The organism is Microbacterium sp. BWR-S6Y, assembly GCF_041379845.1.
GTDB classification, from domain to species: Bacteria; Actinomycetota; Actinomycetes; order Actinomycetales; family Microbacteriaceae; genus Microbacterium; species Microbacterium hydrothermale.
Map to the genome: position 1 here is coordinate 1 of NZ_JBFECV010000005.1, position 57671 is coordinate 57671.

Annotated in this window: 47 protein-coding genes and 1 pseudogene (1 of these 48 running past the window's edge); 23 read left to right on the forward strand and 25 right to left on the reverse strand. The window is 67.6% G+C overall.

The features are described 5' to 3' along the window. Positions 1-86 precede the first annotated feature (86 nt). Together AB1K56_RS11735 and AB1K56_RS11740 are read left to right on the forward strand one after the other, a co-directional pair. Positions 87-545 (forward strand): hypothetical protein, encoded by a 459-nt coding sequence (locus AB1K56_RS11735; protein ID WP_371205788.1) that lies wholly within the window; start codon positions 87-89, stop codon positions 543-545. Positions 546-635: 90 nt separating this feature from the next. Next, positions 636-797: pseudogene (locus tag AB1K56_RS11740) on the forward strand (IS3 family transposase); the annotation flags it as partial. Between the two features lie 176 nt (positions 798-973). On the opposite strand, the gene AB1K56_RS11745 reads toward AB1K56_RS11740, so the two are convergent. Genes AB1K56_RS11745 through AB1K56_RS11775 form a run of 7 tightly spaced genes read right to left on the reverse strand, consistent with a single transcriptional unit; the run spans position 974 to position 16261 of the window. Then, positions 974-1495 carry a hypothetical protein gene (locus AB1K56_RS11745; protein WP_371205789.1) on the reverse strand — a complete coding sequence of 174 codons (522 nt, stop codon included), beginning with the start codon at positions 1493-1495 and terminating at the stop codon, positions 974-976. Then, the gene (locus AB1K56_RS11750) at positions 1449-3191 is read right to left on the reverse strand and encodes a dynamin family protein (RefSeq protein WP_371205790.1); all 1743 of its coding nucleotides are present in this window, start codon (positions 3189-3191) and stop codon (positions 1449-1451) included. The genes AB1K56_RS11745 and AB1K56_RS11750 overlap by 47 nt, the downstream gene beginning before the upstream one ends. Beyond that, entirely contained in the window at positions 3188-5365 is a 2178-nt protein-coding gene (locus AB1K56_RS11755) for a GTPase domain-containing protein (RefSeq protein WP_371205791.1), read from the reverse strand. The genes AB1K56_RS11750 and AB1K56_RS11755 overlap by 4 nt, the downstream gene beginning before the upstream one ends. Before the next feature lie 11 nt (positions 5366-5376). After that, positions 5377-6435 (reverse strand): DUF3644 domain-containing protein, encoded by a 1059-nt coding sequence (locus AB1K56_RS11760; RefSeq protein WP_371205792.1) that lies wholly within the window; start codon positions 6433-6435, stop codon positions 5377-5379. A 4-nt stretch (positions 6436-6439) separates the two neighbouring features. Further along, positions 6440-9835 (reverse strand): DUF499 domain-containing protein, encoded by a 3396-nt coding sequence (locus AB1K56_RS11765; protein ID WP_371205793.1) that lies wholly within the window; start codon positions 9833-9835, stop codon positions 6440-6442. Between the two features lie 5 nt (positions 9836-9840). Continuing rightward, complete coding sequence (locus AB1K56_RS11770; RefSeq protein ID WP_371205794.1) at positions 9841-12621, reverse strand: DUF1156 domain-containing protein; 2781 nt, start codon at positions 12619-12621, stop codon at positions 9841-9843. Between the two features lie 43 nt (positions 12622-12664). Next, entirely contained in the window at positions 12665-16261 is a 3597-nt protein-coding gene (locus tag AB1K56_RS11775) for a helicase-related protein (protein WP_371205795.1), read from the reverse strand. Positions 16262-16632: 371 nt separating this feature from the next. Here AB1K56_RS11775 and AB1K56_RS11780 point away from each other — a divergent pair, with 371 nt between their 5' ends. The 4 genes from AB1K56_RS11780 to AB1K56_RS11795 all read left to right on the forward strand — a co-directional run bounded on the left by AB1K56_RS11780 (position 16633) and on the right by AB1K56_RS11795 (position 21100). Beyond that, complete coding sequence (locus AB1K56_RS11780; protein ID WP_371205995.1) at positions 16633-17346, forward strand: hypothetical protein; 714 nt, start codon at positions 16633-16635, stop codon at positions 17344-17346. 366 nt (positions 17347-17712) lie between these two features. Beyond that, the gene (locus tag AB1K56_RS11785; RefSeq protein ID WP_371205796.1) at positions 17713-19743 is read left to right on the forward strand and encodes a hypothetical protein; all 2031 of its coding nucleotides are present in this window, start codon (positions 17713-17715) and stop codon (positions 19741-19743) included. Between the two features lie 421 nt (positions 19744-20164). Next, positions 20165-20518, forward strand: a complete 354-nt coding sequence (locus AB1K56_RS11790; RefSeq protein WP_371205797.1) for a hypothetical protein — start codon at positions 20165-20167, stop codon at positions 20516-20518. Between the two features lie 18 nt (positions 20519-20536). Then, positions 20537-21100 (forward strand): helix-turn-helix transcriptional regulator, encoded by a 564-nt coding sequence (locus tag AB1K56_RS11795; RefSeq protein WP_371205798.1) that lies wholly within the window; start codon positions 20537-20539, stop codon positions 21098-21100. 196 nt (positions 21101-21296) lie between these two features. Here the strand turns inward: AB1K56_RS11795 and AB1K56_RS11800 are convergent, their stop codons facing one another. Then, entirely contained in the window at positions 21297-22082 is a 786-nt protein-coding gene (locus tag AB1K56_RS11800) for a hypothetical protein (protein ID WP_371205799.1), read from the reverse strand. Between the two features lie 137 nt (positions 22083-22219). On the opposite strand from AB1K56_RS11800, the gene AB1K56_RS11805 reads away from it, so the two are divergent. Then, on the forward strand, positions 22220-22804 hold the full coding sequence (locus AB1K56_RS11805; RefSeq protein WP_371205800.1) for a dihydrofolate reductase family protein: 585 nt from the start codon (positions 22220-22222) through the stop codon (positions 22802-22804). 12 nt (positions 22805-22816) lie between these two features. Here the strand turns inward: AB1K56_RS11805 and AB1K56_RS11810 are convergent, their stop codons facing one another. The 3 genes from AB1K56_RS11810 to AB1K56_RS11820 all read right to left on the reverse strand — a co-directional run bounded on the left by AB1K56_RS11810 (position 22817) and on the right by AB1K56_RS11820 (position 24995). Continuing rightward, positions 22817-24043 carry an exonuclease domain-containing protein gene (locus AB1K56_RS11810; RefSeq protein WP_371205801.1) on the reverse strand — a complete coding sequence of 409 codons (1227 nt, stop codon included), beginning with the start codon at positions 24041-24043 and terminating at the stop codon, positions 22817-22819. A gap of 164 nt (positions 24044-24207) precedes the next feature. After that, on the reverse strand, positions 24208-24555 hold the full coding sequence (locus AB1K56_RS11815) for a DUF86 domain-containing protein (protein WP_371205802.1): 348 nt from the start codon (positions 24553-24555) through the stop codon (positions 24208-24210). Beyond that, on the reverse strand, positions 24552-24995 hold the full coding sequence (locus AB1K56_RS11820; RefSeq protein ID WP_371205803.1) for a helix-turn-helix domain-containing protein: 444 nt from the start codon (positions 24993-24995) through the stop codon (positions 24552-24554). Before AB1K56_RS11820 ends, AB1K56_RS11815 begins: the two co-directional genes overlap by 4 nt. A 183-nt stretch (positions 24996-25178) precedes the next feature. Between AB1K56_RS11820 and AB1K56_RS11825 the strand changes: the two genes are divergently transcribed. Further along, positions 25179-26678 (forward strand): SPFH domain-containing protein, encoded by a 1500-nt coding sequence (locus AB1K56_RS11825; RefSeq protein WP_371205804.1) that lies wholly within the window; start codon positions 25179-25181, stop codon positions 26676-26678. 22 nt (positions 26679-26700) lie between these two features. Here the strand turns inward: AB1K56_RS11825 and AB1K56_RS11830 are convergent, their stop codons facing one another. The 3 genes from AB1K56_RS11830 to AB1K56_RS11840 form a co-directional block, all read right to left on the reverse strand. Further along, on the reverse strand, positions 26701-27483 hold the full coding sequence (locus AB1K56_RS11830; protein WP_371205805.1) for a hypothetical protein: 783 nt from the start codon (positions 27481-27483) through the stop codon (positions 26701-26703). Positions 27484-27785: 302 nt separating this feature from the next. Beyond that, the gene (locus tag AB1K56_RS11835) at positions 27786-28250 is read right to left on the reverse strand and encodes a hypothetical protein (RefSeq protein WP_371205806.1); all 465 of its coding nucleotides are present in this window, start codon (positions 28248-28250) and stop codon (positions 27786-27788) included. Positions 28251-28461: 211 nt separating this feature from the next. Continuing rightward, positions 28462-29538 carry an alkene reductase gene (locus tag AB1K56_RS11840; protein ID WP_371205807.1) on the reverse strand — a complete coding sequence of 359 codons (1077 nt, stop codon included), beginning with the start codon at positions 29536-29538 and terminating at the stop codon, positions 28462-28464. A 178-nt stretch (positions 29539-29716) separates the two neighbouring features. Here AB1K56_RS11840 and AB1K56_RS11845 point away from each other — a divergent pair, with 178 nt between their 5' ends. Beyond that, entirely contained in the window at positions 29717-29917 is a 201-nt protein-coding gene (locus AB1K56_RS11845; RefSeq protein ID WP_371205808.1) for a hypothetical protein, read from the forward strand. Positions 29918-29927: 10 nt separating this feature from the next. On the opposite strand, the gene AB1K56_RS11850 is transcribed toward AB1K56_RS11845, so the two are convergent. From AB1K56_RS11850 to AB1K56_RS11860, 3 genes are all read right to left on the reverse strand, one after another. Next, entirely contained in the window at positions 29928-30539 is a 612-nt protein-coding gene (locus tag AB1K56_RS11850) for a hypothetical protein (RefSeq protein WP_371205809.1), read from the reverse strand. Positions 30540-30702: 163 nt separating this feature from the next. Further along, positions 30703-31443, reverse strand: coding sequence for a phosphotransferase (locus tag AB1K56_RS11855; protein ID WP_371205810.1), 741 nt, complete (start codon positions 31441-31443; stop codon positions 30703-30705). 104 nt (positions 31444-31547) lie between these two features. Beyond that, a complete protein-coding gene (locus AB1K56_RS11860) occupies positions 31548-32195 on the reverse strand; it encodes an HAD family hydrolase (protein WP_371205811.1) in 648 nt (215 codons plus the stop codon). A 363-nt stretch (positions 32196-32558) separates the two neighbouring features. On the opposite strand from AB1K56_RS11860, the gene AB1K56_RS11865 reads away from it, so the two are divergent. The 4 genes from AB1K56_RS11865 (at position 32559) to AB1K56_RS11880 (ending at position 35906) form a co-directional block, all read left to right on the forward strand. After that, a complete protein-coding gene (locus AB1K56_RS11865) occupies positions 32559-32819 on the forward strand; it encodes a hypothetical protein (RefSeq protein WP_371205812.1) in 261 nt (86 codons plus the stop codon). Between the two features lie 284 nt (positions 32820-33103). Next, positions 33104-33745: a pyridoxamine 5'-phosphate oxidase gene (pdxH, locus tag AB1K56_RS11870; RefSeq protein WP_371205813.1), complete on the forward strand. Its 642-nt coding sequence runs from the start codon at positions 33104-33106 to the stop codon at positions 33743-33745. Positions 33746-33961: 216 nt separating this feature from the next. Beyond that, complete coding sequence (locus AB1K56_RS11875; RefSeq protein ID WP_371205814.1) at positions 33962-35119, forward strand: GTPase family protein; 1158 nt, start codon at positions 33962-33964, stop codon at positions 35117-35119. A 127-nt stretch (positions 35120-35246) separates the two neighbouring features. Beyond that, positions 35247-35906, forward strand: coding sequence for a HEAT repeat domain-containing protein (locus AB1K56_RS11880; protein WP_371205815.1), 660 nt, complete (start codon positions 35247-35249; stop codon positions 35904-35906). A 7-nt stretch (positions 35907-35913) separates the two neighbouring features. Here the strand turns inward: AB1K56_RS11880 and AB1K56_RS11885 are convergent, their stop codons facing one another. The 3 genes from AB1K56_RS11885 to AB1K56_RS11895 are packed head-to-tail and all read right to left on the reverse strand — an operon-like array spanning position 35914 to position 39099. Then, entirely contained in the window at positions 35914-36297 is a 384-nt protein-coding gene (locus AB1K56_RS11885; RefSeq protein WP_371205816.1) for a hypothetical protein, read from the reverse strand. Positions 36298-36337: 40 nt separating this feature from the next. After that, entirely contained in the window at positions 36338-37273 is a 936-nt protein-coding gene (locus AB1K56_RS11890; protein WP_371205817.1) for a DUF1295 domain-containing protein, read from the reverse strand. Beyond that, a complete protein-coding gene (locus AB1K56_RS11895) occupies positions 37270-39099 on the reverse strand; it encodes a long-chain fatty acid--CoA ligase (RefSeq protein ID WP_371205996.1) in 1830 nt (609 codons plus the stop codon). The genes AB1K56_RS11890 and AB1K56_RS11895 overlap by 4 nt, the downstream gene beginning before the upstream one ends. Positions 39100-39364: 265 nt before the next feature. On the opposite strand from AB1K56_RS11895, the gene AB1K56_RS11900 reads away from it, so the two are divergent. From AB1K56_RS11900 to AB1K56_RS11930, 7 genes are all read left to right on the forward strand, one after another. After that, positions 39365-40381: a LacI family DNA-binding transcriptional regulator gene (locus AB1K56_RS11900; protein ID WP_371205818.1), complete on the forward strand. Its 1017-nt coding sequence runs from the start codon at positions 39365-39367 to the stop codon at positions 40379-40381. A 133-nt stretch (positions 40382-40514) separates the two neighbouring features. Beyond that, positions 40515-41837, forward strand: a complete 1323-nt coding sequence (locus tag AB1K56_RS11905; protein ID WP_371205819.1) for an ABC transporter substrate-binding protein — start codon at positions 40515-40517, stop codon at positions 41835-41837. A gap of 56 nt (positions 41838-41893) precedes the next feature. After that, on the forward strand, positions 41894-42856 hold the full coding sequence (locus tag AB1K56_RS11910) for a carbohydrate ABC transporter permease (RefSeq protein ID WP_371205820.1): 963 nt from the start codon (positions 41894-41896) through the stop codon (positions 42854-42856). Continuing rightward, positions 42853-43743, forward strand: a complete 891-nt coding sequence (locus tag AB1K56_RS11915; RefSeq protein WP_371205821.1) for a carbohydrate ABC transporter permease — start codon at positions 42853-42855, stop codon at positions 43741-43743. The genes AB1K56_RS11910 and AB1K56_RS11915 overlap by 4 nt, the downstream gene beginning before the upstream one ends. Further along, positions 43743-45971, forward strand: coding sequence for an alpha-xylosidase (gene yicI, locus AB1K56_RS11920; RefSeq protein ID WP_371205822.1), 2229 nt, complete (start codon positions 43743-43745; stop codon positions 45969-45971). Before AB1K56_RS11915 ends, yicI begins: the two co-directional genes overlap by 1 nt. A 196-nt stretch (positions 45972-46167) precedes the next feature. Continuing rightward, positions 46168-47328 (forward strand): acyltransferase family protein, encoded by a 1161-nt coding sequence (locus tag AB1K56_RS11925; protein WP_371205823.1) that lies wholly within the window; start codon positions 46168-46170, stop codon positions 47326-47328. 72 nt (positions 47329-47400) lie between these two features. Beyond that, a complete protein-coding gene (locus tag AB1K56_RS11930) occupies positions 47401-48888 on the forward strand; it encodes an SDR family NAD(P)-dependent oxidoreductase (protein ID WP_371205824.1) in 1488 nt (495 codons plus the stop codon). 169 nt (positions 48889-49057) lie between these two features. On the opposite strand, the gene AB1K56_RS11935 is transcribed toward AB1K56_RS11930, so the two are convergent. Together AB1K56_RS11935 and AB1K56_RS11940 are read right to left on the reverse strand one after the other, a co-directional pair. Continuing rightward, positions 49058-49465, reverse strand: coding sequence for an NUDIX domain-containing protein (locus tag AB1K56_RS11935; protein WP_371205825.1), 408 nt, complete (start codon positions 49463-49465; stop codon positions 49058-49060). A gap of 153 nt (positions 49466-49618) precedes the next feature. Next, positions 49619-50140 carry a MarR family winged helix-turn-helix transcriptional regulator gene (locus AB1K56_RS11940; RefSeq protein ID WP_136588218.1) on the reverse strand — a complete coding sequence of 174 codons (522 nt, stop codon included), beginning with the start codon at positions 50138-50140 and terminating at the stop codon, positions 49619-49621. A gap of 82 nt (positions 50141-50222) precedes the next feature. Between AB1K56_RS11940 and AB1K56_RS11945 the strand changes: the two genes are divergently transcribed. Beyond that, complete coding sequence (locus tag AB1K56_RS11945) at positions 50223-52370, forward strand: MMPL family transporter (protein ID WP_371205826.1); 2148 nt, start codon at positions 50223-50225, stop codon at positions 52368-52370. Positions 52371-52636: 266 nt separating this feature from the next. Here AB1K56_RS11945 and AB1K56_RS11950 read toward each other — a convergent pair whose 3' ends face one another. The 3 genes from AB1K56_RS11950 to AB1K56_RS11960 all read right to left on the reverse strand — a co-directional run bounded on the left by AB1K56_RS11950 (position 52637) and on the right by AB1K56_RS11960 (position 55656). Beyond that, on the reverse strand, positions 52637-53362 hold the full coding sequence (locus AB1K56_RS11950) for an ABC transporter ATP-binding protein (protein ID WP_371205827.1): 726 nt from the start codon (positions 53360-53362) through the stop codon (positions 52637-52639). Positions 53363-53558: 196 nt separating this feature from the next. Next, a complete protein-coding gene (locus AB1K56_RS11955; protein WP_371205828.1) occupies positions 53559-54536 on the reverse strand; it encodes an ABC transporter substrate-binding protein in 978 nt (325 codons plus the stop codon). A 22-nt stretch (positions 54537-54558) separates the two neighbouring features. Beyond that, positions 54559-55656: a FecCD family ABC transporter permease gene (locus AB1K56_RS11960; protein ID WP_371205829.1), complete on the reverse strand. Its 1098-nt coding sequence runs from the start codon at positions 55654-55656 to the stop codon at positions 54559-54561. A 37-nt stretch (positions 55657-55693) separates the two neighbouring features. Between AB1K56_RS11960 and AB1K56_RS11965 the strand changes: the two genes are divergently transcribed. Further along, positions 55694-57442 (forward strand): ATP-binding cassette domain-containing protein, encoded by a 1749-nt coding sequence (locus tag AB1K56_RS11965; protein ID WP_371205830.1) that lies wholly within the window; start codon positions 55694-55696, stop codon positions 57440-57442. Continuing rightward, positions 57439-57671 carry the beginning of an amino acid ABC transporter ATP-binding/permease protein gene (locus AB1K56_RS11970; protein ID WP_371205831.1) on the forward strand. Its footprint extends 1546 nt past the window's final position, so only the first 233 of its 1779 coding nucleotides appear in the window; the start codon lies at positions 57439-57441; its stop codon lies off the right edge, out of view. Before AB1K56_RS11965 ends, AB1K56_RS11970 begins: the two co-directional genes overlap by 4 nt.

Below are 57671 nucleotides of genomic sequence, written 5' to 3' on the forward strand. Positions count from 1 at the left end.
ATGAGGGCCTCCTGGTTCGTGAAGCGGTTGAACTCAACAGCTCCACTTCACAACCGGAGGCCCTCGCTTTTTAGCTCCTCATAGCCGTGTCGCCGAAACAACGTCCCTGGACATCACAGCTAGCCGACGTCAGCGCGGGCCTGTGGAAGATCGAGCGAATCATTCGACGAGAGATCCGCCAGCGCGCTGTGACCGCGTGGGGTGGAAGTTGGCGGCAGCAATGTCTGAACGCAGGCCTCACCGAAAAGGTGTTGGAGCGCGCGACGGAAGAGGCATACCTCGCTGCGACCTCTATCAAGCACCTTCGAGATCCGCTCGAATGGCTCTCGCTTGGGGAATTGCTGCAACTGAAGGACAGGACGGAGATCGGAGACCTCGGCCTCAACGCCGCCTTCTGGCGTCGCTTCGGCGCACAGATCATGCCCATACGCAACCGCCTCGCCCACATGCGCACGCTCCGGCCGGACGACGCAACCAACGTGGTCAAGTGGCAGCGCGTCCTGGAACTCCGACTGCTGGAATCTGGGGGTAGCGCCGTCAATTGAGGCGATGATCACAGCGGCGGCAGCCATCGCGGAAGCACGCTGGATCCTGCGGATCTCGCTGTCGTTGTGTCGAGGCAGAACCTGCACGTGCTCCTGCCCTCGTTTGGGTCGGACGGCGAGGGGCTCGACGACGCGATCATGGAGAAGTTCTGGTCGTCGATGCAGACTGAGCTGCTGAACCGGAAGAAGCGGAAGACCAGAGTCGAGCTCCGACGCGTAGGAATCCGCCATTTGTTGTGGAATCGGAGCAGGGTATCACTGCCATCTACCCTGGAATCCTGGCATTCTTCGCCATCTCGACCGGGAACCTACAGGGCTGTAGGTTTTTCTAAGTTGTCCATTTCGCAGATGAAATGTCCACGGTGTGTCCATCTGGACATTTATGCATCCAAGTGGCCCCGCAAAGAGCGATCGCCCGCGGCGTGAGCTCACTCCGAGAAGGATTTCTCGATGAGTTCCATGCCAGCGCGGACTGAAGTGACCTGGCCAAGCTGTCGGCCTTCGTCGTCGATCACATCGAAGCTTTGCCCGCGCCCGGGCCGCAGCTCCCCAGCCGGGGAACTTGTCGAGTTCCAATAGACATTGTGAATTCGGGTCCGGAGATTCAGCGAGGTGTGCAGGCTCCCATGGGTGACTCGGCCAGGCACGCTGACCGATGCCCGGCCAGCTCTCGGTGGGTGGCTCTCGGTCGCCGGCGGCTTGCCGGACTCCGCGCTCGAACTTGCTGAAGTGGTCCGATGCGCGATGAAGGTCGCTTTCAACGCCGTTGTCAGTGCCCCCAACACCAGACCGATTAGCAGGACGATCCAGTCCCGCCCCGTGAGCTGTTGTGTGGCAACGAAGAAGATGATGCCGAGTACGAGCGCAGCGGCGGTGAGGAAGCCGAAGAACCAACTCCACCTGCTACTCGACGGTATCTCCTTCGCCCTGTGCCGGAGCAACATCTGCACTGAGCGATAACAGGCGGTCCGCTTCGGTGGCGATCTCTTGAAGCTCGCCAGCGGCCGACGTGCGGGTGCTCTCAGTGTTCAAGATCTGATCTTGGGAAGCACGGATCTCGTCGAGGAGCTTGTTGAGCGGGGGATCAATGATTGCTGCCAGCTCGCGCCGTGCGTCGGAAGCGATCTTGTCTGCATGCCCCATGATTTCGGTCACGAGCGCGGAACGCTGGCGCTCGCTTTGGATCTGAGCGGCTCGCGCTTCGCGCTCGTTCTTCCAGACTTCGTATCCCGCTGTCCCCGCCGAGATGACGAAACCACCGACTTTCGCTGCCTTCCCGATCTTGTCGGCGATCTTCAGCGCCTGCCAGGGCTTGAACTTGTAACCGAACGTGTGGCCAACGTCCTTGACCAGCTTGTGTCCGAGTGACCCGGAAGCCTGCTTGAGTCCGTCGCCGGCACCCCACCAGCCCTGTCCGCGCTTGATGAGATCACCGATTTTCTGCCAGTCCACCGCGATCGCTGCTCCTGCTTGGCTACTAGTCGCGGACGTGTCAGCACGGACTTGATCGGGAGCATCGAGCGAGACCGCTCCTGACGGCCGGAGCAAGAGGTCGAGCCGGTTGCTCTCGCCAATCTCAAGCAGCTCTTCGGATAGCGTGTCGAACTCGGAACCGGCGAGCTGGTTGATCCGTTCAGCGAACTCTGTGGCGTGACGTTCGAGAGACTCGATGAGACGAGCCTCTGCGGCTTCGAGCACCGTGCGAGCCTGAGCTTCGTCATCGGGCAGCGTCGACGCGGTGTCGACGAACCCTACGACATCCACGAGGCAGTCGCGCTTGAACTCGGCGTCGACTCTCGCGAAGCTCTGGTCAAGCATGAAGCGCCGCTGAGAGATCGCTCGGGCCTGGGAGGTAAGCAATGCGAGGGCAGCGCGAGAGGTGTCGTCTTGCGCGAACAGTCCCTGCGCTTCATCACACAGTTGACGGACCAGATGGAGAGGTTGACGCAGTCTGGCGAGACCACCTCTCTCGGCACTTACTCGGTTGATGGTCGCCCGCAGATCGTCGATTCGAGACCTCTGCCTGAACGCGTCGGCGTTCTTGCCACCTTCGAGGCCGCGCATGTAGTCGACAGAGTCGACTTCGACAATGGGCAGGTTAAACGTGACGGTACCGAGCGCGTCTTGAACTGCCTGTTCTCGCACGCCGTCCGCTGCGGAGCGCTTGCTCGTCTGCGTGATGACGACGATCATCTGCCCATGCATCTGGAGCCCATTCGCCAGACGCCGCAGGAAGTCGCGAGACGCATCGTCGAAGAGGTTGACGGTGACGACGAACAAGATGAAGTCAGCATTGCCAATCGCATCCATTGCGAGTTCGTCGTGGCGCCGCAGGCCTGACTGCACGCCGGGAGTGTCGACGAGGACAACGGCGCCGTCCCACTCGTACTCGGTAACTTCGCCAGTTGCGATATCTGCGTCGATATCGGGCTGCACCGCACCGTCGGTAAGTGCCTTGATGAGACTGGATTTTCCGCTGCTGTACTGACCGGTCAGGACCATGCGTGGCTTATCTGCCTGGTCGATCGTCGCCCGGGTGAGCAAAGCGGACGCTGCGTCGCCGGGCACATCGCGCAGGGCGGCTCGTAGCCTCGTCACCAACACCTGCGTTTGCTCCAGCAGTTCGTGGATGAGGACATTCGTCACGATCCGCCTCCTTGGGTGTTCTCGCTGATGGCCATTCTGACTCCCGTGTGTGCCAAGGCCAGCGACTGCCACGCTTCTCGAGTGCCGCGGGCCAGGGGATGGGTGAGTTCGACGCTCACTTCTTGCTCGTTCCAGCCGTGGATCGCTACTTCACCAGCAGTCAGGTTTCGAATCAGTTGGACGGCGCTGGCGGATGGAGACGCGGACGTCGCCGTCGGCAGAACTCGCTCTGCGTCTTCTGGGATTGGGAAGAGGACCAACTCACTGAACTCAGGTTCGGGCAGTTCTACAGCCATGCCTGCGCCACGCCAACGAGTCGCGCGCGTGAGAGCGAATGCCGCGCGTCCCCGCCCCATAATCCGTAGAAGCTCACGAGCGATCTCGACATCGATCCGGGCGAGGATGGGTTCCAACTCAGCGGTGATGGTGTGGTTGAGGGTTCGCGCAGTCTGCTCCAGCGTGTCGAGCTCCAAGGAGTGGCGTGCCTTCTCGCCCTCGACGGCCAACTGCCACGCCGCTCGAACATCGTGGCCCGCCCGCAGGAGCTGGTCACCGACCCGCACAAGAAGCGGCGACAGCTGGCTACGCACACTCTCCCGCCGACGTTCACGAACATCGGCGGCACTTCGGAAGACCTTGTCACCGATCCAATCGATACCGCGGTTGAGGCCGAGGAGTCCAGTCAACAGGCCGATGATCGCGCCGAGGCCGAGACCGATGGCATTACCCAGACCCGGCCCCAACGCGGTGCCCGCAATCGCGCCGATCTTCGCGCCAAGGATGGTCGTGCCGACAGTAACGGCGAATCTGCCTCCGACCTTCACCAGACGGTTTCCCCAGATCGCTCCGCGACCGCCGAGATCTCTGAAGCCGCCAACGTCAATCTGGGCCCAGTCGTCAGCGACGTCGACGGCGATTCGCTTCAGATCACGTTCCAGACGGTCGCCAACGTCCGCGGCATGTGTCTCAATCTCTTCCCTGAGTGCCGCGATCTCGGTAGCCCACTCGGCGTTGATCCGCTTGTCGCTCAGGCCGACATCAACGCGTTCGATCCACCGCTCGCGACGGGCGAGAGCAGCCGTGAACGCGGCCACAAGCTCGGCGTGCGCATCGGTGACCCGACGATCGGCACGCCGCTTGAAGTCGTCGCGGCTACCTTGAGCAGCGGCCGCCATCGCGGTGGCGGCCTCGACGGCCGCGGCTGCCGCACCGGCGGCATCGAGTAGCGCACCACGAAGGAAGTCTCCAATGCTCGCAGTCCTTCGCACCTCCGCCGTTCGGTCGTTCTGCTCTTGAATCTCGGTGAGAAGACGATCAACACGGCTCGCCTGGCGCAACTCGGCTGACTCGGCGGGCTGGAGTTGGCCGGCCAGCGACAGTAGCGCAGCCTGGGCATGAATCGTCACCGCAGAGACATACCGACCACCGGCGCGCGCAAGGTGGCGGACAATCGGCTTCAGGTTGCCGAGAGTGTCGCCGCCAAAGATGAGCTCCGGCTCCTCCAGCAGATCGGCCCGATCCAGCTCGTGCGTGACGTCGCGGAGGCAATTGAGCGCCACCACGATTGGCTTGCCATAGTCGGCGAGCTGCTGCAGAGCGCGACCGGTTTGCTCCTGTGTAGCCTCGTTTGTTGCGACCCAGAGAATGAGGTCCGCATCGCCGACCTGGCTGAACGCCTCGACGTAGTCTTCATCCCCATCCATAGCCCCGACACCGGGCGTGTCAACGATCTCTATGTCGTGGTCGAGGATCATCCCGGTGTGCGTCTCCCGAGTCGTTCGCTGGCCGCCCTGACCGACGCTGGTGCCATTGCCTCCGGTGAGGAACTCGAACAGTGTGCTCTTGCCAGCCATCGTGCGCCCCATCAGCACGATCCGGAACGGGCGATGCACGTCACGACCTTGCAGTCGCAGACAGGCCTGCGAGATCCGCTCAGTCGCGTCCCTCAGAGGGAAGACGACGCTGGCACGCAGCTCGTGTCGCTCGGGCGACTCGAACTGCGGGGCGAGCGCATCGGCCGTGCGTGCGAGGGTGCGCTCCGCGGCACGGGCGAGCTCAATCAATTCCGTCCTCAGCGCGGCTGGTGAGGCGAGCTCTGATTGGTCGGCACCAAAGAGTTGTTGCCTCGCGCCTTCGTTACCAGTCGCTCTCGGTTGGCTCGGGAGGATGATCATCAGCGACCTCGTCAGGTCGCGGACTTCGATATGGGAGCGCGTCCGAGCAGCGACTCGAAATTGCCAGCGCGGGCAGTCGCTTCGACGATGCGATCCACGAGCTTCGGACGGTACACGAACTGCTTGAACGCGGGAGAGTAGACGCAATAGCCGTCCGACTTGGGGAGCTGCTCTTTCGAGCCGCTCTTGGCCGGACCGATCTCCCAAGCCTTCCGCACGATGGTGAAGTCGTTGACGCCGAAGACGAACGGAATACGCGCCATCACGGCATCCGCTGCAGCCTTCGGCAACATCTCGTCGCCGTGTACAGCTTCGCGATACTTCTCAGCGACAATCACGCTGCCTTGCTGCCCGAGCAGTGCCTGCAGCTCCTCCTCACTGAGCTCATCCTGGCGCACAAAGTTCAGCGCGAGATCTGCCTCAGTCTTCGGCCCTTTCATAGGGAGGAGGAGTAGTCGGTACGCGAACCGTTCGTCACTACGCACTTCGTCCGTGAGGCTGCTCTGGAACTCGGTGATGAACGTGGAGACCGTTGCGGGGAGACCCCGCCGCAAGTCTCGCTGCTCCTCGTAGCGTGACGGGCTCAGAGACTGGACGAAGACGGGGAACTTCAGTTCGGTGCCGAGGGTCTCGGACGCACCGAATCGCCGAACGAGTTCGGTCTCGAAGTTGATGATGCATGCGTGCGCTTCCGCCGCGGTAGCAACGAGCACCGAGTCCTGGAATCGATGCTCAACGCGATTGCGCAGTCCAATGAAGAACTCGACGTTCGCCCTGATCGGGTCGTTGTCCTTGAACTCGTGCTTGACGCATTGGCTGAGGTCCCACGTCTTCTTCGAACCGTCGGGGTTGCGCTTGAACAGGCGACGGCCGCCAGACTCGCGATAGAAGATCTCGGCCTTGCGTTTTATCCGGTCGGCGTGGAGGAGGTTCTGCCACGCGAGATGGATGTGCACGATGAAGTCGCCGAAGCTGCGACGGTCACCAGGTCGGTTGTAGAAGTCGATCGCGACCAGCGCCTGCCGACGCGCCTCGTCGAGCGTGTACCTCCACGCAGGTGGTCGTGCCATCTGATTAGCTCAGCTCGAAGCCGGAGCTCGGGTCGAACTTGAGCACGCGTGCGTTCTCGGAGATCGTCCGCACCTCACTCTCGTCGAAACCGTCGCTCTTGCTCGCCTGGATGTCGATGGTGATCTCGAGCTTCGCGCCGGCGCCCGCGAGTCGATCGATGATCTCGCGGGTCACGTTGCCGATGTCCCTCGAGTACCGATCTGGGTCGACCTTCACAGAGCCGAAGTAGCGACTCGGTCGTCGCGGGGCGGCGAAGTCTTCGTTCGTCGTCGACGACTCGTCCCCCCCATCATCGACACGGACGATGTCGATCGGGCCTACCTCCGCGGCACACTCCTCAGCCGCGCGCGCAGCAGCCTCACGAGCCGCGGCGATGCGATCGGCGGACGCCTGCTCGTCAGCCTTGTTCCAGTCCACGAGGAGCGTGCTGTCGGTGACCTGGATCGCGGTGTTGTGCGCCGGCGGCACGATCAGCCCGCGGTAGCGATCAGCCTCGGTGTCCTTCGCCGTTGCGATCGCGAACTTCTCGCCGTCGACGAGCACGGAGTTCAGCGAGCGCTCGATCGCGGAGTCGAGGGTCTCGCGGCGAACGAGGCGCGGTAGGTAGACGTACCGGGTGAAGTAGCCCCACAGCTCGCCAACGCTGATCTCGCCCTTGTCGCGCCACAGCTGCCCCAGCTCCTGGTGCAGTGTGGCACCGAGGATTGGCGCACCAAGTTCGGTGACGAGCTGATCGTCGCGAGACAGCTTCGCGGCGACGCGCTCGGCGAGCGAGCGGCCGCTCGAGTCCGGCACCTTGTCGGTGATCAGCTCGAACGGCTTGGTGGCGTCAAACTGTTCGGGGTAGACCGCCCACACGAAGGTGTCGCGGATTCGATCCGAGACGGTCCGATCCAGGCGCGTGACCCAGTCGTCGGTCTGCTTGCGCTGCTGCACCGACAGGTTGAGGCTCTCACTGGTCGCCTGCACGCGCTTCCACGCGAGGTAGCTGCGCGCGGCCGCCTCCAGGCTTTCCAGTTCGCTCTTGTCGGCGACAAGGAAGACGAGAGTGTTGCGGTGTACGCGCTGGCTTGCGCCCTTGGTCTCGATCGCGTCGCGTACCCACTGGTGTGCTGAGGAGTCGGCGCCGTCCGACTTCCGCCGCGAATGGCGCGGGTGGACGATTACCAGTCGCGCGTCTTCGAGGTCCGGGATGTCGGCGCTCGATGCCGGCGCGACGTGCGCCCGATCGAAGACACCGCGCGCCCGTTCCTCGCTGCGAAGTCGCTCGGTGATCTCGTTCCACACGGTCTCGACGTCTTCGCGGAGTCGCTCGGCATAGTCGTTCGCAGTCTTCGTCACCGACGGTTGAGTGTCGAACCAGTAGTGACCCTGCTCCTCGTAGAAGTACGTCGACCGCTGCGCGAGCAACTCGATCGCACTGCCGAAGTTGCCGAGCGTGTCACCGGGAGCCGCGGTTCCGAGCCAAACATACTGCTTGTCCAGGCCCTTCCGTGATGCCTTGATCCGCGGGGCGGCACCCATGAAGATCGTTCGCGCGATCCGCTGCGTCACGAACCGCTGCCCCAGATTGGGGCGGTCGAGGTCGATCTGTTGCGCCATCGACCCCGGGCCGTCGATGTCCGAGTCGATGATGGGCTTCCACTGGTCCTCAAGGTACTGGGTGAGGTCCGTGTTGACGGTCGTCGCCTCTAGTGGCACGTTGCCGGGGAGGATCAGCGGAGAAGTGTCGTTGGAGGCCCACAACTCGTGCACGATCGACGACACGAGCTTGAGCACACCGCGCGTGCGCTGGAACCGCTCCAGCGTGGACCAGTCCTCGTAGAGACGGTCCAGCAACTCGGGGTGCAGCGGGTACGACGCCCGGATGCGCTGCTCATAGTCGTCACTCGGGGCCGCGGCATCGCGCGGAAACAGAGCAGTGTTGCTCCGATACAGGGTGACAAAGCTGCGCGCCACGGCGGAGATCGTGGTCAGGCCCTCCGCATTCGGCGCCTGGAAGAGACGGCGGCGAACGATCTCGAAGGACTCGTCTTTGCTCGACGGCCTCCACTGGTCCGCGACACGACGGATCACGTTCTGCAGCCGTTCCAGCGCGAGCTGACCGTTTGCACCACCGATCTCGATGTCGCTTCCGCTACCCGCATCACCGGTGTCGGATGCCGGGATCGAGACGACGAGCATCGCACCAGGCACCGACCGAACGACTTCGGTCAGCGACTGCGCGAATGTGAACTGCGTCTCGAACGAGCCAGACGGAAGCTCCTTGTCCGTGACGAGTTGCCGCGCGTACGCGACCCACTCATCGATGAGGATCAGCGCTGGTGAGTACTTCGCGATCAGCGTGCGCAGCGCCTCGCCCGGGTTCGTCCCGGCACGGTCGTCCTCAGCGATCAGGTCGTAGGCCTCGCGGCCGCCGAGCTGCCAGGCGAGCTCCCCCCAGAGCGTGCGGACCTCGGTCCCGTCATCCTTGATGAGCGGTGATCCCGCCTTCAAGTACGTGCCGACAAGCGCGACGCGCTTCACTCCCAGCGCAGCGAGATCCGGGTTCCCGGTCTCGGCGATGAGCTCCTGCAGCTCCTGCGGGAAGTCCTTCGCAGGCGTGCCGCTGAACAGGTGGTATAGGGCGAGCATCGAGTGGGTCTTGCCGCCACCGAAGTTGGTCTGCAGGTTGACGACCGGGCTCGCGTTGCCGTCCCCGCCGCCCACGCGTCGGAGCGCGCGCGACAGCAGATCCCGCAGACCCTCCGTGAGGTATGTGCGAGTGAAGAACTCGACCGGGTCCCCGTACTCGGGGCTCGTCGCCTGACCGGTTCGCACGAGATGCAGATCCGCAGCGAACTCGGACGCCGTGAACTCTCCGCGCGCGACATCATCATGCGGGCGGATCACCTCACGCCACGGCCGCAACCCCGAACCCGGGTCGAGGGTCACTGTCGTCCGCTTGACCTGCTTGCGCGTCTGATCCTCGAAGACAGTGCGCTGCAGGTCGATCCGGAGCTTGCGGACGTCCTCGGCAGAGTCCACCGCTCCGACGGCATGAAGCAGTCGCTCGATCGTGTCGAGCGCGCGCGCCGCGTCATCAGAACTGAACGGCTCGTTGTGCGCCCACAGATTGCGCGTCTCGCGCAGTTCTGACCCGAACCCCTGCTGCGCACGCGACAGCACGTCCTTGAAGCGGTAGCCCTGCTCGGTGATCGCGCGAAGCTGCACTTGCACATCGTGCTTAGTAAGCGTTCGAGCCGGCCCACCCCGGCGCTGTGCGTCCTCTTGCGCCCACGCGGCGGGCCACTCCAACGTGCCGTATGCGGCAGTCATCACCTCGTCGACAGAATCCAGCAGACCCTCCGACAACAGGTCGAAGGCCCTACCTACGCGATCACGGTTGTTCATCGCCATCGAACTCAGTCCCCATCCTCATCGAAGTCGAACGCCTGCTGAACGGCTCGCGGTGACCCGGCGTGCTTCCGCGCCTGCTCATTCACGTCACCCCACGCACTCACCAGCCCGTTGAAGAGAATCGCGTCTTTGGTGTCGCGCTTCTTCTCTGCCTCGTGGAAGAGCAGAAATCCCAGCTCCTTCACCGCGTCGAGATTCACCCGCGTCTGAACTGAATGGAGCAGGGAAGCGACCTGATCGGCTCCATGCTTCGCCATCACCGCCGCGAGGCGCACCGTCACCTCCCAGACGCTGACGCGCTCGTCGGCGCCCACATCCCACGCGTCCTCCAGCTGAGTGGGCGGAAGAAGGCGGGCTTTGCCGCCTTTCGCCTCGAAGATGCCACCTCGCTCAAGCGCTCCAATCGACGTGTCAGATGAGCGTGCGAGCTGGTCAGCGATGCCAGAGTTCTCCTGCCCCCACCCGTACTGGCGGTACCACTTGGCGGCGAAGCGTGTATCCGGATCGAAGTCTGACTCTTGCTCTCCGATCACCTCATCAAGGGTTGCATTGACGAGGAGAAGTGCATCCTTCACGCTCATATCCGAGCCGTCAGCCTCCCGTACCCGCGCGTAGCGGGAGAATACGGAGACGCCGGGACCAATCGCTGCTTGGGCGAGGTCTACGGGGGCGATCGCGCCCTGCATCAGTGTGCGAAGCGCGTCGGGGAGCTCCGCCTTCAGCGCGGCGATGAACGCCCGACGTGTTGTCGCGGGCGCATCTGTGGGGCGCGGGCGGCATGCCAGGACTATCGACGAGGCCAGGGCATTCGTGCCAACACTGATCATCCGTCCGCCGCGTTCGCTACGCATGGGCCAAGTCGCGGTGATCTCCCATCCCGTGCTGATTAGTCCGTCGAGCAGCGTGTGCCACCCGGTCGATGACGTCCCCGTGTCTCGCGTGTCCTGCTGTTTGTATGCGTAGTAGACGGCGAGCGGAACTGCGGTGTTAGCGCTGTCTCGAATGTGGCTGAAGACGGAGTTGAAGCCACTCACAAAGAACTGTTCGGCACCAGACTGGCCGCCGTGACGATACGGATTCGCCACCAGTTCATCGGTTTTCGGCGTCAGCATCGTTCCTACCGTTCGACTGTGGACGTCCCGGAGTGCACGCCTCAGCCACACGTAGAAGAAGTCTGACAAGTCGGAATAGCCGATGTTGTCGTAGTAGGGCGGATCGGTGGAAACGGCGAGAGAGGAATAGTCCCGTGCCATAGCGTCGGCCTGGATCGCTTCACCAGCGACGCCGGCCGGTAGACGGTCGATTGCCTTTGCAGCAGTCTCGACTGAAATGCCCACATCCCCAGCGGCACGAGCGAACGGATTGACCTCGACGTAATCCCAAGCCATTGGGATCGCCTGTCTCGCAAAGAGATTGCGAGCTTGATCGCGACCGTTGGACCACGTGACAAGGCTGTTGCCCAAGTCGGCTGTGCGGCTGGTGGCGAGAGCAAGGTAGGTCGCAATCGCATCGGCGTACGCTTCCGCGTCCGCGCCCCCATCTTGTAGTCGGTCACCCGCAGGCATTCCGCCATCACGAGCGTCGCGCAGGGCCCGCGACCGCGCCTCGCCTACCAGGTCACTCAACGAAACCAGCGCGGTCAGTTGACGATTGGTAAACAGATCTGCCCACGTGGTCATGCCGTAGTTCGGCGTCTTGAAGTCCCGGGGATTCTTCGGAAGGTCACCCTCCGGGACGTCGTCGGGCCGATCGATCCGCGCGGCTCGTATCTGGTCCAGACTGGGCGTGAGGTAGACCCGTCCACGGTCACTCTCGGCAACGACGGCGATGAGGTGCGCGCCCATTCTTTTGGCGCGGCCCTGTTCGCGGATGTAGTTGAGCGTCAGAGGTGTGCCGTCGCCGACAGCAAGTCCGCCCTTTCGGCCGACCGTACCATCGGAGTCATCCGACGGCCCATTCGCGTCACGGCGCACTTCGTAACGAACCTCGCCGCCGACTACGCGGGCATCCACCCAGGCCTCACTGCCCTTCTTCTTGCTCAGCCACCATGAGCGAACGAGGGGGACCTCAATAGGGTTGGCCGGGTTCGGGCTCCTGACGGTTCGCGCCCAAATCCATGCGATGACGGTGTGTTCAACTCCGTCGGGGCTGGTCGCCTTCGGGTACAGGTGTCCGATGCGTCGCTCTGCTTCGTTGCGCATCCATTCGCCATAGGCTCGCACATCTTCAGCGAGACCCTCCGCGTGACTCCAGCCATTGCGTGTCTCGGCGCGGCCGGGGAAGATCGGTGCGCGACCAGCGAACTTCGGGGGGATCTCAATGAGTGCTTTGTTAATCAGCACCGCAAGCGGGTTGAGGTCGCTTGCGTGCGCCTCGAGTCCGAGCCGCTGAGCTTCCAATGGGATGGCCCCGCCGCCTGCAAACGGATCGAGGACGGCTGGTAGCTGCCCATTGTTGCTCTTGCGGATCTCGGTTCGTGCCTGACTCAGCAGAGTCTCGTCATTGCTGTTCTCCCAGACAACCAGCTGCTCGAGAAGCCGGTGAAGACGAGCGCGCTCGGCATCCTGCTCCTCAACGGTAGGGAACTCTTCAGGCCGCGAGGCGGGGTCATCCACAAGCTGTGCAAACAGAACTGCGCGTGCTGCCGCAAGCGGCCGGCGCGCCCAGTACAGGTGCAGGGTCGAAGGATGCCCATGCCGGATGGACTTCTCTCGCGATGCCTCGGCGTTGATGGCCTCGAGCGGCAGAGACGTCTCGATGAGCTTCTTCTTGGGTGTCGCGTTCACTAGGCGTCTCTCGTGGGCTGGTTGGTCGTCTCGATCGGGTCAGTCATCGCGGAGGGCCTCCACGATCCCAATAGTCGCGCCACTCCTCGTTGTACGACCGGGTTGTCGCGGACGGCTCGATGTGGGTGAACGCGTCGAGCACGTAGCGGAGCCGGTCCCGCTTCTCACCGTCCGGCGACACGAGCACGAGGGCGAGTCGGTGGCGGTCGCCCTGCGTCTGGGCAAAGGTGACTTCGTTCGTCGTGATGGTGAAGGTGTCGGACCCCTCAATTCGCCCCTTCACCTCGATGTAGTGAATGCGCCCGTCGGGATCGAAGGACTGGATGTCGTATCCGGGGTTGTTCCTGGGCATCTCGTGTGGCGTGCGGCCGAGTGCGCGTTCGGCGGCGAGGACGGCGTCGACTGCGCGGCGTTCGACGAGCTCGGTGTTGCGCGCGAACGTCTGAGGCGCGGCATCCTCATTGCCATTCGACAGTCGTTGGCTCGGCACGACGAGTGCTGATCCGCGGACGACGGCGGGAAGTGCGACGAGCTGCGTGCTCTCGTCGAGCGCGCGGAGCCGCTTGTCGAGCCGTTCGTCGAGTTGGCGTGCCCGCTGGAGCGCGACATCGGCGCGGATGCGGCCGATTGTGCCGCCGCGCTCTAGTGCTTCGAGGCGATTGTGTTCGCGGTCCCAGTGATTGATCTCGGCGAGGAGGCGTTCCTTGACCTGAACGCGGGTGCGGTCGACGTCGACGGCGATGCGCGCAGCGAGTTCGTCCATGCGAGGTGCGAGTCCGTCGCGGTACGCCCACGCGCGGATAGAGCGTTCGTGGTCACTCTTCGCCCACTCGTCTGCGAGCACCTCGGCAATTGCCGCAGCCTCGTCGCCTTGCGGCGCGTCGTAGTCGAGGTAGGGCGGGGCCGCGGCGAGGGTGACGGTGCCTGCTGTGTCGAGGACGGGGTAGTCGAAGTGGTGCGACACGGTGTCGGCGTCGGGGGTGGCGTTCTGGATGCGTTGCTCGACGGCGTACAGCAGCGCGATGTGCTCAGATTGCTGTTCGCGACGGTCGACGAACACCGTTCCGCGTTTGAGCACGGACCCCAGGTCTTCGATGGTGAGGTCTATGACCGCTTGCAGCAGCGGGTGGCCGGGGGCGAGGAGTGCGGCCTGCGTCTGATTCTCGGGGCGAACGAGTGCGGTCTCGAACGTGGCTCGTTCGTACCGCTCCGGCACGGGCGCCCACCTGTTGAGCCTGCGGGCCATGTCGATGACGCGCTGCGGTACCCGTGTGATCTCGTATCGGCCTTTCTCGCGCCGGCGGATGCGGCCGCCGAGGCGTTCGAAGGCGGGGAGGAAGAACGCCGCGATGTACCCGGGCTGCAGGCGTCGCTCGCGGGCCTTCTCCATCCGCTCGCGGATCTCTTCGAGGTTGAGTGCGGAGTACATCTCGGGGTGCAGGGCGCGCTCGGCGACCATCGTGTCAAGCCCGTGGGCGACGCTCGCGTCGATGACGCGGTCGAGCTCGGCCTTACGTTCGGGCTCGTCGCCGTACCGGATCGCCTCGATCAGCAGCTCACGGAGCGACTTCTCCTGGAACGCATCCGCGTCGCCGAGGACGTTGAACAGGTTGCCGTTATACGCGATCGACATCTGGTCGATCTTCGACAGCAACCGGGTGAAGACATCCCCTTCGCGGGTGTCCTTCGCGACCATGTTCCACAGGTGGCACACCTCGCGCTGCCCGATGCGATGGATACGGCCGAAGCGCTGCTCGATGCGGTTCGGGTTCCACGGAAGGTCGTAGTTGACCATGAGGTGCGCACGCTGCAGGTTGAGGCCTTCGCCCGCGGCATCCGTCGCCAGCAACACGACAGTGTTGCGGTCGTAGGTGAACTGTTCGCGTGCAGCCTTGCGGTCTTCACGGCGAGTACCACCGTGAATCGTGATGACCGACTCGGGGCGACCCAGCTGCGTCGTGATCTTCTGACGCAGGTAGTCAAGGGTGTCTTTGTGCTCGGTGAAGACGATGATCTTGCGAGGCTCGCCCGAGTCGTCGTGGACGAGGAGCTGGTCGTCGAGGATGGTGCGCAGCTGCACCCACTTCTTGTCGTCGTCAAGCAGCCGGACGCGGCGTGCGACGCGGATGAGGTCTTCGAGGATCGCGATCTCCGCGCGGAGTTCGTCGATCGACTCGGCAGCGGTGGCGAGGTCGACGACCTCATCGACACGCGCCTCGAACTGCGCGCGCTCCTCTTCAGCGACCTCTTCGTCGAGATCATCGAAGTCGGTGGGGTCGAAGCGTGGCGCCGAAGAGGCGTCTCCGAGGTCGAGTGTGACACGGCCGGTCGACCACTCGTCGATCGTCGCCGTCATGGAGGTGCTGTAGCGGGCCTCGTCGGTCGCACGCTGCCATTCCCGCAGACGCGTCTCGAGTCGCACTTGGCGTCGCTCGAGTGATCTGAGGATGGCTTCGGGGCTCGAGGCGAGGCGTCGCTGCAGCACGGTGAGCGCGAAGCCCACGTTATTGCCGCGCTTCTTGTCGCCTGCCTGAGCGAGGCGTTCTGCGCGACCCATCTCGGTGCGGACGTAGCCAGTGACCAGCTCGTACAGCTGACGCTCGGGGTCGCTGAGTTCGTACTCGACCGTGTACGCGCGACGCTCGGGAAACAGAGGCTTTCCTTCGAAGGTGAGGAGCTCCTCCTTCACCATGCGCCGCATCAGGCCGCGCGTGTCAGTGCGGTGCACGCCGGCGCGGAACTGGCCCTCGAACCGGTCGCGGTCAAGCAGGGACATGAACAGCTGGAAGTCCTCCTCCTTGCCTGCGTGCGGGGTCGCGGTCATGAGGAGGAAGTTGTGTGCGGTCTCGGCGAGCAGCCGCCCGAGCCGGAACCGTTTCGTCTCGTCGACCTGACCGGCCCACGAAGAGTAGTGCGCCGACATGCGGTGCGCCTCGTCGACCACGACAGCGTCCCAGGTGACGTCTGAGAGCTGCTCGATCAGGTCGTCGCTGCGGGAAAGCTGGTCCATCCGTGCGATGAGGAACGGGTGCTCGGCGAACACGTTGCGGCCTTGCGCGTCGTCGACCATCTGACGGTTGAAGATCTCGAACGAGAGGTCGAACTTCTGCGACAACTCTTCCCGCCATTGCTCCACTAGGCCGCCAGGGGCGACGATGAGCGCTCGTTCGCAGTCGGCGCGGAGGATGAGCTCCTTGAGATAAAGGCCGGCCATGATCGTCTTGCCGGCACCAGGGTCGTCGGCGAGAAGGAACCGCAGTGGGATTCGCGGGAGGAGCTCCTCGTACACCGCGCGGATCTGATGCGGCAACGGATCGACGTCCGAGCTGTTCACTGCCGCCATCGGGTCGTATAGCGCGGCGTACTTGATGCGCAGCGCCTCGGCCGCAAGCCGGAACTCGTCGGGGTCGCCGTCGAACGCGGGGGCGTTGCCCAGTTCGGTGACCAGTTCGAGTTTGCCGGCATCCGCATCGGTGATCATGCGTTCGCCGGTGCGGCCGGAGTCGTCACGGAAGAAGACCTCGACGAGCGCATCGTCCAGCGGTGTTACGCCGACGAGCGTCACCGGCTGCCCGGGCAGGACGCCACGGAGGCGTTGCCCGGCTCGCAACGAGGCGAGCGTCACCGCGGGTGCGTCCAATGTGATTCCTCCACCTCGATCATGGCAAGTCAACCAGGCTATGTCGGACCGGCGACACTCTGAAGGTTCCACCCGAGACCAGGGGGAGGGAGCCCCATCAAGGACAGAGCTCGGGACGGGTGATTGTGATACTCCAAGCATCCGGGTCGACTGGGCCGGTCAGGCGGCCGATTCTGCCGAGCGGACGGGCGGTGAGAGTTGGAGAATCGGAGCTTAGTTGAGCAATTCGCGACATCTGCATCGTCCTCCCTTTGATTGCCAGCGACGCCTGCGACGCGACGAAGCCGTCGTCTGAGGTAGCGGACGCATTCTGGGGCCGCGAAAACTGGAATCAACGTTCGTCTGCGCATAGTGTCCACTCGGGGGTTTCAATGAGTTCGAAGTTTTCTGAGCTGTCCGAACGCGTCCGTGTCGCGCAACACTGGTGGCTAGCGAGCGAGCTCGCCAGCCACCATTCTGAGCTACGTATCCGAGAATCTGCGCCAATGGATGGCTTCTATGATTGCCTGACTATCGAGGGAAAAGGCCTGTCCGGGAGTATTCAGTTCAACCGCAGCGGGTCCGTGCACGTCCTTCCGTCACATACTTCTCTTCTGCGAACTGAGGACCTTCTATCCGTCGAGGGGCCGCGCAAGGCAATTCGCTTGATAGAACGAGCTGCGGGGCTGCGGGAGATACCTAAAGCGCGCCCGAGTGGCGCAAGAGTGCTGACCTACCTTGTAATTGCGCGGGCTCTACAGGCAACGATGAACGACTTCTGCATCTGGGACGTGCGCTCGTTGAGCCGACGTCCCGAAGGCTACGCGCATGTGGTGGACGCCGACCAAAAAGAACTGCCGATGCCCAAGATCTTCACGAACAGGCGCCAGTTCGAAGGCTGGGCAATATCGTCCGAATTTCTCGGTTCCGCTCAGCCGGGATCACTCTGGGTGCTCCTCCGAAATCAAGAGGTCGTGGCGGTACTCGACGTGCGAGGCGTGGTGACCACCGCGGCAGGAGCTACGTCGCTCCCCCTCGCTTATTCTCAAGGTGGACGCAGACTGACGCGGCTGGTCGACGCGGCGCTAGGGGCTGTTCTTCCATGAGCGGGATAGTTCGAGATGGGCTGGCTCCGGTCAAGCACAGACGGTCGACCTGGCGCGGCTTCTTCACCGTGTCCGAAGGTGACCCGAACATTCCGTGCGCCCGAATCGCTGGCTGGAACCCGGGGTGTCATCAGGATCACAGGCCGCGTTTCACGGATGCCGAACCTGTATCGACCTCGCAGGTTTAGGTTGATCGACCTTCGACTACGGATTCGGATCATTTCGGGGGTTGAGGGGCTGGCGGCCATTCTTCCTCCATAGAGGTTCTCGATCGTCTCTCTCGCGCGGTGGCAGCATCTACCTCACGCCGCCGCAGGTCGATTTGCGCTCGCGGCAATACTCGAGCGGCCGTCGATGCTTAGTATCGTGGATATTGCCACGGGCAGTCAGCGGCGGCGATGGTGCCCCGCAAACGAGTCTTTCGGGGGAGATATGGCTCTCAAACATCGAGTTGTGCAGCGGGTTCCCGTGCATCGAGGTGACGCGCAGGGCACCTTCGACAAGGCAAGCGCCGCGCTCGGTGAGTGGCTTGCTTCCCGTCGTGGTGCGCCAGCGCTTCCGAAGCATTTGGGGTCTGAGTTGATTCCGATCGGTGGTGACTACACGGCGTCGCGTCAAATGGCGGCGATCGACGGTTTCGAGGTGCAGCGCTGGCGCATCCGCGTCGGCGACGCTCCTCACACCTACGACACCCGGGTCACCCTCGCTCTCCACCCGGACCGGAATGTGGGCTGGCTCCAGTACGACATCGACGCCAGCCGCGATGATTCTGCCTTCACGGCACCGAAGCTGACATCGGTGCTCACGCGGCATCTCGGAAGTACCACGGCTGATTCAGTGGGGAACTTCAGCGAGGGGTTACGCGTCGTCCGGAAGGAGAACGTCGGGGCATTTCTGGATGATGTCCTTAACAATCCTGACCGGACTGTGACTGCATTCGTCACTGGCTCGCGGTCCTGGACGGATTTTCAGGACCGCGCGTTCGAGCGTCGTTTCAGCGCGCTGCATGGTGTTGCGACATTCTGGCGTCTCGCGGACGACGCCATCGACGAGTTCAACACGCTGGTGCAAGCGGGGTATCAGGTCTACCCCGGCAGCGTCCATGTCTTCCAGCCGAACCTCGACACCGAGGATCCGCTCGACGCGCGGAGACATTGGTGGTACTCGGCCGCCGAGGTTTCTGACACCTCGGAGACGGGATTCTGGATGCGATTGCATACTCAGGCGATGCGGTCCGCACTGCATCAGCCGCTTCCGGCTGCGCTCCAGATTGTCGACGCTGAGCTGGCGAAGGTGCAGTCGAGCGCGCTTACCGATTTGTTCTCGGGCGAGTATCGTGAACGCCGTCGTGACGCGATAGCCCGATTGCGGAGATCGAGGGAGACCGTCGATCCGAAGCGCCCCCCTACGGCCCAAGATCCGATCGATCTGACTTCGACGCCTGCCGGGGAAGATGCGAGCGCGTCCAGGAACGATCGAATAGCGGATGCTCCGTCGACTACATCTCCGGATGATGTTGATTCAATTCGCGGCTTGCTGGAGGATGCCGAGGCACTGCTCGGACTCGATGTTTCTGGGAAGACCGACCTCAGTGAGCGTCTGCAGGCAATCCTCTGGGCGGCCCTTGATCAAGCGGCTGGCACGCTGCCGTCCACGGAGGCGGCGCGCCGCGAGGTTGAAGAAGTCCTCAAGCAGAGTGCGCACTTGCAGACAGAGGTCAACGAGCTATCCACGCTTCTAGCTTTGGCGGACGAGGCTTATGCCGAGGCTCAGGGCGACCTGCAGGCCCAGCGAGCTCTTGCGGATCAACAGCGTCGCCGCGCCGATCACCTCGCAGACGAGCTCGCGAGAGTGTCCTACGCCTCGGGGGAGGTTGACTGGGAGGTTCCGGAGGCCGACCCCGAAGACCCGGTAAATCGTGACGCCCCAACAACCGTTGACCAGTTTTTCGCGCAGCTCGAGGCGTTGCCTGCCGTGCATTTCACGGGTAACCGGAAGTCGGCGGAGCGGATTGCTAGTGCCAAGTTGCGGTCGGTGATACTCGCGGACGCTTGGACATTCGCTTGCGAGCTCGAGCTGTATGCCCGCCAATGGCGCAAAGGCGTGCGTGGCATGCGTCGGTACGCAGAGGAGAAATCCGCACGCATCACTCCCTCGTCCTTCGCCCCGGACGAGAGTAGCGACGTAAAGTCCAATACAAAGTTCTCGACGCCGCGAACATTGCCCGTCCCGCTGAGCGTCGACGCATCGGGAAGCGTATTTATGGGAGCGCACTTTCGGCTGAGTCACGACAATGGGAAGGCCATGAGAATGCACGTGTACGACGCGGTGGATGTGGATGGCAAGATCTACATCGGGTACATCGGTGAGCACCTCCCGAGCCGGCTGACCACGTGAAAGGTTGGCCGATTAAGTCTTCTAGGTGCGTGCGCCCACCGGTCCCACGACTCTCCGACAAGGCGGTGCGAGCGGAGCACGTGAAGTTACGCGGGCCGCACGTGGGTTGCCGATCCACCCGCGCCGCCTGGTCTGGGGCTGCGTTGCGGTGCGCGAGTCGCTTTGCCTCAGCGGGACAAGACCTCTCAGTGGAGAAGTCCGCGCGAGAATGCTGACGCCATGACTCAGCCCCGCTACGCCATCAACCTCACCCTCGATGGCTGCGTGCACCACGAGGTGGGCCTGCTAACGGATGCCGAGTCCATGGGGTTCTTGACCGACGAGCTGCGCCGCTCCGACACGCTGCTCTACCGGCGCGTCACGGATGAGCTGATGGAGGGCGCGTGGGCGCCGCCCGGAGTCGGGGGAGTGGCCGGACTGGATGGACGACAGTGCGGTCGCGTTCCCGGAGGTGATGAATCCGGTGCGGAGGGTCGTGGCATCCGGGACTTTCGACGCCGTCGAATGGAACGCCGAGCTCATCCGGGGCGATGTCATGGACGCCGTCCAATGGCTGAACGAGCAGCCGGGGCGAGGCATCGCCCGCGGAGGAGTGAAGCTTTCCGCGACGCGCGCGGCGCAGGGGTTCACCGACGAGCTCACATTCGTTGTGCACCCCGGTGATTACGGGGCTGGCACCGCGGTTGCTCGATGGGGTCGACCTGAAGCTCGAGCTCACCGAGCGGCGCGGATCCGCTCGAGCGAGATGATGCAGCGCTACCGGCCCGCCGCATGAGAAAGGGCCCCGCGCAAAATGGTCGCGCGAGGCCCTGGCATCCGAAATCTCAGTCCTGCAGGAACGAGTTATCCGCCGAGGGGCGAGGGCGACCCCCAGCCGAGACGCGTCGAGCCGCACCACCTCGTCACCTCGCACGGCCGGTGGTACCTGCTCGGGTGGGATCTCGACCGCGACGATTGGCGACTCTTCGCCGCGGAGCGGGTCCGTCCGCGCGTGCCGCACGGCGCCCCTTTCGTACCGCGAGTCGTGCCCGGCGGTGACGTCGACGCCTCCGTCTCGGGGCGGTTCAAGGGATCGGATGCCAACGAGTGGCCGTGCCGTGGAACGGTCGTCCTGCACGCGCCCGCGCATCGTGTCCGGCCCTTCGCGGGCGATGGAACGGTCACGGTGGTCGATGACAGCCGCTGCACACTCAAAGCCGGATCGTGGTCGTGGGGTGCGCTGGCGGCATCCTTCGGTCGGTTCGAAGTGGCGATGGAGGTCGTCGGGCCGTCCGAGCTGGCGGAGGCGTTCGCGGTGCAGGCGGAGCGGTTCGCGGCAGCAGGCTCTTCCGCGGAGGAGGCCCGGCGAGGAAGCTAGCGGCATGCCCCAGCCCCTGCGCTACGCCATCAACGTCACCCTCGACGGTTGTGTGCACCGATGCCTGGCCATCGCGAGACGCCGGGTCGATGCAGTGAGTGTTCAACGTGCCGCTCGGATCGGTGCTGTCTTCGCAGAGCAATAGCAGCGCAGGGGCGATTTCACAGGCGCGGCTCGCAACGGATGGGCAACGCGCTCAACCTGGGGGAGTCCACCTGCGACTCGGGTCATCCCAGGTCAAAGTTTCGGCGGGAGATCCAGCCGCCTCCTCGACGGGCGGGACAGCTTTGGCGAACTCAGAGGCGACGCTGTCCAAAGATTCGATGGCTCTCCTTGCAACCTCGGGATCGTTCGTCTTGACGACGGCGCGGAGGGATCGCTGGCCGTCCGTGATGTCGAAGTTGATGGTCGTCGCCTTAGTGGCGACACCGCCCGGCGGTGTTCGTCGACGCCTGAATAGCAGCTTGATCGCGTCCCAGAGAGCGCTGGCTCCTACCGAGAGCAGAACATTGCCGGAGATCTCCATGAAAATCTGCGGATCAGGAGCCCATGCAAATTGGTAGGCACGCTGAACCAATAGATGAGACCCGGGGACCCCGAGGCTGATGATTTTCTCTTCCGCAGCGATCAGCGCCTCGTCGTCGAACCAAGCATGGTCGGCGGACAGTCGAAAAGGAGCGTCTGGTCTCTCGGGCAAGTTCTCGTCACGCGGCAAGGGGGACATCACTGTTGCTGACATTCCTGGGCGCGTTCCCATGAGGTGTACGTCGTCTGGGTGCATTTCTGCGCGGAATCTCAGCTCCGTGACACCGTCCGACCTGTCGTGAGTAAAGATGACGAAGTCACGTATTCGCACCGGCTTAGTCAGGTCGTGGTCCGCATGCCATGGGAACGCTTCCCCATTGGCCTGATCCGCGAAGCTGCGCAGCACGGACGCCGGGAACCTCATTCCCCCATAGGCCTCTATTGGCTCGCTCGTCATGAGGACTCCGTGGACGGGGCTCCACCTCGATGTGATCACTGCTTCATAGTGACATCTGAAGGCGTCATGTGGCGGCTGGTCGCGCTCCGCAGCGGCGGCCACTTCTAAACCGAAGTCCCGGCGAGGAAGCTAGCGGCATGACCCAGCCCCTCCGCTACGCCATCAACGTCACCCTCGACGGCTGCTGCTCGCACGAGGAGGGCCTCCCACCCGATGACGAGTCGGTGGCGTTCTGGACCGACGAGCTCCGCCGCTCCGACACGCTCCTCTATGGGCGCGTGACGTATGAGCTGATGGAGGGCGCGTGGCGCCGGCCGGAGTCGGGGGAGTGGCCGGATTGGATGGACGACAGCGAGGTCGCATTCGCGGAGGTGATGGATCCGATGCGCAAGGTGGTGACATCCGGAACCCTCGACGCCGTCGATTGGAACGCTGAGCTGATCAGCGGCGACGTGGTCAACGCGGTCCGACGGCTCAAGGAGCAGGCGGGGAGGGGGATCTCGCTCGGCGGTGTGCGGTTGCCGGTGGCGCTCGCCGCGGCGGGGCTCATCGACGAGTACACGTTCGTCGTGCATCCGGTGATCGCCGGGCGGGGGCCGCGACTGCTTGAGGGAGTCGACGACACTCTCGAGCTCGTGGAACGGCGGGAGTTTCGATCCGGCACGATCATGCAGCGATATCGGCCGGTGGACGCAGCGGCGCCCCGCAATACCGGGGGCTGAGCGGTTTCGCGGTCAGCTCCACTCGACGGGCGGAGCGACAGGGACGGCAATGCCCTCTCGCTCCCACGCCCTACGGGCTCCGCGTTTCAGGCGTTCATTGCAATGAACGCCGCAAACGTGACGCTCGCGATGAACCCAGTGCGCCTTCGCCGACACCGACGTGCCGCACCACACGCAGGGCTCGTCGCCCTTCGCCGGGCCCATGGGGTGGGCGAGTACCGCCCGAAACCACGCCCAGAAGTCATCGCTGCTCTCACCCGAGGTGGCCTGCGTGATGACCCACTCGGGCACCTTCGACCGACCTCCGCCGGCCGAGATCTTCGCACGCAGTTCTTCCTCGCCGATCGACATCCGCGTGACGAAAGCATCTTCGGTGATGATCTCGAGCGCCTGCCCTCTCTCCACCTGCAGGAAGGCTTTGGCGAGCTTTGAGGTGAAGGCGGCGCCGGGGCGAAATGTTCGGTCATCGAAGTCTCCCGTGACGAGGATCGTCGTACTGCGTGTGACCCCGTCCTGCCACGTGCCGCCCTGCTCGACGACCAGGTCGCGAGCCCTGTTGCGCACCATTTGCTTCAACGCCCCGGTGAAGCACACGACCTCGCCCGCGAATCCCGTTCCGACGATTGCGTCGGGCTCCGCCGTCAGGCCGCGGAAGAGCGCGTCGTCGCGCTCGGTCCAGGTGCCGGTGGGCGCGACAGCGAGCCGCTTCGTCAGCTCGTCCAGCGATGACGCGGTGGCTCGCGCGGCGAGGGCAATCAAGACGAGCGCGGACGCCCGAGCATCGGCGAGCGGATTGTGGTGGTCGAAACTCGGGAGCCCCAGATGCTCGGCAACCCACGGGAGCGAGTACGAGGGCAGATGGAGCGCGGCCCGAGACAGCTGAAGAGTGCAGACCACGCTCAGTGACGGCAGATCGATGTCGTAAGCGCCGCAGCTGTTGAGCAGGACCGAAGTGTCGAACGCCGCGTTGTGTCCGACGACGATGTCATCTCCGATGAAGGCTCGCAGCTCGGAATAGACCTGTGGCCACAGAGGCGCGTCGTCAACGTCCCGAGCTCTGACGCCGTGAATGCGCACATTCACGGACTCGAACTCACCGTGTTCCTCCGGCGGGCGGATAAGCGTGTGAAAGTCGTCGACGACGACACCGTCTCGCACACGCACCGCACCAACAGCGCATGCCGAAGACGGCGACCTATTCGCCGTCTCGAAATCCAGTGCAACGAAGTCGATCGCCAAAATGCCCCCCGGGTAGCAGCAATGAGTTCTCGTCAACCTACGCGATCGTCTCGGCGAGAGCGGTCCCGCGCCGAGGGGTGAACTGCGTCCCCCGGCCATCGCGCGCCTCTACAGGCCCTTGCGTGAGGGTGCTCACGGGCATGCCCAAACCTCATCCGCCCCGGTCACAACCCCGGCAGCACGACCTCCGCCAGATACTCCCGCAGCCGCGGCACATCCCGCGTCAGCGTCCGCCAGACGCGGTGCGGATCGAGATCGTCGTACTGGTGGGCGGCGAAGTTGCGCATGGCGATGATCTGACGCCACGGCTGCTCCGCGAAACGCCGGCGCACCGGCTCGGGGATCTTCGCGACACCCTCGCCGATGCGGATCAGGCCCATCTCCGCAGCCCACTGCGCCTGCACGTTCGCGACGAACGACTCCTCTCCCTCTGCCACGATCCCGGCGATCACGTCGCAGACCGCGATGATGCGGGTCGCGGCATCCTGCGCCTTCCGGGTCTCAGCGCTCACACGGGCACCGCTTCGCGAAGGATGCGGTCGCGTAGTTCGCCGCGCAGGGTGTCGGATGCCACGACATCGACGGAGACCTGCAAAAGGTCAGTCAGCGCGAGGCGCAGGCCCACTTCGTCGAGAAGTCCCGCGTCGGGGCTGAAGTCGACGAGGAGGTCGATGTCGGAGTCGTCCGTCGCATCTCCGCGAGTGACCGATCCGAAGACACGGGGATCGCTGGCGTGATGCTCGGTGACGAGGCGATGGATCTCGTCGCGGTGTCGGAACAGCCGATCGTTCAGCGTGCCCACGAGTGCACGCCGGATGCGGTCGAGCACCTCGGGGGAGGGCTGGCGGCGGCCGTTCTCGTACGCCGAGATGTTGGGCTGAGGAACCTGCGCGGCGCGAGCAAGTTCCGCTTGGCTCATGCCCGCCGCCCTGCGTCCCGCCCGGATGTTCATGCGGTCAGGATAGCGGAGGGGTTATCGAGGGCGATATACCGCCGGGCGGCGCCGCAATCGCGACGTCGCCCCAGTTGGCATCTGGAAAGTCAGCCCTGCAAGAACGGGGCTACCGTGCAGCGATACCGGCACCCGATAGCGTGATCCCACAATCCGCAATTTCGGGGCCGGGGGGCGTTTGTTGTGAACAGTGACATTTTCTGGATCATCGGTGTCGTCGTCGCCGTCGGGGCGGTGCTGCTGATCCTGCTGATCGGTTTCTTCATCTTCCGGGCCTGGTACCAGGTGCCGCAGGCCGACGAGGCGATCGTCATCGTCGGTAAGAAGCAGCGCGGTTCCGACGGGCTGACGTCGAACATGACCGTCATCACCGGCGGCGGTGCTTTCGTCAACAAGCTGACGCAGCGCTCGGACCGCATCTCGCTGCGGTCGCGCCAGATCAAGATGGAGCCCGTCGCGCAGACGAAGAACGGCGTGACCATCCACCTGGCGGGCGTCGCGCTGGTCAAGATCGGGTCGCTACCCGACCAGGTGCGCGCCGCCGCGGAGCGCTTCGCCTCGCAGGATCAGGCGATCGACGTCTTCACCACCGAGCAGCTCGAAGGTGCGCTGCGCGGAGTCGTCGCGAAGCTGAACGTCGAAGAGGTCATGCAAGACCGCCAGAAGCTGGGTGACGAGATCGCCGAGGGCATCAAGGGCGACCTGCTCGCGCAGGGCCTCGTGCTCGACTCGTTCGCCATCCAGGGCGTCACCGACCGCAACGGCTACATCGAGGCTCTCGGCGCGCAGGAGGTCGAGCGCGTCAAGCGCGAGGCCGAGGTCGCGCGCATCGAGGCGGCCCGCGAGGTCAAGGCGCGCCAGCTCGCCACCGAGGAAGCGAACCTCATCGAGCAGACCGCGTTCGACAAGAACACCGCGGCATCGAAGTCCGAGGTCGGGCGCGCCAACGCCGAGGCGGAGCAGGCCGAGAACCTCGCCCGCGCCGAGCGCGAACAGGCCGTTCTCGTGCAGCGCGCTGAGAACCGTCAGGCCGAGCTCGACGCCGATGTGAAGCGCGTCGCGGATGCCGAGAAGTACCGCAAGCAGACCGAAGCCGACGCCGAGTCGTACGCGCGCCAGAAAAAGGCCGAGACCGATCGTCAGGTTGCGCAGCAGGAATCGGATGCCGAGGCCTACGCGGTGCAGCGACAGGCCGAGGCTCGACAGGCCTCCGCCGCTGCCGAAGCTGCCGCCGTACGGGCACGCGCCGAGGCCGAAGCGGAGGCGCTGCGCGCGAAGTCGAGCGCCGAGGCGGAGGCCCTTCGCGCTCAGGCCCTCGCCGAAGCGGAGGCCATCCGCGCCAAGGGTGAGGCGAGTGCCGCGGCGATCCAGGCCGAGGCCGAAGCACTGCGCGAGAACCAGGAGGCCATCCTCGGTCGCGAGCTCATCGGGCAGTTGCCCGCGCTGATGGCCGAGTTTGCGAAGGGGTACCAGAACGTCGGCAACGTCACCCTCGTGGGCGGCGACTCCGCCGGCACGCACATCGCGCGCGAGCAGGCGGCGGGTCTGGCGGCGACGTTCGACAGTGTGAAGTCGGCGACGGGCGTCGACCTCGGCGCCATTCTGCAGGGGCAGGCGTTCGGGCGGGGTGTGGCGTCGTCGCAGTCATCTCGGACTGAGGCCGCACCGCCGGAGACCGACTGACCGCGAACCGGCTACCGCCCTGTCATCTGTGAGGCGGCACATTCTCCAGGACATCCTGCGCTTGCTCCTCATTGAGAAGCCAGCGTGCCTTCTTGGGGTGATCCGGGTAGCGCTCTCGCAGGTAAGCCCGCACAACTCGCCCGGGTCGTGATTCGTCGTGGTAGCCCAATCGCTTCGCCAGTTCCGTTGGCCGAAATGTGGCCGATGCGGTGCTCGCCGGTTCAGGTGGCGCTGAGTCGGTGTTGCCGACGGACCCAGCACGCGGCGGGATCGAGGCTGAACTCGCCGGCGTGTAAACGGAGTTGGTTGTACGCGCTAGGAGGAGCTCGCGAAGCTCCTGCAAATCGAGGGGAGCCAAGCCGCGAAGCGCGTCGCCAAGGCGGATAGATCCGAGCCGATCATGGACCGACAGTCGCGCGAGCGACACCTTTCCCGACGCCGCGAGAGAATCGCGCATAGCGTCGTAGATGGCTCGCTGCTTCCAGCGCGGTGATCCTGCCCCCTCGAGATCGCGCCGTGACCCGGCGGGCCCGAATTGCCTGGCCGACCCCGCGCTGGTCCAGAAGCCCGCCCCCGAATGGCTCTTGAGGGCAACGCGCTCGAAGTCGGCGCAGTACCGGAGGTAATCCACCTGCCATGGCAGGTCGACGGCCCATTCCGCACGGAGTGTCTCGGCTCGATGTCGATTGAAGTGCTGCTCTTCGTCGAGCTCGACGATGAGCCCGCTCGCCGTTTGAATGTCCCACCCGGAGGGGCGAAGGATGGGCGAACTGAGCACCCCACCAAGTTGCCTGTAAGCAGCCATGATCCACGACGCTGCAGGTTCAGGAAGCCCCGGCAGACGGGGAACCGCTCGTGCTTCACCAGGTTGAAGGCCTAGCGATTGGAGTGCATGAGCGAGGGTTATCTGTCGGTCGAGTCGTGCCATGTTGTCGACTCTTGCACGTGCCCAGTGGTGGCGGAAGTTGACCTCACGTGTATCTCAATGGCCCCTTTGACCGGGGTGTTTCACCCTGCTCTTCTAGAGTCCGAACCGTTCAGGTCGACGCGCGCATGCTCTGGGCATCGGTCGCGGAAGTTCACCTCGAGGACGCCGGTTCAACCGAACTATCTGCTGATGCGACGACTCACGGCCATGGATCCAGGTGCGTCCGGAACAATCTTCTTCGGGCGCTTGTGGTGAAGCACTTGCGCCTCAGCGCGCAACTCCCGGACCAGCCGGTCGAGGTCCGCGGGAGTCGGCTCATTGCCCTGGTACTCGGCCTGCTCTACGAAGGTGTTGCAAGCGAGCATCATCATCCGGAGAGGTGCGAGGAACTCTGAAGTGGAGGAGAGCTCTGCGCGAGCAGCCCGAATCAGAGTCCTCGTGTGATTGACGGACTCCAGTATTCGTGGGCCAGCGCCGGGCGCCCAGTCGGCGTTCGGGTCGAGCGCAAACGCCCGCTTCGCCGCCAGGTCGAGCAGCAGGTTGTTCACCGCTGCCTGCTCTTTCGCGGTCGCTTCACGCCGACTGGTGAGCCAGCCGGTAAAGAGTGCGGCACCTGCACCGAGGGCGGCGGCCAAAAATGCCATCACAACGTCCCCGGCTGCTGCCCAAGCCTCGCCCTGAGCCGTGAGATCAGATGTAAAGCGCATGATCTAGCCATCCTCTCTGCGGACAATCCCGACGATAGCGAACGACGCAGAGCGATCTCGTGCTGGTGTCGCTATCCGGTTTGCTGATGCGGGTACAGCGAGGAAAGGCCCCGCGCGAAAACTCGCGCGAGGCCCTGGCATCCGGAACTCAGCCCTGCAGGAACGGGTAATCCGTGTACCCACGCTCGTCGGGGCCGTAGACCGAGGCCTGGTCGACCTCGTTCTCGTCGGCGTTCTGCTCCCAGCGGGTGACGAGGTCGGGGTTGGCGATGGCGGGGCGGCCGACCGCGACCAGATCGGCGATGCCTTCGTCGACGGCCATGACGGCCTCTTCGCGCGTGGTCATCTTCGAGAAGCCGGAGTTGACGATGAAGGTTCCGCCGAAGGCGCGGCGCAGGTCCTGGATGAGGTCGCTCGCGGGGTCGGCGTGCAGCACGCTCAGGTACGCAAGTCCCAGCGGGGCGAGGCCGGCGATGAGGGCCTCGTAGGTGGCGCGGGTTTCGGCGTCGTCCTTCTCCCAGACGTCCTGGATGTTGTGGGCGGGGGAGATGCGGATGCCGACGCGGTCAGCGCCGACCTCGGCGACGACGGCCTGGGCGACCTCGATGACGAAGCGGGCGCGGGCCTCGGGCGATCCGCCGTAGCCGTCGGTGCGCTGGTTGGAGGCGGGGGAGAGGAACTCGTGCAGCAGGTATCCGTTCGCCGAGTGCAGCTCGACACCGTCGATGCCGGCATCCACGGCCCGACGGGCGGCCTTCACGAACTCGTCGCGGACGGTGGCGAGCTCCTCGGTCTCGAGGGCGTGGGGCACCGGGTAAGCCACCTTCGAACCGTCGGCGAGGCGGGTGTCCCCCTCGATCGCGATCGCCGAGGGGGCGACGATGCGGTCGGTGCCGGTGATGTCGGTGTGGGTGACGCGTCCGCCGTTCATTAGCTGCATGAACACCACTCCGCCTTCGGCGTGAACGGCATCCGCGACCTTCGCCCAGCCGGCGGCCTGCTCGTCGGTCACGATTCCGGGCTGGCCGGGGTACGCCTTCGACTCGGCGCTCGGGAACACGCCCTCGGTGACGAGGAGACCGATACCGGCGCGCTGCTCGTAGTACTTCGCGACGATCGGGCCGGGAACGCCGTCGGCGCTCGCGCGCAGGCGGGTCATGGGGGCGAGCGACACGCGGTTGCGCACACCGATGCTGCCGACGGTGGTGGGGCTGAACAGGCTCACGAGAAGTCCTTTCGTGGGGGTCAAAGGGCCACGCGAACGTAACGGAGCGCGGCGACGACCTATTCCACGGGATGCACATGTGTGCAGCGGCGGGTTGACGCGGGCTGCCGTCAGGTGCTGGCATTCACACGCGGGGCTGGCTAGCGTGGCCTTTCGTCCATGTAGCAGCCCAGGGGGAATGGATGCCGATGTCTATCGCGATCGCACGGGTCGGAGCCGAACGGTGATGGCGCGCGCGCCGTGGAACCGGCCCGGAGAGTCGGCGCAGATCCGCCGGCTGCGCATTGTCTTGTTTTGGACCACGGTCGTGCTTGTGGTCGTCCTCGTAGCGACCCTGGTGCACTTCGTCGTGCGGTCAGCGGAGATCGCCGGGCTCTGACCCCGACGGCTCAGGGGAAGACGAGCACGTCGCCGGGTTCGAGCCAGGTCTCCCCGGGAACGACGGGTTCGCCGTCGCGGGTCAGCTCGGCGGGGTCGATCGAGAAGCGCTCGCCGATGGCATCCAGGGAGTCATCCCGGGCGACCACGTAGGACGCCACCCGGCGATCGACTCCCGACACGACCGGCCACCCGTCGGCTCCGGGAGCGCGACCGCGGTCGGCGCCCGGAAGGGGCGCGGGCATGATCCCGAACCGATTGGGGTGCGCGGGGTCGTAATCGTGCTGCGCCGGATCGTAGTAGTAGACGTTCATCGGGAGCACGTCGCCGGGCTCGCCGATGAGCGACCGGAAGTTGTTCGGGCACCCCTCGGTGCCCTGGCACTCGAAGCCGTCGGGGTAGATGATCCACGGACCCGATGCCTTCGCCCACTCGGGCAGTTCGGGGATCTCGGGCACGGTCGTGCGCACCGAGGGCGCATCCGCCGCGGGTCCCACGGCCGCGATCGCCGGAGCTTCGGGCTCCTCGGCATCCGTCCCCGTGAACGCCGGAATCACGAGGGCGACCAGCCCCGCGACGACGAGGGCGGAGGCGGCGAAGGTGATCGTGGCGGCGCGTCCCATCCGTTCAGGCTGACACGGCCGCTCTGTGCGGGGCGAGCCGAGACGGGAGGTGTGCGCGAATCGGCCGCGCGGGGCGGATGGGGCGGCAGGCGGATGGGGCGGCAGGCGGATGGGTTTCGTTGCGTGGTACTGATTCGCGACAACGTCGGCCCGTGTGCCGACCTCAGGTCGCGTTCCACAGCTCACGGTAGAAGGAGAGGCGTGTCGCGTCCGGGGCTACGCCGTAGGCGTCAAGCAGAGCATCGTGCCAACCGGGGCCGTAGTTCCACTCCGTCGACATCGCCGCAACAGCGATGTCGGCCCAGCGGTCGGCGACGCCGAGCGCGCCGAGATCGACGTGCGCAGCCCACTCACCATCGTCGCCGATCAGTGTGTTGGGGGCGCATGCATCGCCGTGGCACACCACGAGGCGATCAATAGGCGGCGCAAGGCGCAAGGAGTTCGAGACTGAGATGCCGCGGACGCCGGCGTTCTCGATACGGTCGGACACGCTCCACGAGAAGGGACACCTTTCGAGTGGCAGCGCCTCGTGCAGCGCGCGGAGTCCGCGTCCGAGCGCCTGCACCGCGCGCTCGGGCTCGGCCACCCATCGTGAATCGACCGCTGACCTTGCCTCGATGCCGACCGTGACCAGCCATTCATGACGGTCATCCCGGCCTTCCTCCAGCACGTGCGGCACGGGCGTGAAGGGTGCGGCCCATCGCAGGCGCTCCGATTCGGCTCGCATCGATGTCTCGGCGTGGAGTGGGCCCCATTTGACGTACCGGATATCGGCGCCTCGAGTCGCGCGGAAAGCCATCCCCCCGATCGCGTTGCGCCAGACGGGTGTGAGTTCCGCGTCGCCCACCAGCGCGCGGACACGGTCGGGCACTGGCACCGGCTCCTCCGGGGAGGGGATGTTCATGCGTCACTCTCCGATGCAGTCTCGGCGCCACGGTTCATCCCACGATCTTCCCCTCAAGTGCTGCGGAGAATCGATGGGTTTCGCACCACTGAATGAAGGCGCAGTCACTCCCGTCGGACGGGTGGCGTCGTCGTCATGATCTCCGTCAGCTCCGCGAGCGACGCAATCGACAGGTCGGCGAGACGGGCTTCGGGTCGACGGCTGTGAATGATTCCCCATGGGCCGCGTCGAAGGAAAGCGGTGCGCATTCCCGCCTGACGAGCCGGGATCACATCGTTGTCTAGACGGTCACCCACATAAAGGATCGATCGAGCCGGGATGCTCGCTTCTTCTGTGACGCGCAGGAAGAACTCGGGTGAGGGCTTCTCGACGCCCCACTCCGCGGACGATGCGAAGAAGTCAGGCGCGCACCCCGCCTCGCGGAGCTGGGCACCGACCCCGGACGGTTGGTTGCCGGCGATCCCCACGATGAGACCAAGACGCTTTGCAGCGCGTAGACAGTCCAGCGCGTCGGGGTAGAGATCAGCCTGGCTGATCCGCTGCGGCTTCGCAGGGGGCTCGGCGTCGAGCTCAGACCACAGTCGACGGTGGTCGTCGCCTCGCTCGATCAGCGAGCCGAGGACAGCCATCAGGGTGAACGGTGTCACGCCGATATCCGCGGCGTAATCCGACCACATGCGTGTCTCGTCAACGAGCGTTTCGCCCACGTCGAAGACGACCCCACGCACGTCGCCGGGCAATCCGATAGGCATTCGTCAACCCTCCCAGAACCTGGCGTCCAGGCGGGGCGGAACCCATGGGTTTTGCACCAATCTACGTCGCACGGGGGAGGTGCGACGCCGGTTCGCGTCGCTAGCGTCGAGCTATGACGACACGTGAGAACACACCCGCGTCAGGAACGGTCTGGTACTTCATCGGCGCGACCTTCATCGTCGTGCTCCCGACACTGATGTTCCGAGTTCTCCGTGGTGGGTTCGCGTGGCGTCGATCGCGATCGGCGGCGCGCTCATCGCCGTGGGCATCCGTCGGCTACGGCGAGAGGCGTCCGACGATAACGACCCCGGTCATCGGTAGCCGCCACCGCTCCCTCCGCCTCGTCCTGCGAGACTGCTCGGATGCGAGGGATCATCTGGGGACTCATCACCGCGGCAACCGGGCTGGCCATCATCGTTCTGCTCTTCATCCACGGCACGCAGTGGGGAATCTGGATCGACGAGGTCGGCCCGTCCCTGACCATCGCGGAACAAGCTGCAGCGCCGAACATCGTGCTGCCCGCGTTGATCGGCCTGCTCGCGATCGGACTGGTCGTCGGCGGACTGGCGGTCGGATTGTCGATTCCGCGCGGTCGGCAGCTCGATCCCTCGACCGAGGACTGACGCGAAACCCGGGTGCGCCCGCCTCAGCCCCCGTACACCCGCACGCTCGCCGCGCCGTCGGAGCGCGGGTCGCTGCCGGCGTCCAGGCCTCCGTCGGATCCCACGATGACGAGGTTGGCGTGGCCGACGAGCTCGTCGGCATCCGGAGTCTCGATGAGGTGCAGGCGCGTCGCCTCGAGCGACGCCCTCTTTCAGCCGACGGTTCATCGACCGCTAGATCACCCGCCTCACGGGGCGCGGATCGCCATACGCTGGTGCCCCACCCACCCACCGGAGGATCCGCGATGACCGAGAACCCCCTCGCCCACCGCCTCGACTACACGCTCGACGAGCTCGATGACGCGGCCCTCGCGGCATCCCCCCTCGCGCTCTTCCAGCGGTGGCTGACGGATGCCGCGGACCTTCCCGAACCGAACGCGATGGTCGTGTCGACGGTGGATGCCGAAGCCCGGCCCACCTCGCGGACGGTGCTACTGCGCGGGGTCGACGACGACGGTGCGCTGTGGTTCTTCACCAACCGGGACTCGCGGAAGGGGCAGGCGCTGGCGGGGAATCCGGCGGTGTCGATCCTCTTCCCCTGGTACGCGCTGCAGCGACAGGTGATCGTGCTCGGCACGGCGATGCCCCTCCCCGCTGAGCGGGACGACGCGTACTTCGCGTCGCGGCCGCGCGGATCGCAACTGTCGGCCTGGGCGAGCCACCAGTCGGAGCCCGTGGCATCCCGAGCCGCCCTCGAGGAGCAGATGGCGGAGGTGGCCGCCCGCTTCGCCGACGACCAGCCCGTGCCGCGGCCGCCGCACTGGGGCGGCTACCGGGTGGAGCCGCGCGAGATCGAGTTCTGGCAGGGGCGCCCGTCGCGGTTGCACGACCGGATCGTGTTCGTGCGGGACGGCGACGGTTGGGCGGGGATGCGGCGGCAGCCGTGAGACGGTTGCCGCGGTGACGCTCGGCGGTTGCCGCGCGGTGCTGTCGCGAGATCACACGATCGGCGCGAGATCGCGCGCTCTGCCGGCGTCGTAAGGGGTGCGTTCGCGCCGATCGTGTGATGTCGGCGGGCGTGAGCCGCCGCTGTCCAGCCTCCGTGCCACTCCCGCGGAGGATGCGACACTGGCCGAGACACTGCGAGCGAGGGGCACGGAACCATGGCGAAGAAGAACGTGGACGCGCGTCAGCTCGACGAGAAGGCCTTCGTCGAGGCGTCGTCGGAGGCGAAGTCGCGCTACGGCCGGTTCAACCTCGCGATCGTCGGGGCATCGGGCGTGGGCAAGTCCTCGCTCGTGAACGCGGTGTTCGGGCGCGACTGGGCCAAGGTCGGGCGGGGGCTGCCGGTCACGCGGGGCGTGCACTTCTACAGCGACGACTCGCTCGGCATCTGGGACGTCGAGGGGTTCGAGATCGGCTCGCCCGTTCCGCCGGATCAGCAGCTGCGTTCCCACCTCGACGCGATCGCCGCCCACCCCGGCGACCACCAGATCTCCGTCGTCTGGTACTGCGTGCGGGCCGCCGACGACCGGCTCACCCCGGCCGACATCGCCATGATCCGCGAGCTCGACGCCCGGGGGCTGCCGGTGATCCTCGTGCTGACCAAGGTCGACTGGATCAAGAACCCGATCACCGGGCATCAGGGCGTCGCGAAAGACCTGCAGGCCTTCGTCGACTGGCTGAACGACCCCGTCGACCCGAGCACGGGCGAGCGCATCCGCATCCCGTACCGACAGGTCATCCTCACGTCCACGCGCGACCGGCACGGGAAGGGCAAGGGGCACGGCCTCGGTGACCTTGTCGCGCAGACCCTCGAACTCGCCCCCGAGCGCGACAAGGACGCCTTTCGCATCGCACAGCGACTCAACCTCCCGTGGAAGAGGGAGATGGCGCGGCCGATCATCGCCGCGGCGTCCGCAGCGGCCGCGGGCGCGGCATCCGTTCCGCTTCCTGTCTCGGATGCTGTCACGCTGGCGCCGATCCAGCTGACGATGATGGGACGCATCGCCGCGATCTACGACCTCGAGGTCAAGACGATGCTCTCGGCCGGAGCGCTCGCGCAATTCGGGGTGCAGGTGGCCGGACGCGCGCTCGCCACGAGCTTCTTGAAGCTCATCCCGGGCGCGGGAGTCGTCGTGAACGCCGCGGTGGCCGCCGCGCTGACGGCGGCGACGGGCGAGAGCTGGCTCAAGATCTGCGAGCTGCTGCACACCGGCAAGATCGACGTGCGCAAGCTCGACCAGGAGTGGGCGAAGTACGCGCCGAGCTTCATGGACGTCGCGCGCAAGATGGTCGAGCGGCGGGTGGGGCGGAAGTAGCGCCTCGCGCCCAGCAGCGGCACGCCGGGCGAGCGGCGGACGGATGCCGCTTGCGCGACTCCCGACGGATCTCGGCATCCGCCGGGTCGGCCCTCGCCGCCGCCCCGCGTGAAACGCTGGAACCACCATGACCGACACCACCCCCGCCGACCGCCTCCGCGCCGCCCTCGCGCACTCCGACGCCTCCGCACGATTGCAGGCCGCGCTCGCCGCGGGCACGCGGCCCGACGACAGCTACATCGCCGAGCTCGTCGCCCGGTGCGCGGTGGAGCCCGACTTCTTCGTGCGCGACATGCTCACGTGGGCGCTCACGCGGCACGACGCGACGCGGGCGGTCGCGGAACTGCTGCCGGAGGTGGCATCCGAGGTGCCCCAGGCGCGGAGTCAGGCGCTGCACACCCTGTCAAAGATCGGCGACCCGGCCGCCTTCGCCGTGATCACGCCGGCGGTGCTGCGCGACCGGCACCCCGAGGTGGCGCGGGCGGCCTGGCGCACGGCATCCGGGCTCGTTCCCGACGACGCGCACGAAGCGCTCGCCGACGAGCTCGCCACCCAGTTCGGACGCGGCGACCACGACACCCAGCGCAGCCTGAGCCGCGCGTTCGCGGCGATCGGACACCGCGCCGAACCCGCCGTCGAGCGGGCGGCGGCCTCGCCCTATGACGTCGTGAGCGCGCACGCGCGGGCGACGGCGATCGTCATGGACGACCCCGACACCGAGTTCGCCGAGGCCGTCGTCGAAGCGCGGCGCGTGGTGGCGCAGCGGGCATTGCCCGACGAGGACTGACCGCGCATCAGCCCCCGTGCACCTCGACGGCCCGCGACAGCAGGTGCACGAGGAAAGCTCCGATCAGCAGCACCGGCGCGACCCCGATCATCGACATCAGCGACGAACCGGAGTCGGTCGACGACGTCGCGAACGCCACGACCACGCCGAGCGCGGCGACGGCGAGAGCGGTCGCGCGCGTCGCGGGCGAGGCGCGGTGCACGGCGACGACCATCAACGCCGCGAGCACGATCATCGTCGCGGCGGCGACCACGAAGAGCGGGGATCCGCCGCTGATCGCGACGAACCCCGCCGCGCCCACGACGAACAGGGCGGCCACGACGTACGCGAAGATCCGTGCGCGCCGCGCCCGCGTCTCGGGCGGCAGCTCGCGCAGATGTCCCGTGCTCATCGGCATCTCCCGTTCCCACCCGGCGGGCGGAACCGCCAGGCTACCCCCGCGACACCGCGCTCGCGCGCGCCGTCAGCGCCGGGATCAGCACCGGTGTCGCGTCGCGGTAGGCGCGGTAGTCGGCGCGATCGCCCCACTTCTCGTCGGCGCGCTTCTCGAGCAGCGGGATGCCGCTGACCCGCGTGAGCAGCAGGATGACGAACAGCGGCGACAGCACCGCCACCCACTGCCAGCCCTGCAGCACGGGAGCGGCGACGAGGAAGACGCCGACCCAGACGAGGATCTCGCCGAAGTAGTTGGGGTGGCGCGAGCGCGACCACAGGCCCGTGCGGATGAACTCGCCCTTGTTCGCCGGGTCGGCGCGGAACGCCTGCTTCTGCAGGTCGGCGACGACCTCGAACACCATGCCGGCGATCCACACGACGATGCCCGCGATCGCGAAACCGTCCAGCGGCGAACGGGCGGTGGCATCCGCGCTCATCGCGATCCACGCGGCCGAGGCGGTCAGCGACACCCAGAGCCCCTGGATCGCCCACACCTGCAGGAAGCGCAGCGGCTTCGTCTTGATCTCGTCGAACCGGCCGTCGGAGCCCGCGCGGTGCACGCGCGCGAACAGGAACGAGCCCAGGCGCGCCGCCCACACGATCACCATCGCGGCGAGGATCCACCCCCGCGCGTCCTGCTGGGGTGCGAGCAGGGCCACCGCCACCGAGACGGCGATGAACGTCGCACTGCCGGTGAGGTCGAAGAAACGCTCGGTGCGGCGCAGCGCCGAGGGGATGAACACGAGGAACTGGATCACGTACGCCGCGATCACGGCGACGGCGAATACGGGGACGCCTCCCACCCGGGCGCCCGAGAAGCTCCCGGCGACGGCGAGTCCGACGCCGATCAGCGCAGCGACGATCACGGCGATCAGCGCCGAGCGGTTCTGTTTCGCGGGCGAGCCCGAAGACGAGGGGACGGGGGCGGTCATGACGGGGCTCCTCGGTACAGGGACTCGATGGTGTCGGCCGCGCGGTCGACCACCACGCGGCGTTTGATCTTCAGGGTCGGGGTGACGAGCTCGCGGTCGTCGAGGTCGGCGACGACGAGCTCGAAGCGCCGCACCTGCTCGCTGCGCGCGACGAGCGCGTTCGCGGCATCCACGGCCCGCTGCAGGTGCGCGTGCAGTTGCGGCTCGTCCACGGCGCGCAGACCGTCGGGCGTCCGCGCATCGAAGGGCAGACCGGCGGATGCCGCCCACGCGGCCGCCTGCTCGGCGTCCAGGATCAACAGGGCACTGAGGTACGGCTTGCCCTCACCGACCACGACGGCGTGCTGCACGAGCGGGTCGGCCTCGACGGCGGATTCCCACCGCACCGGGACGACGGTCTTGCCGTTCGAGGTCACGATGACGTCTTTGAGGCGCCCCTCGAGCACGAGCCGGCCGGCGTCGTCGAGGCGGCCGAGGTCGCCGGTGCGGAAGAAACCGTCGACGAACGCCTCGCCGTCGTGCTTCGGATCGCGGTACCCGGCGAAGACGCCGACGCCGCGCGCGAGCACCTCGCCCTCGTCGCTGATGCGCACGGTCGACCCCGGCAGCGGCAGGCCCACGGTGCCCGAGGCGATGCGACCGGGGAGGTTGCCGGTGAGCGGAGCGGTGGTCTCGGTGAGGCCGTAGCCCTCGATGACCGGGACGCCGAGTCCGCGGAAGAACAGCGACAGCTCGCCGTCGAGGGTCGCGCCACCCGAGAGCATGTAGTCGACGCGACCGCCCATGACCGCGCGCAGGCGCCGGTAGAACAGGGCGTCGAAGACCGCGTGGCGCACGCGGTGCCCGAGCGAGGCGCGGCGCGGGGTGCCGGCATCCTGGAGCTCGGCGAGACGCCCGGCGGCGATCGCCGTGGAACGGGCCCGCGCCCACACGCCCGTCAGGCCCTTCGCCGCGGCCTTGTCACCGGCCGCGGCCTGGATCTTCTGCAGCACGCGCGGCACGACGACGAGGAACGTCGGCCGCAGCGTCGCGAGCGTCGGCACCACCGCGGCCGGGTCGGCGAGGTGCGCGATGCGCATGCCGCTCGCGATGCAGATCAGCTGCAGGCCGCGCGCGAGCACGTGCGCGAGCGGAAGGAAGATGATCGTGTTGCCCGCCGGGTGCACCACCTCTCGGTAGGCGGCGGCGATGTTGAGCACCTGCCCGAGGAAGTTCGCGTGCGTCAGCACGGCGCCCTTCGGCTCGCCGGTGGTGCCCGAGGTGTACACGATCGTCGCGGGGTCCTCGTGCCCGGCGCGGGTGCGGCGGTGCTCGAGCTCCTCGTCGGAGACGGCGGCCCCGCGGCCGGCGAGGGCGGCGAGATCGTCCATGCCCCACACGCCCACGGTGTCGTCGGCGGATGCCAGGGCGTCGGTGAGCAGCGCGACGTGGGTGTCCGCACCGCCGATGCCCACGCGGATGCGCGCGTCGGCGACGATCGCCTCGACCTGGGATGCCGACGACGACTCGTACACCGGGACCACGACGCCGCCGGCGAACCAGGTGGCGAGGTCGGCCACCGCCCACTCGTAGCGGGTGGGCGCCATGATCGCGACCGCGTCGCCGGGGGCGAGACCCACCGCGACGAGGCCCTTCGCGAGGGCGCGCACCTCGGCGAGGAAGGCGGCGGTGGTGACGGGGGTCCAGGCGTTCGAGCCTGCAGAGCCGCTGGGCGGGACCTCGAACGCGACGTGGTCGGGGGCCTCCGCCGCGCGACGCACCAGCAGGTCGGTGACGTTGGCGTACGCGTCGAGCGACGCCAGAGCGGGGGTGTGCGACTCGCGCATCTCGTCCTTCCGGGGCGGATCGTGCGGGGCGGGGGCTCCGCGGTGCGCGGTGTGCGTCACCGATGAATCTATTCGGAAGGGGCGCGCGATCGGATGGGGCGCGGCGGTCGGGCGTGGCGGGGTGGCGGCGCTCGGACGACGGCGAAGGGCCGCACCGGTTTGTTGCCGAAGCCAACGAAAGCCTTGCGCTCCCGACCGCCGTCGCCTACCGTGGCTGTCGAAGCGCTTCTCGGAAGCGCTTCGACACAGCAACGAAGGAGTCGGTATGGCCAAGATCGACGAGGTCGCCCGTGCCGCGGGCGTGTCGATCAGCACCGTCTCGTACGCCCTGAGCGGCAAGCGCCCGGTCTCCGCCGAGACCCGGCGGCGCATCCAGCGGGCGGTGCACGAGCTGGGCTACAGCCCCAACGCCGGTGCGCGCATGCTGGCCGGTAGCCAGACGAACATCTTCGCGCTGTCCGAGCCGCTCCGCGCCGATTCGCACGCACCGAGCCACATGTCCTTCATGCACGCCATGACCGTCGCCGCTCGGCGCAAGGAGTACGACATGCTGCTCCTCACCGACGAAGACGCCTCGGCCGGCATGAAGAGGGTCGCCGCGAGCGGCCTCGTCGACGCGATCCTCGTGCTCGACGTCGCCCCCGACGACGCGCGGGTCGAGATCGCCCGTGCGAGCGCGACCCCGACGATCTTCGTCGGCATCCCGAACGACGACGAGGGACTCGTGTGCGTCGATCTCGACTTCGAGCGCGCCTCGATCGACGCGGTCGATCGCCTCGCCGACGCCGGTCACCGCGCGGTCGGTCTCATCGGCGGATCCGAACGGGCCTACGAGAAGTCGAACTTCCCTGCGCGCGTGCGCGCCGCGGTGAGGCAGCGCGCGACCGAGCGCGGGCTGACCGCCGAGGCCGTGGCATCCGGAGCCGTCGTCGTCGACCGGCACGACGTGCGCCGCTCGGTGCGCCGATTCGTGGACTCCGGGGTGACGGGCATCGTCCTGCACGCGCCGGAGGAGGTGCTGCAGGTCGTGCTCGCCCAGCTCGCGGCGCTCGGAAAGAGCGTCCCCTCCGACGTCTCGATCGTGTCGGTCGGCAGCAGCTTCGACACCGACGCTCAACCCACTCCGATCGACTCGATCCCGCTCGTGCCGCAGAGCTCGTGCGAGCTCGCCGTCGACCTGGCCATCGAGCTCATCGCCGGCCGCCCCGTGGCATCCGGCCTCCACCTCATCGCCCCCACCTATCTGGATCGCGGCTCCGTGGCCGCGCCTCCCTCCTCCTGAATCCCATCCACAACCGCACACCCGTCTCGTCGCCCAACATCGAAGCGCTTCGACAGTCTTCGACACCGGCGGGACACCGCCACCGCTAGCGGACACCGACGACCCAGCGGACACAGTGAAAGGAGTGCCGACGATGGCACGCACCCCCGCACAACGACGCGCGACCCGAACCTTCGCGGCCATCGGCTCGATCGCCGTCGCCGCCCTCACCCTCGCCGGATGCAGCGGCGGAGGAGGCGACTCCGGCTCCGCCGACGGGGAGGGCAAGACCCTCACCCTGTGGCACTACGAGGGGGCCGACAGCGCGATGGCGAAAGCCTGGAACGCCGCCATCCCGATCTTCGAGGAGAAGACCGGAGCGACGGTGAAGGTCGAGGAGAAGTCGTTCGAGCAGATCCAGAAGACCGCGAGCCAGGTGCTCGACACCGACGCCGCCCCCGACCTCATGGAGTTCAACAAGGGCAACGCCACGGCCGGCTTCCTCGCGAGCACCGGACTCATCGCCGACATCAGCGAAGCGGTCACCCAATACGGCTGGGATGCCAAGCTCGCCCCCTCGCTGCAGACCACGGCGAAGTACTCCTCCGACGGCGTGATGGGCGGTGACACCTGGTACGGCGTGCCCAACTACGGCGAGTTCGTCGGCGTCTACTACAACCTCGACGCCTTCGCGGCGGCCGGCCTCGAGGTGCCCACCACCTACGACGAGTTCGTGAAGGTGCTCGACGCGTTCGTGGCGAAGGGCATCACCCCTCTCGCCGAGGCGGGTGCCGAATACCCGCTCGGCCAGCTCTGGTACCAGCTCGCGCTCACCAAGGCCGACCGCTCCTGGGTCGACGACTACCAGCTGTACAAGAACCCCGTCGACTGGAACGGCCCCGAGGTCGACTACGCCTCGCAGACCCTCTCCGACTACGTCGCCAAGGGTTACATCGCCAAGGACGTCTCGTCGGTGAAGGCCGAGGACGCGGGCGTCTCGTTCATCAACGGCTCGTCGCCGATCTTCGTGTCGGGGTCGTGGTGGTACGGCCGCTTCGCCGAGGAGGCCGGGTTCGACTGGTCGCTCGCGGTCTTCCCGGGCTCGAAGCTGTCGCTGGGATCGTCGGGCAACCTGTGGGTCGTCCCCGAGCGCTCGAAGAACCACGACCTCGCGTACGAGTTCATCGACATCACGATGAGCCCTGAGATCCAGGCGATCATCGGCAACAACGGCGGCGTTCCGGTCGCAGCCGACACCGCCGACATCACGGATGCCAAGAGCAAGGAGCTCATCGACACCTTCAACGGCGTCCTGGCCGACGACGGACTCTCGTTCTACCCCGACTGGCCCGCGCCTGGCTTCTACGACGTCCTCGTGCAGGAGCTGCAGGGTCTCGTGACCGGTACTCAGGATGCCGCGACCACCAACGCCAACCTCGGCGCGAAGTACGACGACGGGACGGCGGACTTCCGCTGACCCGCGACGGGGGCGGCCGAAAGGCCGCCCCCGTCCCCTCGACCTGGAGATCGCTCATGGCTCTTCTGACCCGCCCGGCGAAGGTGGCGCTGCCACCCGAACAGCCGGCCATCCCGCAACGTCGCGGAGGGACCGCCGGATACTGGCTGTACCTGCTCCCCGGCTTCGTGCTCCTGCTGGTGATCGTCATCGTCCCGCTGGTGTGGAACGTGTTCCTCACCTTCACCAGATGGCGCGGAGTCGGAGACCCCGACTTCATCGGGCTCGACAACTGGACGAAGCTGCTCGCCGACGAGGACTTCTGGACCTCCTTCGCCAACTCGGTGTGGATGGTGCTGGCGATGGTCGTGGTTCCCACCGTGATCGGCCTGGCGGTCGCCGCCCTCCTGTTCGACGTCGTGGGGCGCAAGTTCGGCGGCAAGGTCGGCAGCTTCCTGCGCGCCACCTACTACCTGCCCCAGATCCTGCCCATCGCGGTCGCGGGCATCGTCATCGGCTGGATCGTGCGCCCCGGTGACACCGGAGCCCTCAACCAGATGCTGCGCGGCCTGGGACTGCCCTCCTACGACTGGCTCGGGCAGATGCCCTCGGCGCTCATCGTGCTGATGGTCGTGCTCGTCTGGGTGCAGATCGGCTACCCGGTCGTGGTGTTCATGGCGGCCCTGCAGCGCGTCGATCCCGAACTGTACGAGGCGGCCGAGCTCGACGGCGCGAACTGGTTCCAGCGCTTCACGGCCATCATGGTGAGCATCATCCGTCCCGAGATCTTCGTCGTGACCCTCACGTGCACCATCGCCGCTCTGAAGGTGTTCGGGCCGGTCTACGTCATCACGCAGGGTGGGCCGGCCGGTTCGACCATCGTCCCGGCCTATTACGCCTACCTGGAGTTCTTCACCAAGCGCAACGTCGGCTACGGGGCGACCATCGCGACCGTGCTCACCATCGTCGTCGTCATCGTGTCGATCGTGTTCGTGCGGGTGCAGAACTCCCTCGAACGCAAGGAAAGGGCCGGACTGTGACCGCCACCGCCGTCATCACCACCGGCGGGCGCCCGCCGCGTCGCGGAGCCCGCGGCGGCATGACCCGACGTCGTCCCGTCGACTGGCTGCTGCTCGCGCTCGTGATCGTCGGCGCGCTGCTCGTGCTCGCGCCCTTCTACCTCGTGCTCGTGAACTCGTTCAAGTCGCCCGTCGACTACGCCACCTCGGGTCCTCTGGCCCTGCCGCAGCAACTCGACTTCGGCGGGATCGTCGACTTCTGGAACCGCGTCGACTTCCCTCGCAAGGTCGGCAACTCGATCCTCATCTCCGGCGTCGTCGCGGTGCTCGCGGTGCTGATCTCGATGCTCAACGCCTTCGCGATCGGCATCGGCCGGGTACGCGGTCGCACGGGCATCGTGCTGCTGTTCCTCATGGCCAACCTGCTTCCGCAGGAGGCGCTGCTGTACCCGCTGTATTACATGTTCAAGTCGGTCGGCCTCTACGACAACCTGCTCTCGGTCATCATCGTCTTCACCGTGATCCAGGCGGCTTTCGGCACGTACCTGTTGTCGTCGGTCTACGGCACTTTCCCCCGCGAGATCCTCGAGGCCGCCGCGATCGACGGCGCCAGCCGCTGGCAGATCCTCTGGCGGGTGGTCTTCCCCATCAGCCGTCCCACGCTGTCGGTGCTGGTGATCTTCTTCTTCATCTGGACGTGGAACGAGTTCCTCATTCCGCTCACGTTCCTGGCATCCAACGACAACCAGACCGTGCCCGTCGCCATCAGCGTGCTGCAGGGCGACCGGCTCATGGACGTCACCACCATCAGCGCCTCGGCCCTGCTGGGCATCGTCCCGACGCTCATCTTCTTCCTCATCTTCCAGCGCACGCTCACACGCGGCATCACGGCAGGAGCAGTCAAGTAATGAAGTTCACCGATGGTTTCTGGCTCATGAGGCCGGGTGTCACGGTCGATTACGCCGCCGAGGCGTACGACATCGACCGGGTCGAGACCCCCGACGGACCCGGCCTCGTGGTGCACGCCCCGACCAAGGTGATCGCGAAGCGCGGTGACGTCCTCAACCGTTCGGTGCTGACCGTGACGCTCTCGTCGCCTCTCGACGGGATCGTGCGCGTGCGCATCGTGCACCACGACGGAACCGGGCGCGCGAAAGGCTTCGCTCTTCCGGGCGCCCGCGTCGGTGGGGGTTCAGTCGACGTGGAGAACGGCACGCTCCGCGCCGGGCGGCTGACCGCGCGCATCGCGGCGGGCGCGCCCTGGGACCTGTCGTTCGAGGTCGACGGCACGCGCGTGACCGGCAGCGGGCACCGGTCCGTGGGGCGCGTCAGCCTGGCCGCCGACGCCGACGTCGACGCGGGCGTCATCTCGAACGCCGGCGCGGACACCGGCATCCCGGCCTCGCGCTTCTTCGTGCACGAGCAGCTCGACCTCGGTGTCGGCGAGGCGGTGTACGGCCTGGGCGAGAGGTTCGGGCCCGTCGTCAAGAACGGCCAGACCGTCGAGATCTGGAACGCCGACGGGGGCACCTCGAGCGAGCAGGCGTACAAGAGCGTGCCGTTCTACATCTCCTCGGGCGGATACGGCGTGCTCGTCAACGACCCCGGCCACGTCTCGTTCGAGGTCGGGTCGGAGAACGTCGAGCGCGTACAGTTCTCGGTCTCGGGTGAGGCGCTGGAGTACTTCGTGATCGCCGGCCCCACCCCGAAGGACGTGCTCGAGCGCTACACCGCCCTGACCGGCCGACCCCCGGTCGTGCCCGCGTGGTCGTTCGGCACGTGGCTGACCACGTCGTTCACGACCGACTACGACGAGCAGACGGTGACCTCGTTCATCGACGGCATGGCCGAGCGCGACCTGCCGCTGTCGGTGTTCCACTTCGACTGCTTCTGGATGCGCGAGTTCACCTGGACCGACTTCACGTGGGACGAACGGGTGTTCCCCGATCCGGATGCCATGCTCCGACGCCTCCATGAGCGCGACCTGCGGGTGTCGGTGTGGATCAACCCCTACATCGCGCAGCGCTCCGTGCTCTTCGCCGAGGGGGTCGAGAACGGCTACTTCGTGCGCCGGCCCGACGGATCGCCGTGGCAATGGGACCTGTGGGTCCCCGGCATGGCGCTGGTCGACTTCACCAACCCGGATGCCGTGCGGTGGTATCAAGGGCACCTGCGGCGCCTCATCGCTCAGGGCGTCGACTGCTTCAAGACCGACTTCGGCGAGCGGATCCCCACCGACGTGGTCTACCACGACGGCACCGACCCCGAGCGGATGCACAACCTGTACGCGCAGCTCTACAACGAGGCCGTTCACGCGGTCCTCGTCGAAGAGCGGGGCGAGGGCGAGGCCGTGCTCTTCGCCCGCTCGGCCACCGCCGGCGGGCAGACCATGCCCGTGCACTGGGGCGGCGACAACTCCTCCACGTTCGCGTCGATGGCCGAGACCCTGCGCGGGGGCCTCTCGCTCGCGTGGAGCGGCTTCGCGTTCTGGAGCCACGACATCGGCGGATTCGAGGGCACCCCCGACCCGGCCGTGTTCAAGCGCTGGATCGCCTACGGGATGCTGTCGTCGCACAGCCGCTTCCACGGCTCGGACTCGTACCGGGTGCCGTGGGCGTTCGACGACGAGGCCGTCGACGTCACCCGACTCTTCTCCCGCCTGAAGATGAGGCTCATGCCCTACCTCTACGCCGCCGCGCGGGAGGCGACGGTCACCGGGGTCCCGGTCATGCGCCCGATGGCGCTGGAGTTCCCCGACGATCCCACGACGCTGCACCTCGATCGCCAATACATGCTGGGCCCCGACCTGCTCGTGGCGCCGGTGTTCTCGGCATCCGGGGACGCGACCTTCTACCTGCCCGCGGGGGAGTGGACGCACCTGCTGTCCGGGGAACGCGTGACGGGCGGCGGGTGGCGACACGAGACGCACGGGTTCGACTCGATGCCGCTGTACGTGCGGCCGGGCGCGGTCGTGCCGTGGGGTGCGAGAGAGGACCGACCCGACTACGACTACCTCGACGGTCTGCGTCTGCGGGTGTTCCCCGGGGGTGAGGGTGTCGCCGAGGTGACGGTGACGACGCCGGACGGGCGCAGCGAGACGTTCCGCGTGGACCGGGCGGAGGTGACGGAGGGGTAGCGGGCCGACCGGGGTGGGGGCATCGCCGAGCCGTCAAGCCCCCACCCCTCTCAGGCTTCTCCTCAACCCGGTCCAGTACCGTCTGACCCGGTCTGCGCGACTCCACGTGCCCAGGTCGGCCCCCCAACACGCCGTCGACGAGCACACGGAAAGCGCCCGCGCGAGAAGAACGACGTCGAGACGGGAGGGGACGACCGTGAGCACCCTGACGACCCCGCGCGTCGAGACGCGGGCGCCGGCGTCCCCCCGCCCGATCGCCGCGCGCCACCTGCCGTCGCTGACCGGTCTCCGGTGGGCCACGGCGATGCTCATCTTCGGGCACCACCTCATGGCGGTCGAGTACTTCGGCGGCACCGCCGGTGACGTCTGGGCGTTCGTGTTCGAGGCGGGCAAGACCGGCGTCACGCTCTTCTTCATCCTGTCGGGGTTCGTCCTGGCCTGGGGTCACAAGCCGCAGCAGAGCGCGGGCTCGTTCTGGTGGCACCGCTTCGCGCGCATCTATCCGCTGCACCTGGTGGGCGTGGGGCTCGCGCTCGTCGCCGCGGCGACGCTCGTGCCCGAGATCCGCACCGACGCAGCGGCACCGCTCGCGGCCAACGTCCTGCTGGTCAACGGCTGGGTGCCCGACTGGTGGCAGGCCGGAAACCCGGCGAGCTGGTCGCTCGTGTGCGAGGCGTTCTTCTACCTGAGCTTCCCGTTCCTCATCCGGCCCCTCGTCCGGCTCTCCGCCCGCGCGCAGACGATCGTCGTCGGGGCCTCCCTGGTGCTGGTGGCCCTGGCCCCGCAGATCGCCGCCCTCTCTCCCGTGCCGATGTCGGCGGCATCCACCCCTCTCCTGCGCCTGCCGGAGTTCGTGATCGGCGTCACGCTCGCGCTGCTGGTCAAGCGCGGGGCATGGATGCCGCCCCGCCTGCGCTTCGTGCTCCCTCTGGCGATCCTCGGGTACGCGCTGTCGGAGGCGCCCACCCTGCCCGGCACGGACGTGCACCCGGGCCTCGCGATGACCGTCGGCGCCTTCGCCCTGCTCGTCGCGTCGCTGGCCTCGGCCGATGCGCACCGGTCGTCGACGTTCCTCGCGCGGCCGCTCTGGCAGGAGCTCGGCCGCGTGTCGTTCGCGTTCTACCTCGTGCACCTGCTGGTCATCGCCGCGGTGTCGTCGGCCTGGCCCGACGGACACCCCCAGCTCCCGTGGCGTCGGGCCGTGCTGCTCGCGCTCGCCGCGTTCGGCATCGCCCTCGCCCTCGCCTTCGTGATGCACAGGCTGGTGGAGGTGCCCGCGCAGCGCTGGCTGCTGCGGTACGACCGTGCCCGGACGCAGCGCACGGCGGCTCCGGCCGGGGTCGAGATCGCCCGCTAGGCGCCAGGGCGGAGCCGCTCGCGACACGCCCGGGCCCACCGGTCGTTCAGCAAGGCCTCGGTACACTGCCCCGTGCCCGAAACACTGCTGAACCCCGACCGCGATGCCGCGCGGTCGACCACCATCGCCCCGCACGAGCTCGAGATCGCGCTGCGCGTCATCGACGCCGCCTCCTCGCTCGACCACGACGACCCCGCGTACATCGCCCTGCGCCGCCAGACCGGGAAGCTCTACAAGGACGTCAAGCGCCAGTCGCGCAAAGAGAAGCGTCAGCGCATCGCCGACGCCGACCGCGCGGTCGTGGCCGCGACCGCCACGGGCGCCCCGGATCGCATCGACGACGAGACCCGCGGCATTCCCCTGCAGGCGCGAACCGCCATGCCGTTCGCCGGGGAGCTCATCAAGGCGCGCGCCTGCTACATCTGCAAACAGGACTACACGCTCGTCGACGCGTTCTACCACCAGCTCTGCCCCGACTGCGCGTCGATGAGCCACGAGAAGCGCGACGCCCGCACCGACCTCACCGGCAAGCGCGCCCTGCTCACCGGCGGTCGCGCCAAGATCGGCATGTACATCGCGCTGCGGCTGCTGCGCGACGGCGCGCACACGACGATCACCACGCGCTTCCCGCGCGACGCGGTGCGTCGGTTCTCGTCGCTGCCCGACAGCGCCGACTGGCTGCACCGGCTGAAGGTCGTGGGCATCGACCTGCGCGACCCGGCCCAGGTGATCGGACTGGCCGAGTCGGTGGCATCCGATGGTCCCCTCGACATCCTCATCAACAACGCCGCGCAGACCGTGCGGCGCTCGCCGGGTGCCTACAAACCCCTGGTGGATGCCGAATTGGCACCGCTCCCCGACGGGCCGCTGCCCGAGCTCGTCACCTTCGGGCACACCAACGACGCGCACCCGCTCGCCCTCGCGCAGTCGGTGTCGTCGCACCCGATCCTGGCGTCCGCCGCCCGCACCGCCGACGAGCTGACCGCCGAGGCCATGGCGGCGGGATCGTCGTCGCTCGAGCGACTGATGACCGGGACGGCGATCGACGCGGGCGGCCTCATCCCCGACGAGGACCGCATCAACAGCTGGACGCAGCACGTCGACCAGGTCGAACCCCTCGAGATGCTCGAGGTGCAGTTGGCGAACATGACCGCGCCGTTCCTGCTGGTCAGTCGCCTGCGTCCGGCGATGGCCGCATCCACGGCGAAGCGCAAGTACATCGTCAACGTCTCGGCGATGGAGGGCGTGTTCGGCCGCGGCTACAAGGGCCCCGGCCACCCGCACACGAACATGGCCAAGGCGGCGCTCAACATGCTCACGCGCACGAGCGCCCGCGAGATGTTCGAGTCGGACGGCATCCTGATGACCGCCGTCGACACCGGATGGATCACCGACGAACGCCCCCACTTCACCAAGGTGCGTCTGGCCGAGGAGGGCTTCCACGCTCCGCTCGACCTCGTCGACGGAGCCGCCCGCGTGTACGACCCGATCGTGCGCGGCGAGGCCGGCGAAGACCTGTTCGGCATCTTCCTGAAGGACTACCGCAAGAGCAGTTGGTGATCCGCGCACTGCGCGCGGCGCAGCGCGGCGCGGGCGCGGCGCAGCCGCGGCGGGGTTGTGCTGCGAGATCACACGATCGGCTCGAGGTCGCACGATCGGTCGCGGTCGGTGGCTGTGATCTCGCGCCGATCGTGTGATCTCGCGCGAGAAGGGGCGCCGTCGCGGCGCGTCAGGCGGGGAGGAAGTACTCCCGCGCGAGCGGCGCGATCTCGAGCCCGGATGCCGCGGCGGCGGTGATCCAGCGCAGCTCCGCGATCTCGGCATCCGGTGTCGGCTGCTGGTCGCCGATGTCGACGCGGAACACGTCGGCGACCACCTCGAAGCCCGGCTCGTTGGCCGCGGATGCACGGAACTCGCCGAGCGGCTCGAGGGCGTCGGGGTCGACGTGCACGCCGATCTCCTCGGCGAGTTCGCGCGCGAGGGTCTGCGCCGGGTGCTCGCCCGGTTCGGGCTTGCCGCCGGGCTGCATGAAAGCGGTCGTTCCCGCTTTGCGCACGACGAGCAGGCGTCCGTCGGCGTCGGTGATGACGGCGGCCGAGACGCGGATCCGGCGGGGGGCTGCGGCATCCGGGAGCACTCCCGCACGCTAGCAGTCGCGCGGGGGGTGCGTGGGGGTCCGTCGGCGCCGTGCGTCGGCGCGGGGTGGGCTGCGCGGGGCGAGCGCCGGCCGCGCGGGGCGGGCGCCGGCCGCCGGGGGTGGACGCCGGCCGCCCGGGACGGCCGCCCGGCCTCAGTGGGTCGTGCGGGGGATCGCCATCGATCGGGTGCCGTCGTCGGCGGGGAGGCCGTAGGTGTCGACCACGCGCTCGAGGTAACGGGTGATGACGGCCTGCTCCTCCTCGCTGAAGTCGTCGAGCACCGCGTCGACGCCCGCGATCATCGGCATGAGGTGGCCCATCGCGCGCGCCATCGACGCGTCGGTGGGCACGACGAGAACGCTGCGCCGGTCGGTCGGGTGCGGGGTGCGCGTCACGTGACCGAGGTCGACGAGGCGATCGATCGCGGCGGTGGTCGCGGCGGTCGTGAGGTCGAGGCGGCGCGAGAGCTCGCCCGGCGAGAGCGGGCCCGACATCACGAGGTGCCCCATGGCATCCAGGCCCGTGGGGTTGACCGCGAGCTCGCGCTGCAGCGACTTCTCGAACGCCGAGCCGGCCGTGAACAGGTCGCGCACGAGCGCGGTCGGACGCCGCGTGGGTGCCACGGGAACACCGCCGACGGTGCGGGGGGTGGAGGAAGAATCCGATGCTTCCATGACTGGCACTCTACGCGCGATTGGGCTACCTTTCTCGTATCTCGATAATCGAGATACTCCAGAATCTAGCGAAGGCCCCTCAATGACCGGCTTCCTCCGTTTCCTCACCTCGGCCCGCACGTCGTGGATCGTGCTCGTCGTGGCGTTCGCCGGCGCCGCCGCGCTCTTCGCGCTCGGCTCGGGCGCCACCGGCGACACGGCTCCCTCCAGCGGGCTCCCCGACTCCGCCGAGTCGGTCAAGGTGCAGAAGGTGCTCGACACCTTCCCCGACGCCGACAGCACCTCCGCCCTGCTCGTCTTCGCCTCCGACGACGGTGAGGCCCTGCCGGCCGAGACCGTCGCCGCGATCCAGCAGAAGGCCTTCGGCGAGCTGGTCGACCTGACGCCCGACGGTTTCATCCCGCCGGCGCAGCTCTCCGACGACGGCTCCGTCGCGCTGATGATCGTCCCCCTCGCCCAAGAATCCGACGTCGAGGCCCAGGCCGAGCGCGCCGCCGAGATCCGTACCCTCGCCGCCGACGGTCTCGACGGCGTGCGCACCTACCTCACCGGACCCGAGGGCTTCGAGGTCGACATCGCGGCGGTCTTCGACGGCGCCGACTTCACGCTCCTGCTGACCACGGTCATCGTGGTCGCCGTGCTGCTGCTCATCACCTACCGCAGCCCCTGGCTGTGGCTCGTGCCGCTGATCGTCATCGGCACCGCCGATGCCTCGGCCGGAATCGTCGCGCGCCGGGTCGCCGCGGCGGTGGGCGTGCAGCTGGACGCCTCGATCACCGGCATCCTGTCGGTCCTGGTCTTCGGCGCGGGAACGAACTACGCCCTGCTGCTCATCGCGCGCTACCGCGACGAGCTGCGCCTCGCCGAAGACCGCCGCGAGGCCATGCGTCGCGCCGTGCGCGGAGCCGGCCCCGCGATCATCGCGAGCGGATCGACCGTGGCCCTGGCCCTGGCCACCCTGCTGCTCGGCGAGCTGTCGGGCAACCGCGCGCTCGGTCTCGCCTGCGCCGTAGGCATTATCGTGGCGATGGCGTTCGCGCTGCTCGTGCTCCCCGCAGCGCTCGTGCTGTTCGGACGCTGGCTGTTCTGGCCGTACGTCCCGCGTTTCGGATCCCCGGATGCCATCTCGCGCAGCCCCTGGGGCAAGCTCGGTCGCGGTGTCTCCCGGCGCCCGGTCGTGGTCGCCCTCACCGGCGCGGTGGTGCTCGGCGCCCTCGCGAGCGGCCTCTTCTTCGTGCAGACCGGTCTGTCGCAGAACGACCGCTTCCGCGAGAAGCCGGAGGCGGTGGCGGGGCAGGAAGTGCTCGCCGAGGCGTTCTCGGCCGGGGCCACCTCTCCCGCGACGGTCGTGACCTCCGTGGCCGATGCCGACGCGGTCGTCGAGGCGGCGGGCGCGATCGAGGGCGTCGACTCGGCGCGTCTGGCGGAGCAGACCGACGACTGGGCGCGCATCGACGTCACGCTGTCGTCGGCGGCCGAGACGCCCGAGGCCTTCGCGACCATCGAGCGGATGCGCGCCGATCTCGATGGCATCGGCTCGGGTGAGACGCTCGTCGGCGGTCTCGACGCGCAGGCCCTCGATGTCGCCGGAGCCCAGCAGCGCGATCAGGACCTGATCATCCCGCTGATCCTCGTGCTCGTGCTCATCGTGCTGGTGATCCTGCTGCGGTCGCTGCTGGCCCCGATCCTGCTGCTGCTGGCGGTGGTCGCGAGCTTCTTCTCCGCGGTCGGAGCGGCCTGGTGGCTCTTCCAGACCCCGCTGTTCGGCTTCCCCGCGATCGACACGAACGTGCTGCTGTTCAGCTTCCTGTTCCTGGTGGCGTTGGGCGTGGACTACAGCATCTTCCTCGTCACCCGCGCGCAGGAAGAGAGTCGCACCCTGGGCACCACGAAGGGCATGATCCGCGCGCTCGCCGCGACGGGAGCGGTCATCACCAGCGCCGGCATCCTGCTGGCCGCGGTCTTCGCCGTGCTGGGAGTGCTGCCGCTGATCACCCTCACGCAGATCGGCGTGATCGTGTGCATCGGCGTGCTGATCGACACCCTGCTCGTGCGCACGGTCATCGTGCCGGCGATGGCGTTCATCGCGGGAGACCGCTTCTGGTGGCCCCGCAAGCCGAAGGTGACGGATGCCGAAGCCGCCGCTCTCGAGGACGCAGTGCCCGAGCACGTCGAGGCCTCCGAGCCGCGCACTCGACGCCGTCGCCGCGCGGGGGTCGGCGTCGGCTGAGACCCGCGGGCCGGGAGCTGGCCCCCTACACCCTCCCGGTCCGTGGCCCCCGCTCGTTCCTGCGAGCGGGGGCCGTTGCCGTCGGGAGGCGGTGGCTGCGCACACGTCGCCGTCGCCGCCAGAAGGCCGAAGACGCCCGCGTCGCCGAGGCCGTCGCGCGGTCGCTGACCGATCAGCGGACCGAACCCGAGGCGGTCGAGTGAGCCGCGACGGCCGGGCGTTCTCCAGCCGGATCCTTCCGCGGAAGCTCGCTGTCGATCGGCGGATTACCCGACGATGAGCCGCGCCCGTCCCCGCACGTGCACGACCTCGGCGGGCACGCCGTAGACCCCCGCCACCCGCTCGGGGGTCAGGGCGGCACGGGGAGGGCCGTCCGCGCGCACCTCTCCGCGGTCGATCACGACGACCCGCGTGCAGTAGGCCGCGGCGAGATCGAGGTCGTGCAGCGTGAGCACGGTGGTGGCTCCGGTGTCTCGCAGGTGCGCGAGCAGCGCATGCTGATGGCGCAGATCGAGGTGGTTCGTCGGCTCGTCGAGCAGCAGCGCCTCGGCGCGCTGCGCGAAAGCCCGGGCCAGCAGCACGCGGCGACGCTCGCCACCCGAGAGGGCGTCGAGCGTGCGGTCCAGCAGCGGGGCGAGGTCCCACTGTTCCGCCACCTCGGTGACCACGGCGTGGTCGTCGGCGTCGTACCGGTGCCAGTCGCCGCGGCCCGCCGTCCGCCCCAGGAGCAGCACGTCGCGGGCGCGGTAAGGCAGATCGGTGTGCTCGTCCTGGGCGACGAACGCGAGGTGCCGGGCGCGCTCCCGCTCGCGCAGCCGCGAGATGTCGCGCCCGTGCAGCCGCACCGTTCCCCCGGCGGGTGCCGCCAACCCCGCGAGGGTCCGCAGCAGCGTGGTCTTACCCGCGCCGTTCGGCCCCACGATGGCGACGCGCTCGCCGGCCGCGACGGAGAGCGAGACCCCCGTGAGCACTCGGCGTCGCCCGTGCGCCACCGAGACCTCCTCGGCGGCCAGCAGTGGCCCCGTGCCGGTTCCGCCCGGTGCCGCGCCGGCGGGGCGGGCCCCGTCCGCGGGTGACGCCGATCTCGGCACGGCCGGATCGAGGCTCCCGCCCGATCCGGCCGTGCGGGGGGTCGGTCCCCACTCGGCCCCCCTCCGCCCCGGCGTCTGCGCGCCGGAGGGGAGGTTCTCAGCCATTCGTCCCGGCGGCGATCTGTTCGAGACCGGTCACCGCGGCGGGCGACGGGCTCGAGGTGTCGGCCCCGACCACGATGATGCGGCCGGCCTTCACGGCATCCAGGTCGGAGATGCCGGGTTCGGCGAGCAGCTTCTCGCGCGCCTGCTGCGCGCTCTCGCCGTACAGGCCGTAGGTGAGCACGAGCCACGACGGCTGCGCCGCGAGCAGGCTCTCGGCCGACACGGTGAGGTAGGCGTCGCTTTGATCGGCGTAGACGTTGGTCAGACCCGCGCCGCTGAGCACCGCTTCGGGGATGCCCGCGCCGCCGTAGGCCGAGATCGGGTCCTCCGACGAGAAGTAGTACACCCAGGCGGCCGACTCGCCGCTGCTCGAGCGCGTCGCGGCGGCCACGCGCGCATCCAGGGCGTCGGCGGCGGCGTCGGCCGTCGTCTCGGTGCCGAACACCGTCCCGAGGCGCCGCACGTCGTCGGTGATCGTGTCGAGGTCGACCTTCTCGCTCGCGGTGGACGCGTCGTGGCCGCACTCGCCCTGCACGGTGAGCACCGGGATGCCGGCCGCCTTCACCTGTGCGGGATCGGCGGTGAACAGGCCGTAGCCGAACACGAGGTCGGGGGTCGCGCCCACGATCGCCTCGGTGGTCGGGTCGGCCGGGTCGAGGATCAGGTCGTCGGACGGCGGCGCGGCGAGCGTCGCGGGCAGGGCGGCCCCGAACTCCGCGCTGCGAGCGGTGATCGCCGAGCTCGCACCGGCGGCGTCGAGCAGTTCGACGGCGGCCGTGCCGACCGTGAGCACGCGCTCGGGCCGTTTCGCGATCTGCACCTCGTCGCCGCAGTCGGTGACGCTCACGGGATACGCCCCCTCGGCGGAGGCTGCCGGGGTGCTCGCCGCCGGCGCTGCGCATCCCGACACGACGAGGGCGGATGCCACGAGGACGGTGGTGGCGAGGGTGGGTCGAAGCAGCGAGGGCATCGGGTTCCTTTCGGGTGAGTGGTCAGACGTCGCGGGAGCGGCGCGCGATGAGCAGCAGCAGCAAGGGGGTGCCCAGGAGGGCGGTGAGGATGCCGAGGGGGATCTCCCGCGGCGCGAGGACCGTGCGGGCGAGGGTGTCGGCGGCCACGAGCAGGGTTCCGCCGAGCAGGGCGCTCGTGGGCAGGAGAAGGCGGTGCGTCGCGCCGACGAGTCCGCGGGCAAGGTGCGGGACGACCAGTCCGACGAAGCCGATCGCGCCGCTGACGGCGACCGCGGCGGCGATGGCGACCGCGGTGACGATAGCGACGTTGCGTCGCAGACGGTCGGGGTCGCTGCCGAGGCTGCGGGCGACGTCGTCGCCGAGCCCGATGGCATCGAGGCGTCGTCCCCATATGACGAGGACGCCGAGAGCCGCCGCCAGCGCGAGGGCTACGAGCGGGAGGTCGTCCCACGAGGCTTGTCCGAGCGAGCCCAGCATCCAGAACGTGATGGCCCGGATCGCGTCGCGGTTGTCGGAGAGCACCACGACGAGGTTCGTCACGGCCGACAGGGCGTAGCCGACCGCGAGGCCCGCGAGCACCAGCCGGCCCGACCCGAGTCGACGGCGTGGCCCGACGAGGACGAGCACGATCGCCAGAGCGAGCAGCGCCCCCAGGAACGCCCCGCCCGAGGTGCCGATCGTGCCGACGAGCGCGCCGAGGCCCAGAGAGCCGAGGCCCAGCGCGATCACCGTCGCCGCCCCGAGGGAGGCTCCCGAGGTGATGCCGAGCAGGTACGGGTCGGCGAGATCGTTGCGGACGACGGCCTGCAGTGCCGCCCCGCAGACGGCGAGGATTGCGCCCACGCACAGGCCGAGCAGCGCGCGCGGAGCCCGCAGTTGCCAGACGACGGTGTCGGCGAGGCGGGTGGCATCCGTGGTCGCGGAGGCCCCACGGGCGCCGCGGACCAGGGTGTCCACGACATCGACGGGAGAGAGGGCGACCTGCCCGAGCCCGATGGCGATGACCAGCACGACCGGTGCCGCCGCGCACAGCAGCGCGATCGTCGTGATCGACCGGGAGCGATGCGGGGATCGCCGCGAGCTCGACTTGACGTCGACGGTCGGGGCTTCTACGGTCATGCCGTAATGATAACCATTCTCAATAAGGTGCATTGACATGGTGCACCTTCGACTCCTGCGGCTCTGGCGCGGGCACCGTGGCGCGCTCGTGCTGCTCGTGGCCGTCGGCGTCGCGATCTCTCTGACCTGGGCGGCGCAGGCGCTGCTCCTCTCGCAGGTGTTCGCCGGGTTGCTGCGCGGCTCCGCCCTCGTCGATCCGGCGCTCCTCCCCGCGGTTCTGGCTCTGGGAGCCGTGCTTCTGGCGCGCCCCGCGCTCGCCCTCACGCGCGCCGCCGTGGCTCACCGGGCGATGGATGCCGTCAAGCGCGACCTGCGCTCGCGCGCATTCGCCGCGATGGTCCTGCGCGCCGCCACCCGCCCCGCCGAGGGGCGCAGCGGGGGCGACCAGGCCACCGTCGTGGACGGGGTCGAGAACCTCGACGCCTACCTGTCGTCGTACGTGCCGCAGCTCGCCGTCACCGGAATGGTCGTCGTCGGCGTGGGGGCGGCCCTGGTGGCGGTCGACCCGGTCATCGGCGTCGTCGCGATCGCCGCGGCGGCCGCACTGCCCCTGGCGCCGCGGCTGTGGGACCGCGTCCTCGCGAAGCGGGGCAGCGACCACTGGGAGGCGTATCAAGACCTGCACGCCGAATTCGTCGACTCGATGCACGGCATGACCACCCTCGTGGCCTTCGGGCAGGAGCAGCGCCGCGAGCGCGAACTCGCCGCCGCGTCCGACACGCTGTTGCGGCGCACGCTGCGTCAGCTCAGCGTCTCGCTCATCGAGTCGGGCCTGTCGCAGTTCTCCCTGGCGGCGGTCCCCGCCCTGGTGCTCGTCCTCGTCGCCGTGCGGGGCGGCGAGCTGGACGCCTTCGCGATGTTCGCGGCCGTGCTGCTGTCGATCGAGCTCGTCCGTCCGCTGCGCGAGCTCGCGTCCGCCTGGCATGCGGGGTATCTCGGGACCTTCTCCGGCCCGGCCGTGCTCGATCTCGTCGCGGCGGACGAGGGTCGACGTGACGCTCCGGAGATCGACCGCGACGAGGTGGCGCTACCGCTCGTCGTCGAGGGGCTTCGGGCGCGGCATCCGGGGGCGAAGACGGATGCCGTGTCCGAGGCGACCTTCCGCATCGATGCCGGGCTGACCGCAGTCGTCGGTCCCACCGGGGCGGGGAAGTCCTCGATCGCCGCCGCGCTGGCGGGGCTGCTCCCGATTTCGGGGGGCGTGACCTCTTTCGGGGGGATGAGGATCGAGACGGCCGATAAGCTGCGCTCGCGCGTCGCCCTCGTCGCTCAGGACCCGGCGCTGTTCACGGCGGACGTGCGTTCCGAGATCCTCCTCGGCGCCGGTTCGCGCGAGGTCGATGCCGCGGCGGTGGCCGCCCGCGCGGGAATCGGCACCGGTGAGACGGCGCTCGAACTCGGGACGGCACTGGGCGACGGCGGGGGTGTGCTCTCGGGCGGTCAGCGTCAGCGCATCGCCGTCGCCCGCGGCGACGCGCAGCAGCGCCGTGTGCTCATCTTGGACGAGGCCACCTCGGCGCTCGACCCCGCGTCGGAGGCGCGCCTGATCGCGGCGTTGCGGGCGGCTCATCCGGATGACGCGATCGTCGCGGTGACGCACCGGCTCGCTGTGGCCGAGGCCGCCGACCGCGTGATCGTCGTCGTCGACGGGCGCATCGTGGAGGCCGATGATCCGCGGGTGCTCCGCGCGCGGCACGGGGCGTATGCGCGGTTGCTCGCCGCCGAGCAGTCGCCCGTGGGCGTCGACGGGGCCGCTGTGCGCGCGTCCGAGGGAGCGCGGGCATGAAGGCGCTGCGGTCGCTCGCCCTCCTCCTGCCCTATCTCCGCAGGCGTCGAGGGCTGTTCCTCGGCGTCGTCGCCGTGGTGACGGTCGGCATGCTCCTCGCGGTCGCCGTGTCGGTGCTGTCGGTGACCGCAGCGGCATCCCTCGTGTCAGCCGACGACGGCTCGCGAATCGCCGCGATCGGGTGGGTGATCGCCGTGGTCGTCGGTGTCGTGGGGGCAGGACTCGCCTC

Coding starts and splice junctions, on each gene's coding strand:
- AB1K56_RS11755 (WP_371205791.1), bottom strand. CDS start 5,365: ATGATCATCCTCCCGAGCCAACCGAGAGCGACTGGTAACGAAGGCGCG.
- AB1K56_RS11760 (WP_371205792.1), bottom strand. CDS start 6,435: ATGGCACGACCACCTGCGTGGAGGTACACGCTCGACGAGGCGCGTCGG.
- AB1K56_RS11765 (WP_371205793.1), bottom strand. CDS start 9,835: ATGGCGATGAACAACCGTGATCGCGTAGGTAGGGCCTTCGACCTGTTG.
- AB1K56_RS11780 (WP_371205995.1), top strand. CDS start 16,633: ATGAGTTCGAAGTTTTCTGAGCTGTCCGAACGCGTCCGTGTCGCGCAA.
- AB1K56_RS11790 (WP_371205797.1), top strand. CDS start 20,165: ATGGACGACAGTGCGGTCGCGTTCCCGGAGGTGATGAATCCGGTGCGG.
- AB1K56_RS11795 (WP_371205798.1), top strand. CDS start 20,537: ATGGTCGCGCGAGGCCCTGGCATCCGAAATCTCAGTCCTGCAGGAACG.
- AB1K56_RS11800 (WP_371205799.1), bottom strand. CDS start 22,082: ATGACGAGCGAGCCAATAGAGGCCTATGGGGGAATGAGGTTCCCGGCG.
- AB1K56_RS11805 (WP_371205800.1), top strand. CDS start 22,220: ATGACCCAGCCCCTCCGCTACGCCATCAACGTCACCCTCGACGGCTGC.
- AB1K56_RS11820 (WP_371205803.1), bottom strand. CDS start 24,995: ATGAACATCCGGGCGGGACGCAGGGCGGCGGGCATGAGCCAAGCGGAA.
- AB1K56_RS11830 (WP_371205805.1), bottom strand. CDS start 27,483: ATGGCTGCTTACAGGCAACTTGGTGGGGTGCTCAGTTCGCCCATCCTT.
- AB1K56_RS11835 (WP_371205806.1), bottom strand. CDS start 28,250: ATGGCATTTTTGGCCGCCGCCCTCGGTGCAGGTGCCGCACTCTTTACC.
- AB1K56_RS11845 (WP_371205808.1), top strand. CDS start 29,717: ATGGATGCCGATGTCTATCGCGATCGCACGGGTCGGAGCCGAACGGTG.
- AB1K56_RS11850 (WP_371205809.1), bottom strand. CDS start 30,539: ATGGGACGCGCCGCCACGATCACCTTCGCCGCCTCCGCCCTCGTCGTC.
- AB1K56_RS11855 (WP_371205810.1), bottom strand. CDS start 31,443: ATGAACATCCCCTCCCCGGAGGAGCCGGTGCCAGTGCCCGACCGTGTC.
- AB1K56_RS11860 (WP_371205811.1), bottom strand. CDS start 32,195: ATGCCTATCGGATTGCCCGGCGACGTGCGTGGGGTCGTCTTCGACGTG.
- AB1K56_RS11865 (WP_371205812.1), top strand. CDS start 32,559: ATGCGAGGGATCATCTGGGGACTCATCACCGCGGCAACCGGGCTGGCC.
- pdxH (WP_371205813.1), top strand. CDS start 33,104: ATGACCGAGAACCCCCTCGCCCACCGCCTCGACTACACGCTCGACGAG.
- AB1K56_RS11875 (WP_371205814.1), top strand. CDS start 33,962: ATGGCGAAGAAGAACGTGGACGCGCGTCAGCTCGACGAGAAGGCCTTC.
- AB1K56_RS11880 (WP_371205815.1), top strand. CDS start 35,247: ATGACCGACACCACCCCCGCCGACCGCCTCCGCGCCGCCCTCGCGCAC.
- AB1K56_RS11885 (WP_371205816.1), bottom strand. CDS start 36,297: ATGAGCACGGGACATCTGCGCGAGCTGCCGCCCGAGACGCGGGCGCGG.
- AB1K56_RS11890 (WP_371205817.1), bottom strand. CDS start 37,273: ATGACCGCCCCCGTCCCCTCGTCTTCGGGCTCGCCCGCGAAACAGAAC.
- AB1K56_RS11895 (WP_371205996.1), bottom strand. CDS start 39,099: ATGCGCGAGTCGCACACCCCCGCTCTGGCGTCGCTCGACGCGTACGCC.
- AB1K56_RS11900 (WP_371205818.1), top strand. CDS start 39,365: ATGGCCAAGATCGACGAGGTCGCCCGTGCCGCGGGCGTGTCGATCAGC.
- AB1K56_RS11905 (WP_371205819.1), top strand. CDS start 40,515: ATGGCACGCACCCCCGCACAACGACGCGCGACCCGAACCTTCGCGGCC.
- AB1K56_RS11910 (WP_371205820.1), top strand. CDS start 41,894: ATGGCTCTTCTGACCCGCCCGGCGAAGGTGGCGCTGCCACCCGAACAG.
- yicI (WP_371205822.1), top strand. CDS start 43,743: ATGAAGTTCACCGATGGTTTCTGGCTCATGAGGCCGGGTGTCACGGTC.
- AB1K56_RS11940 (WP_136588218.1), bottom strand. CDS start 50,140: ATGGAAGCATCGGATTCTTCCTCCACCCCCCGCACCGTCGGCGGTGTT.
- AB1K56_RS11945 (WP_371205826.1), top strand. CDS start 50,223: ATGACCGGCTTCCTCCGTTTCCTCACCTCGGCCCGCACGTCGTGGATC.
- AB1K56_RS11955 (WP_371205828.1), bottom strand. CDS start 54,536: ATGCCCTCGCTGCTTCGACCCACCCTCGCCACCACCGTCCTCGTGGCA.
- AB1K56_RS11960 (WP_371205829.1), bottom strand. CDS start 55,656: ATGACCGTAGAAGCCCCGACCGTCGACGTCAAGTCGAGCTCGCGGCGA.
- AB1K56_RS11965 (WP_371205830.1), top strand. CDS start 55,694: ATGGTGCACCTTCGACTCCTGCGGCTCTGGCGCGGGCACCGTGGCGCG.